Origin of the sequence: Pseudomonas sp. 2hn, assembly GCF_019646095.1 — a bacterium.
GTDB lineage: Bacteria > Pseudomonadota > Gammaproteobacteria > Pseudomonadales > Pseudomonadaceae > Aquipseudomonas > Aquipseudomonas peradeniyensis.
This window is the reverse complement of record NZ_CP081016.1, coordinates 333919-391589: the sequence shown is the minus strand read 5'-3', so window position 1 is coordinate 391589 and position 57671 is coordinate 333919. Positions and strand designations below refer to the sequence as shown.

47 protein-coding genes and 2 pseudogenes (2 of these 49 only partly in view) are annotated in these 57671 nt (G+C 63.5%); 17 read left to right on the top strand and 32 right to left on the bottom strand.

Going from position 1 to position 57671, the window contains the following annotated elements; genetic code table 11:
- Positions 1-1832, bottom strand: the 5' portion of a protein-coding gene (gene glnE / locus K2O50_RS01825; protein ID WP_050703458.1) for a bifunctional [glutamate--ammonia ligase]-adenylyl-L-tyrosine phosphorylase/[glutamate--ammonia-ligase] adenylyltransferase. The gene continues 1102 nt to the left of window position 1, outside the view; the window shows 1832 of its 2934 coding nt (coding positions 1-1832); its start codon is at positions 1830-1832; its stop codon lies off the left edge, out of view.
- Positions 1833-2215: 383 nt separating this feature from the next.
- Between glnE and aceE the strand changes: the two genes are divergently transcribed.
- The 5 genes from aceE to K2O50_RS01800 all read left to right on the top strand — a co-directional run bounded on the left by aceE (position 2216) and on the right by K2O50_RS01800 (position 10906).
- The gene (aceE, locus tag K2O50_RS01820) at positions 2216-4861 is read left to right on the top strand and encodes a pyruvate dehydrogenase (acetyl-transferring), homodimeric type (RefSeq protein WP_050703457.1); all 2646 of its coding nucleotides are present in this window, start codon (positions 2216-2218) and stop codon (positions 4859-4861) included.
- 13 nt (positions 4862-4874) lie between these two features.
- Complete coding sequence (gene aceF / locus K2O50_RS01815; RefSeq protein ID WP_050703456.1) at positions 4875-6518, top strand: dihydrolipoyllysine-residue acetyltransferase; 1644 nt, start codon at positions 4875-4877, stop codon at positions 6516-6518.
- 314 nt (positions 6519-6832) lie between these two features.
- Positions 6833-9526, top strand: coding sequence for a bifunctional diguanylate cyclase/phosphodiesterase (locus K2O50_RS01810; protein ID WP_050703455.1), 2694 nt, complete (start codon positions 6833-6835; stop codon positions 9524-9526).
- A gap of 93 nt (positions 9527-9619) precedes the next feature.
- On the top strand, positions 9620-10288 hold the full coding sequence (gene msrA, locus K2O50_RS01805; RefSeq protein WP_050703454.1) for a peptide-methionine (S)-S-oxide reductase MsrA: 669 nt from the start codon (positions 9620-9622) through the stop codon (positions 10286-10288).
- A gap of 3 nt (positions 10289-10291) precedes the next feature.
- Positions 10292-10906 (top strand): glutathione S-transferase N-terminal domain-containing protein, encoded by a 615-nt coding sequence (locus tag K2O50_RS01800; RefSeq protein ID WP_050703453.1) that lies wholly within the window; start codon positions 10292-10294, stop codon positions 10904-10906.
- A gap of 147 nt (positions 10907-11053) precedes the next feature.
- Here K2O50_RS01800 and creD read toward each other — a convergent pair whose 3' ends face one another.
- From creD to K2O50_RS01780, 4 genes are all read right to left on the bottom strand, one after another.
- A complete protein-coding gene (gene creD, locus K2O50_RS01795; protein WP_050703452.1) occupies positions 11054-12382 on the bottom strand; it encodes a cell envelope integrity protein CreD in 1329 nt (442 codons plus the stop codon).
- 206 nt (positions 12383-12588) lie between these two features.
- Entirely contained in the window at positions 12589-14022 is a 1434-nt protein-coding gene (gene creC, locus K2O50_RS01790; protein ID WP_050703451.1) for a two-component system sensor histidine kinase CreC, read from the bottom strand.
- Positions 14022-14702 carry a two-component system response regulator CreB gene (gene creB, locus K2O50_RS01785; RefSeq protein WP_050703450.1) on the bottom strand — a complete coding sequence of 227 codons (681 nt, stop codon included), beginning with the start codon at positions 14700-14702 and terminating at the stop codon, positions 14022-14024. The genes creC and creB overlap by 1 nt, the downstream gene beginning before the upstream one ends.
- 177 nt (positions 14703-14879) lie before the next feature.
- Positions 14880-15380, bottom strand: a complete 501-nt coding sequence (locus K2O50_RS01780; RefSeq protein ID WP_050703449.1) for an ATP-dependent zinc protease — start codon at positions 15378-15380, stop codon at positions 14880-14882.
- A gap of 182 nt (positions 15381-15562) precedes the next feature.
- Here K2O50_RS01780 and K2O50_RS01775 point away from each other — a divergent pair, with 182 nt between their 5' ends.
- Positions 15563-16450, top strand: coding sequence for an acyltransferase (locus K2O50_RS01775; protein WP_050703448.1), 888 nt, complete (start codon positions 15563-15565; stop codon positions 16448-16450).
- A 163-nt stretch (positions 16451-16613) separates the two neighbouring features.
- On the opposite strand, the gene K2O50_RS01770 is transcribed toward K2O50_RS01775, so the two are convergent.
- Together K2O50_RS01770 and K2O50_RS01765 are read right to left on the bottom strand one after the other, a co-directional pair.
- Positions 16614-17186 carry a DUF2780 domain-containing protein gene (locus tag K2O50_RS01770; RefSeq protein ID WP_050703447.1) on the bottom strand — a complete coding sequence of 191 codons (573 nt, stop codon included), beginning with the start codon at positions 17184-17186 and terminating at the stop codon, positions 16614-16616.
- Between the two features lie 174 nt (positions 17187-17360).
- The gene (locus K2O50_RS01765; protein ID WP_062572570.1) at positions 17361-17639 is read right to left on the bottom strand and encodes a hypothetical protein; all 279 of its coding nucleotides are present in this window, start codon (positions 17637-17639) and stop codon (positions 17361-17363) included.
- Between the two features lie 394 nt (positions 17640-18033).
- Between K2O50_RS01765 and K2O50_RS01760 the strand changes: the two genes are divergently transcribed.
- Positions 18034-18828, top strand: coding sequence for an RHS repeat-associated core domain-containing protein (locus K2O50_RS01760; protein WP_082337610.1), 795 nt, complete (start codon positions 18034-18036; stop codon positions 18826-18828).
- A gap of 114 nt (positions 18829-18942) precedes the next feature.
- On the opposite strand, the pseudogene K2O50_RS01755 reads toward K2O50_RS01760, so the two are convergent.
- A pseudogene (locus K2O50_RS01755) lies at positions 18943-19245 on the bottom strand (formaldehyde dehydrogenase, glutathione-independent); the annotation flags it as partial.
- Between the two features lie 103 nt (positions 19246-19348).
- Here K2O50_RS01755 and K2O50_RS01750 point away from each other — a divergent pair.
- Entirely contained in the window at positions 19349-20242 is an 894-nt protein-coding gene (locus tag K2O50_RS01750; protein ID WP_050703444.1) for an RHS repeat-associated core domain-containing protein, read from the top strand.
- A gap of 45 nt (positions 20243-20287) precedes the next feature.
- Here the strand turns inward: K2O50_RS01750 and fdhA are convergent, their stop codons facing one another.
- The 7 genes from fdhA to K2O50_RS01715 form a co-directional block, all read right to left on the bottom strand.
- A complete protein-coding gene (fdhA, locus tag K2O50_RS01745) occupies positions 20288-21487 on the bottom strand; it encodes a formaldehyde dehydrogenase, glutathione-independent (protein WP_050703443.1) in 1200 nt (399 codons plus the stop codon).
- 275 nt (positions 21488-21762) lie between these two features.
- Complete coding sequence (purU, locus tag K2O50_RS01740; protein WP_050703442.1) at positions 21763-22620, bottom strand: formyltetrahydrofolate deformylase; 858 nt, start codon at positions 22618-22620, stop codon at positions 21763-21765.
- 12 nt (positions 22621-22632) lie between these two features.
- On the bottom strand, positions 22633-23265 hold the full coding sequence (locus tag K2O50_RS01735; RefSeq protein ID WP_050703441.1) for a sarcosine oxidase subunit gamma: 633 nt from the start codon (positions 23263-23265) through the stop codon (positions 22633-22635).
- 136 nt (positions 23266-23401) lie between these two features.
- Positions 23402-26419 (bottom strand): sarcosine oxidase subunit alpha, encoded by a 3018-nt coding sequence (locus K2O50_RS01730; RefSeq protein ID WP_050703440.1) that lies wholly within the window; start codon positions 26417-26419, stop codon positions 23402-23404.
- Positions 26416-26751 (bottom strand): sarcosine oxidase subunit delta, encoded by a 336-nt coding sequence (locus tag K2O50_RS01725; protein ID WP_050703439.1) that lies wholly within the window; start codon positions 26749-26751, stop codon positions 26416-26418. The genes K2O50_RS01730 and K2O50_RS01725 overlap by 4 nt, the downstream gene beginning before the upstream one ends.
- Positions 26752-26767: 16 nt before the next feature.
- The gene (locus K2O50_RS01720) at positions 26768-28018 is read right to left on the bottom strand and encodes a sarcosine oxidase subunit beta family protein (RefSeq protein ID WP_011536148.1); all 1251 of its coding nucleotides are present in this window, start codon (positions 28016-28018) and stop codon (positions 26768-26770) included.
- Positions 28019-28033: 15 nt separating this feature from the next.
- On the bottom strand, positions 28034-29287 hold the full coding sequence (locus tag K2O50_RS01715) for a serine hydroxymethyltransferase (RefSeq protein ID WP_050703438.1): 1254 nt from the start codon (positions 29285-29287) through the stop codon (positions 28034-28036).
- 329 nt (positions 29288-29616) lie between these two features.
- Between K2O50_RS01715 and K2O50_RS01710 the strand changes: the two genes are divergently transcribed.
- Positions 29617-30657, top strand: a complete 1041-nt coding sequence (locus K2O50_RS01710; protein WP_050703437.1) for a low specificity L-threonine aldolase — start codon at positions 29617-29619, stop codon at positions 30655-30657.
- A gap of 106 nt (positions 30658-30763) precedes the next feature.
- Here the strand turns inward: K2O50_RS01710 and K2O50_RS26825 are convergent, their stop codons facing one another.
- The 4 genes and pseudogenes from K2O50_RS26825 to K2O50_RS01695 all read right to left on the bottom strand — a co-directional run bounded on the left by K2O50_RS26825 (position 30764) and on the right by K2O50_RS01695 (position 33409).
- Entirely contained in the window at positions 30764-31468 is a 705-nt protein-coding gene (locus K2O50_RS26825; RefSeq protein WP_409077824.1) for a methyl-accepting chemotaxis protein, read from the bottom strand.
- 207 nt (positions 31469-31675) lie between these two features.
- Positions 31676-32518: pseudogene (locus tag K2O50_RS26820) on the bottom strand (cache domain-containing protein); the annotation flags it as partial.
- A gap of 361 nt (positions 32519-32879) precedes the next feature.
- Positions 32880-33182 (bottom strand): cell division protein ZapA, encoded by a 303-nt coding sequence (locus K2O50_RS01700; protein ID WP_050703435.1) that lies wholly within the window; start codon positions 33180-33182, stop codon positions 32880-32882.
- The gene (locus K2O50_RS01695) at positions 33179-33409 is read right to left on the bottom strand and encodes a hypothetical protein (protein ID WP_028688440.1); all 231 of its coding nucleotides are present in this window, start codon (positions 33407-33409) and stop codon (positions 33179-33181) included. The genes K2O50_RS01700 and K2O50_RS01695 overlap by 4 nt, the downstream gene beginning before the upstream one ends.
- A 277-nt stretch (positions 33410-33686) precedes the next feature.
- Here K2O50_RS01695 and K2O50_RS01690 point away from each other — a divergent pair, with 277 nt between their 5' ends.
- Positions 33687-35312 carry a methyl-accepting chemotaxis protein gene (locus K2O50_RS01690; protein WP_050703434.1) on the top strand — a complete coding sequence of 542 codons (1626 nt, stop codon included), beginning with the start codon at positions 33687-33689 and terminating at the stop codon, positions 35310-35312.
- Between the two features lie 106 nt (positions 35313-35418).
- Here the strand turns inward: K2O50_RS01690 and K2O50_RS01685 are convergent, their stop codons facing one another.
- Positions 35419-36291 carry an RHS repeat-associated core domain-containing protein gene (locus K2O50_RS01685; protein WP_177330814.1) on the bottom strand — a complete coding sequence of 291 codons (873 nt, stop codon included), beginning with the start codon at positions 36289-36291 and terminating at the stop codon, positions 35419-35421.
- Between the two features lie 85 nt (positions 36292-36376).
- Positions 36377-37477, bottom strand: coding sequence for a glycine-betaine demethylase subunit GbcB (gene gbcB / locus K2O50_RS01680; RefSeq protein ID WP_050703446.1), 1101 nt, complete (start codon positions 37475-37477; stop codon positions 36377-36379).
- Positions 37478-37774: 297 nt separating this feature from the next.
- Between gbcB and gbcA the strand changes: the two genes are divergently transcribed.
- A complete protein-coding gene (gbcA, locus tag K2O50_RS01675; protein WP_050703433.1) occupies positions 37775-39067 on the top strand; it encodes a glycine-betaine demethylase subunit GbcA in 1293 nt (430 codons plus the stop codon).
- A gap of 88 nt (positions 39068-39155) precedes the next feature.
- On the opposite strand, the gene K2O50_RS01670 is transcribed toward gbcA, so the two are convergent.
- From K2O50_RS01670 to K2O50_RS01630, 9 genes are all read right to left on the bottom strand, one after another.
- Positions 39156-40055: an RHS repeat-associated core domain-containing protein gene (locus K2O50_RS01670; protein ID WP_256205953.1), complete on the bottom strand. Its 900-nt coding sequence runs from the start codon at positions 40053-40055 to the stop codon at positions 39156-39158.
- 236 nt (positions 40056-40291) lie between these two features.
- The gene (locus K2O50_RS01665; protein WP_082337605.1) at positions 40292-41092 is read right to left on the bottom strand and encodes an RHS repeat-associated core domain-containing protein; all 801 of its coding nucleotides are present in this window, start codon (positions 41090-41092) and stop codon (positions 40292-40294) included.
- A gap of 59 nt (positions 41093-41151) precedes the next feature.
- Positions 41152-41970, bottom strand: a complete 819-nt coding sequence (locus tag K2O50_RS01660; RefSeq protein WP_256205954.1) for an RHS repeat-associated core domain-containing protein — start codon at positions 41968-41970, stop codon at positions 41152-41154.
- Positions 41971-43051: 1081 nt separating this feature from the next.
- Entirely contained in the window at positions 43052-43822 is a 771-nt protein-coding gene (locus K2O50_RS01655; RefSeq protein WP_050703432.1) for an electron transfer flavoprotein subunit beta, read from the bottom strand.
- Positions 43823-43833: 11 nt separating this feature from the next.
- The gene (locus K2O50_RS01650; RefSeq protein WP_050703431.1) at positions 43834-45066 is read right to left on the bottom strand and encodes an electron transfer flavoprotein subunit alpha/FixB family protein; all 1233 of its coding nucleotides are present in this window, start codon (positions 45064-45066) and stop codon (positions 43834-43836) included.
- Positions 45066-47018 carry a dimethylglycine demethylation protein DgcB gene (gene dgcB, locus K2O50_RS01645; protein WP_050703430.1) on the bottom strand — a complete coding sequence of 651 codons (1953 nt, stop codon included), beginning with the start codon at positions 47016-47018 and terminating at the stop codon, positions 45066-45068. The genes K2O50_RS01650 and dgcB overlap by 1 nt, the downstream gene beginning before the upstream one ends.
- 207 nt (positions 47019-47225) lie before the next feature.
- Positions 47226-49286 carry a dimethylglycine demethylation protein DgcA gene (gene dgcA, locus K2O50_RS01640; protein WP_050703429.1) on the bottom strand — a complete coding sequence of 687 codons (2061 nt, stop codon included), beginning with the start codon at positions 49284-49286 and terminating at the stop codon, positions 47226-47228.
- A gap of 15 nt (positions 49287-49301) precedes the next feature.
- The gene (locus tag K2O50_RS01635) at positions 49302-49832 is read right to left on the bottom strand and encodes a DUF5943 domain-containing protein (RefSeq protein WP_028688448.1); all 531 of its coding nucleotides are present in this window, start codon (positions 49830-49832) and stop codon (positions 49302-49304) included.
- 79 nt (positions 49833-49911) lie between these two features.
- Complete coding sequence (locus tag K2O50_RS01630; protein ID WP_050703428.1) at positions 49912-50889, bottom strand: dipeptidase; 978 nt, start codon at positions 50887-50889, stop codon at positions 49912-49914.
- Positions 50890-51164: 275 nt separating this feature from the next.
- Here K2O50_RS01630 and K2O50_RS01625 point away from each other — a divergent pair, with 275 nt between their 5' ends.
- Positions 51165-51566, top strand: a complete 402-nt coding sequence (locus tag K2O50_RS01625; RefSeq protein ID WP_050703427.1) for a lysozyme inhibitor LprI family protein — start codon at positions 51165-51167, stop codon at positions 51564-51566.
- A gap of 103 nt (positions 51567-51669) precedes the next feature.
- Here K2O50_RS01625 and K2O50_RS01620 read toward each other — a convergent pair whose 3' ends face one another.
- Entirely contained in the window at positions 51670-52614 is a 945-nt protein-coding gene (locus K2O50_RS01620) for a GlxA family transcriptional regulator (protein ID WP_220689964.1), read from the bottom strand.
- A gap of 144 nt (positions 52615-52758) precedes the next feature.
- Here K2O50_RS01620 and choX point away from each other — a divergent pair, with 144 nt between their 5' ends.
- The 5 genes from choX (at position 52759) to K2O50_RS01595 (ending at position 56990) form a co-directional block, all read left to right on the top strand.
- The gene (gene choX, locus K2O50_RS01615; RefSeq protein ID WP_050703419.1) at positions 52759-53703 is read left to right on the top strand and encodes a choline ABC transporter substrate-binding protein; all 945 of its coding nucleotides are present in this window, start codon (positions 52759-52761) and stop codon (positions 53701-53703) included.
- 197 nt (positions 53704-53900) lie between these two features.
- Complete coding sequence (locus K2O50_RS01610) at positions 53901-54785, top strand: 3-keto-5-aminohexanoate cleavage protein (protein ID WP_050703418.1); 885 nt, start codon at positions 53901-53903, stop codon at positions 54783-54785.
- 153 nt (positions 54786-54938) lie between these two features.
- Positions 54939-55904 carry an L-carnitine dehydrogenase gene (locus K2O50_RS01605; protein ID WP_050703417.1) on the top strand — a complete coding sequence of 322 codons (966 nt, stop codon included), beginning with the start codon at positions 54939-54941 and terminating at the stop codon, positions 55902-55904.
- Between the two features lie 10 nt (positions 55905-55914).
- The gene (locus tag K2O50_RS01600; protein ID WP_050703416.1) at positions 55915-56385 is read left to right on the top strand and encodes a thioesterase family protein; all 471 of its coding nucleotides are present in this window, start codon (positions 55915-55917) and stop codon (positions 56383-56385) included.
- Positions 56386-56732: 347 nt separating this feature from the next.
- The gene (locus K2O50_RS01595) at positions 56733-56990 is read left to right on the top strand and encodes a hypothetical protein (protein WP_028688456.1); all 258 of its coding nucleotides are present in this window, start codon (positions 56733-56735) and stop codon (positions 56988-56990) included.
- Between the two features lie 152 nt (positions 56991-57142).
- Here K2O50_RS01595 and K2O50_RS01590 read toward each other — a convergent pair whose 3' ends face one another.
- Positions 57143-57671 carry the 3' portion of a GlxA family transcriptional regulator gene (locus K2O50_RS01590; RefSeq protein WP_050703415.1) on the bottom strand. It continues 578 nt past the right edge of the window, so the window shows 529 of its 1107 coding nt (coding positions 579-1107); the start codon falls outside the window, past its right edge; the stop codon is at positions 57143-57145.

Here is a 57671-nt window from a genome sequence, read left to right as displayed (position 1 = left end):
GGCGCCAACGGCGGGCTGAACAACCGGCCCTCGTTGAGCAGTTCGTCGAGCAGCAGCGGGTAGCGGGCCATCTGCTCGGCGATCCACGGGCTGGCGGCGCACAGGGTCAGCAGGCGGCGCAGGGCGCCAGGGTTCTCGGTAAGCAGCACCAGGTAGGCAGAGCGCCGCGCCACGGCCTCGACCAATGGCAGCACCCGCTCCAGCACCAGGTCGGGGTTGTCGTGCTCGACCGCCTGGGCCAGCAGCCGCGGAATGAAGGCGTCCAAGCGCTCGCGACCGATGCGCTGCATCGAGCGCAGGGTCGGGCTGGCGCGCAGCGCGGCCAGGCGGCGCAGGGCCTCGGCCGGCTGCCGGAAGCCGGCTTCCTCCAGTTGGCGGGAAGCGGCGTCTTCATCCTGGGCCTGCTCCCACAGGGGCGACCACTCGCCGCCGACCACCAGCTCGCCTTCGGCTTCGTCTTCATCCGGGTCGGCGATGACCTGACGAAAGTGCCAGTCGATGCGCCCACGCCAGTGCACTAATTGCCCGTGGAAGCTGTCCCAGTCGGCAAAGCCAAGCATGTAGGCGATGCGCTCGCGGTCGGTCGGATCGTCCGGCAGCATCTGGGTCTGGCGGTCGGCGATGGCCTGGATCGCGTGCTCGGTGTAGCGCAGGAATTCATAGCCGTCGCGCAGCTCGGCGACCACGGCCGGCGGCAGGTAGCCCTGCCCTTCCAGGGTGGTCAGCACCTTGAGCAACGGCCGCTGTTGCAGGCTCAGGTCGCGCCCGCCGTGAATCAGCTGGAACGCCTGGGCGATGAACTCCACCTCGCGAATGCCGCCGGCACCGAGCTTGATGTTGTCGGCCATGCCCTTGCGCCGCACTTCCTGCTGGATCAGCTGCTTCATGGTGCGCAGCGCCTCGATGGCGGAGAAGTCCAGGTAGCGCCGGTAGACGAACGGCCGCAGCATCTCCTGCAGCTGCGCGCCGGCCACCTGGTCACCGGCGACCACCCGCGCCTTGATCATGGCGTAGCGCTCCCAGTCGCGCCCCTGGTCCTGGTAGTACTGCTCCAGGGCATTGAAGCTGAGCACCAGCGCGCCGGCCGAGCCATAGGGGCGCAGGCGCATGTCGACGCGGAACACGAAACCGTCCACGGTGACCGGGTCGAGCGCCTTGATCAGACGCTGGCCCAGGCGGGTGAAGAACTCCTGATTGTCTAGCGAGCGCTTGACCCCTTCGGTTTCGCCGCCCTCGGGGAAGGCGAAGATCAGGTCGATGTCGGACGACAGGTTCAGTTCCACCGCGCCCAACTTGCCCATGCCCAGCACCACCAGGTGCTGCGGCTGGCCGCTGCGGTTGCCGATGGGCGTGCCGAACTGCTGGCAGTGGCGCGGGTACAGCCATTGATAGGCTTCGTCGATGCTGGCATCGGCCAGGTCGGACAGGTCGCGGCAGGTTTCGGGCAACGCGGCCTGGCGGGTAATGTCGCGCCAGATGATGCGCAGTTGCTGGCGGTTGCGCTCGCGGCGCAGGTTGCGCGCCAGCTCGTCCTCATTCTGGGCAGCCTGGGCCACGGCGTTGATCTGCGCGCGCAGCTGGCCAGGCGCGAACGCCTGGTCCATCACGCCGCTGATCAGCAGCTCGAACAGCATCGCCGGCTCACGCTGGGCCTGGGCCAGGACGAAGTCGCTGGCGGCGGCGACCTGGTCGAACTGGTTTCGGTGCTCGGCACTCAGGCTATCCAGATCCAGGTCAGGGTGACCTGCCAGGGCATCGCGCAGGAATTGCTGGTTGCGAGCGACCAGCGGTTGGAGGGCGGCAGGCAGATCGAGCGGCAAAGGCAGGCGCATGGTCTATCCTTGATCGGCGTGAAAGAGAGCGGTTGCAGAGGTCAAACGGGGGTTGGACCACGGTTGGACTGTCGTACAAAAGTTGGAAATAGCTGAAACAATCAAAAATTTGGCAAAACCCATCAAGATTCACCTGCTATCGACACACCGCCAACCAACATGAACGTTTTTCCCCACAACCCGGGATGCGACCAAACGTCGCATTTGTGTAGTTTTACTACTACTCATGACCTGCCAAAGCATGAAATGAGAAAGCATTTGTAGTAAAACTACACCGCGCCGGATGACTGTCCGGTAATCCAAGAATTCACGACGTCTGCCCATAAGGCCAGTCGCAAACTCAGGCCATCGATTCTGGTGGCCTTTCCGCCCTGGAGCAAGCCATGCAAGACCTCGATCCAATCGAAACCCAGGAATGGCTGGATGCCCTGGAGTCGGTCCTCGACAAAGAAGGCGAAGACCGCGCTCATTACCTGATGACCCGTATGGGCGAGCTGGCCACCCGTAGTGGCTCCCAGCTGCCGTATGCCATCACCACGCCGTACCGCAACACCATCCCTGTCACCCACGAAGCACGCATGCCTGGCGACCTGTTCATGGAACGCCGCATCCGCTCGATGGTGCGTTGGAACGCCCTGGCCATGGTCATGCGCACCAACCTGAAAGACTCGGACCTGGGCGGACACATCTCCAGCTTCGCCTCCAGCGCCACCCTGTACGACATCGGCTTCAACTACTTCTTCCAGGCCCCGACCGACGAACACGGCGGCGACCTGATCTTCTTCCAGGGCCACGCCTCGCCAGGCGTCTACGCCCGTGCCTTCATGGAAGGCCGCATCAGCGAAGACCAGATGAACAACTTCCGTCAGGAAGTGGACGGCAACGGCCTGTCTTCGTACCCGCACCCATGGCTGATGCCTGACTTCTGGCAGTTCCCGACCGTATCGATGGGCCTGGGTCCGATCCAGGCCATCTACCAGGCTCGCTTCATGAAGTACCTGGAAGCGCGCGGCTTCATCCCGGCCGGCAAGCAGAAGGTCTGGTGCTTCATGGGCGACGGCGAGTGCGACGAGCCGGAATCCCTGGGCGCAATCGCCCTGGCCGGCCGCGAGAAGCTGGACAACCTGATCTTCGTCATCAACTGCAACCTGCAGCGCCTCGACGGCCCGGTTCGCGGCAACGGCAAGATCATCCAGGAACTCGAAGGCGTGTTCCGTGGCGGTGGCTGGAACGTCAACAAGGTGGTCTGGGGCCGCTTCTGGGACCCACTGTTGGCCAAGGACACCAATGGCGCCCTGCAGCGCCGCATGGACGAAGTCATCGACGGCGAGTACCAGAACTACAAAGCCAAAGATGGCGCGTACGTTCGTGAGAACTTCTTCAATACCCCAGAGCTCAAGGCCATGGTCGAAGACCTGTCCGACGACGAGATCTGGAAGCTCAACCGTGGCGGCCACGACCCGTACAAGGTCTACGCGGCGTACCACCAGGCTGTTAACCACAAAGAGCAGCCGACCGTCATCCTGGCCAAGACCATCAAGGGTTACGGTACCGGTGCCGGCGAAGCCAAGAACACCGCGCACAACACCAAGAAGGTCGACGTCGACAGCCTGCGTCACTTCCGTGACCGCTTCGACATCCCGGTCAAGGATGCGGATCTGGAGAACCTGCCGTTCTTCAAGCCGGAAGAAGGGTCTGCCGAAGCCAAGTACCTGGCCGAGCGCCGTGCTGCCCTGGGCGGTTTCGTGCCACAGCGCCGCGCCAAGAGCTTCAGCGTGCCGACCCCGCCACTGGAAACGCTGAAAGCGATCCTGGACGGCTCGGGCGACCGCGAAATCTCCACCACCATGGCCTTCGTGCGCATCCTGGCGCAGCTGGTCAAGGACAAGGACATCGGCCAGCGCATCGTTCCGATCATCCCGGACGAAGCCCGTACCTTCGGTATGGAAGGCATGTTCCGCCAGCTGGGCATCTACTCGTCGGTCGGCCAGCTCTACGAGCCAGTCGATAAAGACCAGGTGATGTTCTACCGCGAAGACAAGAAGGGCCAGATCCTCGAAGAGGGCATCAACGAAGCCGGCGCCATGTCGTCGTTCATCGCTGCCGGTACCTCGTACAGCTGCCACAACCAGCCGATGCTGCCGTTCTACATCTTCTATTCGATGTTCGGCTTCCAGCGTATCGGCGACCTGGCCTGGGCCGCTGGCGACAGCCGCACCCGTGGCTTCCTGATCGGCGGTACCGCCGGCCGTACCACCCTCAACGGTGAAGGCCTGCAGCACGAAGACGGTCACAGCCACATGATGGCGGGCACCATCCCGAACTGCCGCACCTACGATCCGACCTACGGCTACGAGCTGGCGGTGATCATCCAGGACGGCATGAAGAAGATGACCGAAGAGCAACAGGACATCTTCTACTACATCACCGTGATGAACGAGTCGTACCAGCAGCCAGCCATGCCGGCCGGTGTCGAGGACGGCATCATCAAGGGCATGTACCTGCTCGAGGAAGACACCCGCGAAGCCGCGCACCACGTACAGCTGATGGGCTCCGGCACCATCCTGCGCGAAGTCCGCGAGGCCGCGAAGATCCTGCGTGAAGAGTTCAACGTCGGCGCCGACGTGTGGAGCGTCACCAGCTTCAACGAACTGCGTCGCGACGGCCTGGCCGTGGAACGCGCCAACCGCCTCAAGCCTGGCCAGAAGCCTCAGAAGACCTACGTCGAAGAGTGCCTGGCCGGTCGCAAGGGCCCGGTCATCGCCTCCACCGACTACATGAAGCTGTTCGCCGAGCAGATTCGCCAGTGGGTGCCGAGCAAAGAGTTCAAGGTCCTGGGTACCGACGGCTACGGTCGCAGCGACAGCCGCAAGAAGCTGCGTCACTTCTTCGAAGTCGACCGCCACTTCGTGGTGCTGGCTGCCCTGGAAGCCCTGGCTGACCGTGGCGAGATCGAACCCAAGGTTGTGGCTGACGCCATCGTCAAGTTCGGTATCGATCCGGACAAGCGCAACCCACTGGACTGCTGAGGAGTATTTTTAAGTGAGCGAACTCATTCGCGTACCTGACATCGGCAGCGGTGAAGGTGAAATCATCGAGCTGTTCGTCAAGGTCGGTGACCGTATCGAGGCTGACCAGAGCCTGTTGACCCTGGAGTCCGACAAGGCCTCCATGGAGATCCCCGCGCCGAAGGCCGGTGTGGTCAAGGAACTGAAGGTCAAGCTGGGCGACCGCCTGAAAGAAGGCGACGAGCTGCTGGTCCTGGAAGTCGAGGGCGCCGCTGCGGCGCCTGAGGCTCCGGCCGCCGCCGCTCCGGCACCAGCTGCTGCCGCTCCAGCGCCGGCCGCTGAAGCCGCACCTGCGCCTGCAGCAGCCCCGGCTGCCGCCAGCGTGCAGGACATCCACGTGCCGGACATCGGTTCGTCGGGCAAGGCCAAGATCATCGAAGTCATGGTCAAGGTCGGCGACACCGTCGAAGCCGACCAGTCGCTGATCACCCTGGAGTCCGACAAGGCCTCCATGGAAATCCCGTCGCCTAGCGCCGGTGTGATCGAAGCCGTGCTGTGCAAGCTGGAAGACGAAGTGGGCACCGGCGACCTGATCTTCAAGATCAAGGCCGCAGGCGCCGCCCCTGCTGCAGCGCCGGCTCCGGCCGCTGCTGCTCCGGCTGCCGCTCCTGCCCCAGCCGCTGCACCTGCCGCCGCCGCGCCGGCTGCTGCTGCGCCTGCTCCAGCTCCGGTCGCCACCGCGCCGGCCGCCGGCAGCAACGCCAAGGTCCACGCAGGCCCGGCCGTTCGTCAGCTGGCCCGTGAATTCGGCGTCGACCTGGGCGCAGTTGCCGCCACCGGTCCGCACGGCCGTATCCTCAAGGAAGACGTGCAGGTCTACGTCAAGGCCATGATGCAGAAGGCCAAGGAAGCGCCGGCAGCCGCCGGTGCGACCGGCGGCGCCGGCATCCCGCCGATCCCTGCCGTGGACTTCAGCAAGTTCGGTGAAGTGGAAGAAGTGGCCCTGACCCGCCTGATGCAGGTCGGTGCCGCCAACCTGCACCGCAGCTGGCTGAACGTGCCGCACGTGACCCAGTTCGACTCCGCCGACATCACCGAGCTGGAAGCCTTCCGCGTCGCGCAGAAGGCCGTGGCCGAGAAAGCGGGCGTCAAGCTGACCGTGCTGCCGCTGCTGCTCAAGGCCTGCGCCTTCCTGCTCAAGGAACTGCCGGACTTCAACAGCTCGCTGGCGCCAAGCGGCAAGGCGATCATCCGCAAGAAGTACGTGCACATCGGCTTCGCCGTGGACACCCCGGACGGTCTGCTGGTCCCGGTGATCAAGAACGTCGACCAGAAGAGCCTGCTGCAACTGGCTGCCGAAGCTGCCGCGCTGGCCGAGAAAGCCCGCACCAAGAAGCTTTCGGCCGACGAGATGCAGGGCGCCTGCTTCACCATCTCCAGCCTCGGCCACATTGGCGGCACCGGCTTCACGCCGATCGTCAACGCGCCTGAGGTGGCGATCCTCGGCGTGTCCAAGGCCACCATGCAGCCGGTCTGGGACGGCAAGGCCTTCCAGCCGAAGCTGATGCTGCCGCTGTCGCTGTCCTACGATCACCGTGTGATCAACGGCGCCGCCGCCGCGCGCTTCACCAAGCGCCTGGGCGACGTGCTGGGCGATATCCGCACCATGCTGCTGTAACGCTGCACGCTGCCCCTCCCCGGAGGGGCAGCCCCGTTTTCGAGCTGCCACGCTCGTACCTCAACCCCGCCAATTGGCGGGGCTTTTTTTGCCTTGGGATTGCCGGGAACGCTGCGCCCTCCTTTTCGCGGCGCAAGGCCGCTCCTACAGGGGGATGCGATAGTCTGCCGCCCGCCGGTCCTACAGATTCTGCGAGAGCAGCCGACAACCTGTTCACAGCATCCCCCATGGCCGCTTGCCAGCCCACGGGACATGATGCAACCTTGCCCGATGCGCCGTGCTCCAGGCCGCGCCCCAGTTCAAGCGAGTCTTCGATGAAAAGCCAACCCGATGCCGCCAGCCGTGTGGCGGCCGAGGTCGTGACGCAGCTACCCGTGCCCTCGCGGCTCGGCATGCTGCGTTTCGAGCGGCTGAACGAAGCCAGCTGGGCCATGCTTTACCTCGACCCGGCCTGCGACCGCCAGTTCGGCCTGCCCGCCGCCGAACTCTGCGCCCTGATCGGCTCGCCCTACGCCAGCCTCATGGAGCCGGAAGCACGCTACAAGCTGCACGACGAGATCCAGCTGCAGCTGGCCCAGCGCGGCTACTACCGGGTGCGCTATACCCTGCACGCCTGCCCGGCGCCACTGCGCCTGCTGGAGGTCGGGGAGAGCTACAAGCAGCACAACCGCCAGCTGCTGCGCGGCTACCTGACAGTGTTCGACGACCACCGCCAGGACACCCCGGACCTCGACGCCAATGACCTGGAGTCGCGCAACAACCGCCTGCAACTGGCCCTGCAACTGAACCAGCGCGCCCAGCAGGAGCAGCTCGAACACCTGGACCGGGTCCGCGCCCAGCAGGACCTGATCCTGCGCCTGGCCCGCCAGCGCTACAGCATCGGCAACTCGCTGCTCGAGGCCGCCGAGCTGATCACCCGCAGCGCCTGCGAGATCTACAAGGTCGACTGCGCCAGCATCTGGTACTTGAACGACCAGCGCCTGGAGCCGATCAGCGCCTGGTACCGCCGCGAACAGCAGCACCGCATGCCCGAGGCGATCGACGCCAGCCGCTTCCCGGACTACCTGGAAGCCCTGCACGCCAGCCGCGCCATCGACGCCCACAACGCCAGCCACGACCCGCGCACCCGCGAGATGGCCGAATCGCTGTACAGCACCGACGACAACGCCATGCTCGATGCCAGTATCCGCATCGACGGCCAGGTGGTCGGCGTGCTGTGCCTGGAGCAGACCGGCCAGCCACGGGCCTGGCAGTCGGACGAGATCGCCTTCGCCGGCGAGTTGGCCGACCAGTTCGCCCAGGTCATCAACAACCACAACCGGCGTACCGCCGCCAGCGCCCTGCACCTGTTCCAGCGCGCCGTGGAACAGAGCGCCAGCGCCTTCCTGCTGGTCAATCGCGACGGCGTGGTGGAATACGTCAACCCCAGCTTCACCGCGATCACCCAGTACAGCACCGAGGAGGTCCAGGGCCATCACCTGGCCGAACTGCCGGCGCTGGAAAACCTGAGCGAGCTGCTGTTCGACTCGCCGTCGAGCCTGGCCATGGGCAACAGCTGGCAGGGCGAGTTCAAGAGCCGGCGCAAGAACCTCGAGCCTTACTGGGGCCAGCTGTCGATCTCCAAGGTGTACGGCGACAACCGCGAGCTGACCCACTACATCGGCATCTACGAGGATGTCACCCAGACCAAGCTGGCCCAGCAGCGCATCGAGCGCCTGGCCTACACCGACAACCTGACCAACCTGGGCAACCGCCCGGCGTTCATCCGCAACCTCGACGAGCGCTTCGCCCGCGACAGCGCCAGCCCCATCTGCCTGCTGCTGGTGGACATCGACAACTTCAAGCGGATCAACGACAGCCTCGGCCACCAGACCGGCGACAAGCTGCTGATCAGCCTGGCCCGGCGCCTGCGCAACAGCCTGGCCAACGGCGGCAGCCTGGCGCGCTTCGCCAGCAACGAGTTCGCCGTGCTGCTGGACGACACCAACCTGGAAGACGGCCAGGGCGTCGCCCACCAGCTGCTGCGCACCCTCGACAAACCAATGTTCGTCGACAACCAGCTGATCAACGTCACCGCCTCCGTGGGCCTGGCCTGCGCGCCGCTGCACGGCAGCGACCCGGCCACCCTGATGAAGAACGCGGGCCTGGCCCTGCACAAGGCCAAGGCCAACGGCAAGCACCAGGTCCAGGTGTTCACCGAAGTGCTCAACGCCGAGGCCAGCTACAAGCTGTTCGTCGAGAACAACCTGCGCCGCGCCCTGACCCAGAACGAACTGGAAGTGTTCTACCAGCCCAAGCTGTGCCTGCGCAGCGGCCGCCTGCTCGGCCTGGAGGCGCTGCTGCGCTGGAACCACCCCGAGCGCGGCATGATCCGCCCCGACCAGTTCATCAGCGTGGCCGAGGAAACCGGCCTGATCATCCCCATCGGCAAGTGGGTGGTGCGCCAGTCCTGCCGCATGAGCCAGCAGCTGCGCGAAGCCGGCTTCGGCAACCTGCACGTGGCCATCAACCTGTCGCCCAAGCAGTTCTCCGACCCCGAGCTGGTCAGTTCGATCGGCAGCATCCTCAAGGAAGAAGCCCTGCCGCCGCACCTGCTGGAGCTGGAACTGACCGAAGGCCTGCTGCTGGAAGCCACCGAGGACACCCACCGCCAGCTCGACGAGCTCAAGGCCCTGGGCCTGACCCTGGCCATGGACGACTTCGGCACCGGCTACTCGTCGCTGAGCTACCTGAAGAAGTTCCCGATCGACATCATCAAGATCGACCGCAGCTTCATCAACGAGATCCCCGACAACCAGGACGACATGGAGATCACCTCGGCGGTGGTGGCCATGGCCCATAACCTCAAGCTCAAGGTGGTCGCCGAAGGAATCGAGACGCCCGAGCAGCTGGCGTTCCTGCGCCGGCACCGCTGCGACGTCGGCCAGGGCTACCTGTTCGACCGGCCGATCCCGGGGCGCGAGCTGAACGAGAAACTGCGCCGCTATCCCCGTGGTCCGGTGGACTGACAGCGGCGTAAAGCTCGGGCACTATAGACATCACTTGCCTGCCGGGGCTGCTTTGCGGCCCCAGGTTGTTGAATATCAAATAGAGGAACGGCCATGACCCTGCGTTCGGAAATCCTGGTGAACAAAAACGTCCTGCCCACCGCAGAACAGGCCCTGCCTGGCCGCGAAACCCCGATGACCCTGCCCGAGTTCCACTACGTGTTCGAAGGCACGCCGCTGCTCGGCCCGTTCTTCGAAGGCGACATCGACTTCGCCATCTTCGGCCTGGGCTGTTTCTGGGGCGCCGAGCGCCGTTTCTGGCAGCGCGAAGGCGTGGTCAGCACCGTGGTCGGCTATGCCGGCGGTTTCACCCCCAACCCCACCTACGAGGAAGTCTGCTCGGGCCTGACCGGCCACACCGAGGTGGTGCTGGTGGTGTTCGACAAGAACCGGGTCAGCTACCGCGAGCTGCTGGCGATGTTCTGGGAGCTGCACAACCCGACCCAGGGCATGCGCCAGGGCAACGATGTCGGTACCCAGTACCGCTCGGCGATCTACTGCACCTCGCCGCAGCAGCTCGATGAAGCCAACGCGAGCAAGGCCGCCTTCCAGGCCGAGCTGGGCAAGGCCGGCTTCGGCGAGATCACCACCGAGATCGCCCAGGCGCCGACCGTGTACTTCGCCGAGGCCTACCACCAGCAGTACTTGGCCAAGAACCCGCAAGGCTACTGCGGTATCGGCGGCACCGGCGTGTGCCTGCCACCCAGCCTGCAGGGCAACTGAGCCATGATCCTGTTCCATTCGCCGCTGTCGCCGTTCGTGCGCAAGGTGATGATCGTGCTGCACGAGACCGGCCAGCTGGACCGCGTCACCGTGCAGGGCGTGAACATCAGCCCGGTGAACGGCGATGCGCAGCTCAACCAGGGCAACCCGATCGGCAAGATCCCGGCCCTGCGCCTGGACGACGGCAGCGTGCTGCACGACAGCCGGGTGATCTGTGAATACCTCGACAGCCAGCACGTCGGCCTGCCGCTGATCCCCCGCGAGGGCTCGGCACGCTGGCGCCGGCTGACCCTGGCCTCCCAGGCCGACGCGATCATGGACGCGGCGGTGGCCACCCGCTACGAGACCTTCCTGCGCCCGACGGACAAGCAGTGGGACGGTTGGGTGCAGGCGCAGGGCGAGAAGATCCGCCGCAGCTTGGCCAATCTTGAACAGGAGCACCTAGCGGAGCTGGCCTCGGGGTTCGACCTGGCGGCGATTGGCGTGGCTTGTGCGTTGGGGTATCTGGACCTGCGCCAGCCGGCGTTTGGCTGGCGTGAGCAGCAGCCTGGGTTGGCGGCATGGTATGCCGAGGTCAGCCAGCGGGCGTCGATGCTAGCCACTGCGCCGCAAGGCTGAAGGGCCTCTTCGCGGGTAAACCCGCTCCCACAGGTACAGTACAGATCCTGTGGGAGCGGGTTTACCCGCGAAGGTCTCACCTCGGTGTTACAGGAAACAGCATTCCAATCTTAAGGGCCAACCACCGCCCGATCTCTCTATCCTCCCTCATACCCCCCTCCCCACCCGCGACCAGTCCAGCCGCCGGGTCAGCACCATGAACACGCCCAGCAGGCCAAAGCACAGCAGCGAGCCCATCAGCAACGCGTAATCCTCGGCGCTAAGCAGCCCATAGAGCATCGCGTACAACGCCGCCAGCCCCGCCGCAAAGCCAATCCCACGCCCCAGGCTGCGCAGCACATGAACCAGGTAGAAGCCAATCAGCAGCACGCACCCTGACGCCGACAGCCCATAGGCCAGGCCAAACCCCAGGTGCTCGGACAGCGACAGCAACAACAGGTAGAAAAACGCCAGGGCCACGCCCACCAGGATGTACTGCACCGGGTGCACGCTGAGGTTCTTGAGCACCTCGAACAGGAAGAAGCCGGCAAAGGTCAGGGCGATGAACAGCAGCGCATACTTGATCGCCCGTTCGCTCTTGAGGTACTGGTCCACCGGGTCGACGAAGCTGACGCCAAAAGCACGCTCGTTGAATTCGCCACACTTGCCGACGGTCGCGCAAAGGCGCATGGACTCTTCCAGGTTGGTGGCGAAGAACGAGGTCTGCCAGTGGGCGCTGAAGCCCTTCTCATCGATGGCACGGCGGCTGGGCAGGTAGCTGCCGACGAAGCTCGGGTGCGGCCAGTTGGCGCGCATGTCCACCGTGGTGCTGCGGCCGACCGGCAGCACCGCCAGTTGGCCAGTGCCCAGCAGCGCCAGGTCGAAGGCGTAGTCGAACTCGCGGGCCTTCTGGTCGCTCAACTGGGGCAGGGCCACATGCACGCCACCGGGTAACCAGTCGACGCCGCTGCCGGCCTCGAACGGCAGGCGCTGGTCATCCAGGGTGAGCTCCAGGCTGTTCTCGATACCACGAATGTCGCTGATGCCGACCATCAGGAACGGCTTGTCGAAGCGGTAGTCGTCGTAGTCCTTCTCGATCCCCCAGCGCTCTGGCAGCTTGAAACGACCACTGATCTGGCTTTTGGCATGGAACAGCCGCGCCTGGTAGATGCCGCGGGCGCGCAGCTCGGTATCGACGCCCACATCCATCGCGAAGGTTTCCGGCAGGAAGTAAAGATTGCCGTGCATCGTGGTGGTCTCCTGGACGCTCGTGCCGTCCTTGTCGATCCAGCGCCGCTCGTACTTGCGATAGGGCACCACCAGTATCGGGCCGCTGACCAGCTGGTCGAAGCTGGAGCTCGCGGCGATCTCGCCCAGCACGTTGTTGCGCAGTTGCTGGCGCTCGTCGATCAGGCCGCCGATCATCAGCAGGGGAATCAGCAGCAGCAGGATCAGCACGGCGATCAGGCCAAGCTTGAAACCTAGGGTCTTGTTCATGGGGTTGGGCTCCGTTTGCGATGGGGGCAGTGTCTGCCCGCCGCGTGGAGCCCTCGGGGAGGGAATGTGGAGATTGTGTGGAGATTGGCGTAATCAGCAGAAAACCTGTGGGAGCGGGCTTGTCCCGCGATTTGACCGATCAGGCAGTGATGTTGCCTGGGCTGGCCTCATCGCGGGACAAGCCCGCTCCTACAGGGACGTGGCCGTCAGCTGTATCGTCGCGCAGGCAGCCAGAGTCGCACCCGCACCCCACCCTCGACGTTATCCACCGCCAGCGCCCCGCCGTGCAGCTGCATCACCTCGGCCACGAAGTTCAGCCCCAGCCCGGTGCTCTTGCGTCCGGTCCCGGGCCTTGGCAACGAATAGAACCGTTCGCTGACCCGCCCCAGGGCGTACTCGGGAATCGCCTGCCCCTGGTTGAACAGGCTCAGGGCCACCCGCTCGCCGTCACGCTCCAGCTCAAAGGCCAGCGCGCCTCGCTCGGGGGTGAAATCCAGCGCGTTGTCCAGCAGGTTGGCCAACGCCTGGCGCATCAGGAACGGATCGCACAGCAACCTGATACCCGCCGGGATGCGCTGGCGCACCTGCAGGCCGGCGCCGTCGATCCGCGCGCCATGGGCCAGCAGCAGCTCGTCGATCAGCGCCGCCACCGCCACCTGCTGTTCATCTTCCAGTGCCTGCATCTGCTCGACCCGCGCCAGGTTGAGCAGGCGCTCGATCATCTGCTGCAGGCGCTCGCTCTCACGCTCGATATTGCCGGCGAAGCGCGCCCGCTGCTCTTGCGGCATGTCGCCCTGCAGCAGCTCCGAGGCACCGCGGATCGCCGCCAACGGGCTCTTGAGCTCATGGGTGAGCGTATGCACGTAGCGCTCGACATAGGCCTTGCCCTCCAGCTGGGTGCGCATGCGCTCCACCGCCGTGGCCAGCTGCAACAGCTCGCCGCCCTTGTAGTGCGGCAGCGCGGCGCGCTCGCCCTCGCTGACCGCCTGAGCGTAATGGGTGAGCCGGCGCAGCGAGCGGGTCAGCCACCACGACAACGCCGCGCCGACCAGCAGTCCCAGCACGATCAACCCCAGCCCGAGGGTGAGCAGACGCCGCTCGGAGCGGTCGATGTAGGGCTGCAACGAGCTGTTGGGCTTGGCCACCGTGACCACGCCGATGATCTGGCCCTGGTCGAGAATCGGCGCCGCCACATGCATCACCGAGGTGCTTTCGTCGTCCGGGTCGCTGCGGGTCGAGCGGGCGCCGTACTGCCCGCGCAGGGTCAGGTAGACATCGTTCCACCGCGAGTAGTCCTTGCCCAGGTCCTGGCCGCTGGAATCGAGCAGGACGATGCCCTTGGCGTCGGTCACGTAGATGCGGTGGCTGACCTGGTTCTTCGCCAGCCCCCAGATCTGCGCGCTGGGGCGCCGCTCGCCATAGGAGGCGAGCACCTGCGACAGGCGGCTCTGGGTCAGGGTGGCGTTCTTCACATCGTCGTGAAGGATCTCGGCCAGCAGGTTGGCGGTGTCCACCAGGGTTTCTTCCGAGGATTGCCGCACCACCGGGCGGATCTGCTCGCGCACCGTGTTGAGCAAAAAGTAGCCCGCCAGGCCGACGAACAGGAAGTACACCAGGAAGATGCGAATTCCCAGGCGCATCAGGCGTGTTCCGGGCTGTAGCTGTAGCCCAGGCCGCGGTGGGTCTGAATCGCCTCGGCGTCGGGCGCGACCTGGCGCAGCTTGGCGCGCAGGCTCTTGATATGGCTGTCGATGGTGCGCTCGTAGCCGACGTCCGAGGCCACGCCCAGGCCGTCGAGCAGCTGTTCGCGGCTGAATACCCGGCGCGGTTGCTCGAGCAGGCTCTGCAGCAGGCGGAACTCGTGGCGGGTCAGCGTCAGCGCCTGGCCACGGTAGCTGATGCGCATGGCCAGGGTGTCGAGCTGGAACGGCGCGCTTTCGCTGGCCACCTCCAACCTGGGCGTCATGCGCTTGAGGATGGCCCGCACCCGCGCGGCCACCTCACGGGGGCTGAAGGGCTTGACCACATAGTCGTCGGCGCCGATCTCCAGGCCCAGCACCCGGTCGATCTCGGCGTCGCGGGCGCTGAGGAACATCACCGGCACCTCGCTGAAGCGGCGCAGTTGGCGGCAGGTCTCGAAGCCGCTGATGTCGGGCAGGCCAATGTCGAGGATCACCAGGTCGGCCGGGCGCAGGCGCTGCTGCTCGACGGCGGCGCTGCCGAGGCTCACCCACTCGGTGCTGTGGCCGTCGGCCTGCAGGGCGTAGACCAGGGTGTCGGCGATGGCGGATTCGTCTTCGACGATGAGGATGTGGGGCATGGCGTCCGGCCTTGCTGGGGCAAAGGCTGGACTTTGAGGCAAACCGCGATGGTCACGCAATCCTTGTTGCCTTTGCGGGCCCTTTCGCGGCACAAGGCCGCTCCTACAGGGAAACGCGAATACCTGTAGGAGCGGCCTTGCGCCGCGAAAGGGGCGCGAAGCGCCCCCAATGCGAAATCAGCAGTCCGGCTTGCCCGCCGTGAACTTCTTCGCCGGGTTCACCGCCGCCTTGAACTCGCGCAGGGCCTTGGCGCCCACCAGCAGCGGGTAGTTGAAGCTGCTGCGGTCGACCAGGTTGACCTCCACGGTACGCTTCACGTCGCCCAGGCACAGTTCCAGGTCGACCACCGGGCGGCGCGACAGCTCGGGCGCATCGCCTTCTTCTTCCTCGTCGGCGCGGTTCTTGATCTTGCTGATGCGCGCCAGCTTGTGTTCGTAGACCTTGCCATTGGCATCCTTGGTGGCCAGGCGGAAACGCACCCAGTCCTCGCCGTCGCGGGTGAACAATTCGATATCCTTGGCCGACAGCGACGCGGTGTAGGCACCGGTGTCCATCTTGGCCTTCAGGGTTTCACCGATCTCCGGCAGGGCGATGTTCTCGTAGCGGCCGTACAGGGTGGGCTCGGCGGCCATCACCGGCAGCGCCAGAAGGGACAGCAGGGCAAGCAGGGGTTTCACGGGGCAGGCTTCCTTGAGAGGGGTCAGTGCTTAGACTGCGCAGGCAGGATAGGTTCGTCGGCAAAGGTTAAACAACACAATGTGAAACATTTGTCCCAGTTAATGGACGTACGACGTTTGGCTAAGGGCCAGACCCTGCTTATCATTGCCAACCGTTCACCTTACACAACAAGAGTCCCTTTATGCGTCGCCTGCTGACCGGCATCCTCACCCTCACCCTGCTGCTGCTCAACACCCTGGTGCTGATCGGCCCGTTGCTGGTCTTCGCCCTGCTCAAGCTGGTACTGCCCGGCCGTGGCCGCGACTACGCGTCGGCCGCGGTGATGTGGATCGCCGAAACCTGGTCGGAAGTCGACAAGGCCATCTTCGCCCTGTGCATCCCCACCCAGTGGGATATCCGCGGTGTCGACACCCTGCGCCAGGACACCTCGTACCTGTGCGTGAGCAACCACCAGACCTGGGTCGATATCCCGGCGCTGATCGAGAGCCTCAACCGCCGCGTGCCGTTCTTCAAGTTCTTCCTCAAGAAGGAGCTGATCTGGGTGCCGCTGCTGGGCCTGGCCTGGTGGGGCCTGGATTACCCGTTCATGAAGCGCTACAGCAAGGCCTTCCTCGACAAGCATCCCGAACTCAAGGGCAAGGACCTGGAGATCACCAAGGCCGCCTGCGAGCTGTTCAAGCGCCAGCCGGTGACCGTGGTCAACTACCTCGAAGGCACCCGCTTCACCGAGGCCAAGCGCCAACAGCAGCAGTCGCCCTACCGCCACCTGCTCAAGCCCAAGGCCGGCGGCGTGGCCTTCGTGCTGGCGGCGCTGGGCGAGCAGCTGGATGCGCTGCTCGATGTGACCATCGTCTACCCGGGCGACAAGGCGCCGGGGTTCTGGGACCTGCTCAACGGCAGCATCAGCCGGGTGATCATCGACATCCGCGTGCGCGAGCTGGACCCGGCGCTGAGCGAGGGCGACTATGAGAACGACCCGGCCTTCCGCCAGACCGTGCAGGCCTGGGTGAACCAGCTGTGGTTGGAGAAGGACCAGCGGATCGAGCAGTTGCGCGCCGAGATGCGCTGAAGCCCGCGCCTACAGCATTTCGCTGTCCCTTGTAGGAGCGGCCTTGTGCCGCGAAAGGGCCGCACAGCGGCCCCAGGGTTTCAGCGTTGATGCATCAATCCCGGGGCTGCTACGCAGCCCTTTCGCGGCACAAGGCCGCTCCTACAGGACCCGCGTCTGGCACTCAAACCGATGGCTGGCTCAACGGCGCAGGGGTGTTCCACAGGCTCCCCAGGTTCTGCAACAACGACCCGGCAATCCCCTGCTGCCCCAGGTACTGCAGGATCAACGGCGCGAACTGCCCGATCATCCCGGTATCCATGCCCAGTGCCTTGAACGCGGTGTCCAGGTCGTTGCGGTTCTGCACCTCTCCGCCCAGCGCATTGCTCAGTGCAGAGCTGTTCTTGTCACTGCCCAGCAACTGCCCCAGCCCGCTCAACCCACCCAGCGCATTGGTGCCGGACAGCAGGTCCAGCCCCGGCACAGCCTTGGTCAGTTGGCCATAGTCGTCACCGCTGAGGTTGTTGCGCGCCAGCCCCAACATCGCCCCGGCGCCACCAATGGCCTGTTCGGGGGTGATCTTCAATTCGCTGCCCAAGGTGTTGAGCAAGTTGGCCTGGCCAGCCGGGGCCTGCACCTGGCCCTGTTGATTCTGGTTCTGCATGGCCGAGACGGCATTGGCCGCGTCGCTGAGATTGAAGGCGAACACCGGGCTTGCGGCCAGGGTCATCAGGGTTACCAGGGTGAATGCTTTCATCGGGAGGGACCTCGGCGGCCGGAATGGCCGGGAAACGAGGGGTTGGACTGGAATGCCAGGGGTTTGTTCCGGGCCGGCCATCGGTGTTCATTGCAAGGGCCTTATCGCGGGGCAAGCCCGCTCCCACGCAGCGCTGGGTCATTCGTGGGAGCGGGCTTGCCCCGCGATGGACATTTACTGGCCAGCTCTGTTTTCCACCGCACTGGCCAGCGCATCCGCCTGCCCCCAGGCGATCTGCATGGCCCGCAGCCCAAGCTTGAGCAATTGCCGCGTCTCCTCGTCCTCGATGCGGTCCAGCGCCCGGTGGCTGTCGCTGAAGGCGAACATCAGGTAGTGGGAGACGTTGGCCAGCACGTATTCCATGGGCACGACACCGTCGTGGATGGCGCGGGCGAGGGATTTGTCGGGGGGTAAGGCGAATTGGTGGGGCGGGTCGGGAACGATTTTTTTCATGGCAGTCACTCGTGTGGTTGAACTGCTCCCGTCCGTTTCCACACGTAGGGCGGCAGTTGTACACGGGGTGGAAAACCGGTCACGAGTAACCCGGTAGGCCATAAGGCCTCCCGTGCACAACTGCCATGACGACAGTGGGTCGTGACTGCCGGGTTTCCACACCCGATCGCTGAACCGACAGCGACCGAGAAAGCCTATTGGGTAGAGATTCTCCGGACAATCAGACGCAAACCGACAGACTACGTAAGGTAATTCTCTCGACCATGCACAATCTGTAAGAAACACCTTGCGAACAAGTAGGAAACGTCCAGATACCTGGTATTTTTGCTAGTTGCTGATTGTTCACCGCCGCCGCAAAGTCACAAGTCAGCAGGCTAACGGTATCGGAGGTCCTATGACACAAAGACGTAAAGACCACCCAGAATCGATGCTTTTGGTCACGGATTCGAAAAATTCGGTCCAACGCATTACTGGAAGTTCAAATGACATCAATTACTCATACTCAGCCTATGGGTACGAGCCATCCAACCCAACATCGGCATCACTGCTTGGATTCAACGGCGAGCCTCGTTCAGCAACGGGGTGCTATTCACTCGGGAATGGCTACCGAATCTACAGCCCTGCGTTGATGCGCTTCAGCTCTCCAGACGACATGAGTCCATTTGGATCAGGCGGAATCAATGCATATAGCTATTGCGCTGGCGACCCAATTAACTATGTCGATCCCTCGGGGCATATGATGAGAGCCAACAGACGACAGTTACCGAGAGAAACAGAAATAAAATCCATCCTACAGCAGAATGAAAAACTTCAATCATCCATAAAACAGATTGATGCCGACCTAACAAAAACAAAACAATATATTGACAACGCACCTACACGACTAAGTCACGTAGATGCAAATTACGGCATTGGCTCACGCGACAGCGCTGGACAAAAAGTAAAAATTAGCGAGAGAGATCTTGAAAGCGCAAATAATAAAAAAATGAAATTAGCCGAAGAAAACCTAAAGAAGAAAGCCGATTACAACCTAATGCTCGCCACTAGGAAAAATCTGATCCAACAGATAAAAGACCTCAACACCACCTTAGCTGGCTACCAAAAAGAGCTGGGGACGGAAGTTTATAACCGGTCATTCTCCGCCGCTGAATCCAGTTTGGTCGATGATACCGGAAAAGTGCGCTCATAGCGTCAATAAATACAACACCACACCTGCTTACCTTTCAAGCCATTAAAGCTTAGAAAGTCACAAAGCCCCTACAAGGGGCTTTGCTTATCTTATAAATAGAATTTCAACAGCCAATCACGCCGCACTAAACGTCCTATGCGGATCAATCACAAACTTCTTCGGCACCCCCGCATCAAACTCGCCATACCCCTCCGGCGCCTGATCCAGGCTGATCACCTGCACTCCCACCACCTCTGCGATATTGATGCGATCCCACATGATCGCCTGCATCAGCTGGCGGTTGTACTTCATGGTCGGCGTCTGCCCGGTGTGGAAGCTGTGGGACTTGGCCCAGCCCAGGCCAAAGCGGATGCTCAGGGCACCGATCTTGGCGGCGGCATCCACCGCGCCCGGGTCTTCGGTCACGTACAGGCCCGGGGCTGCATGTGCCTGTCATTTCTGCCAGTAGCCGCACACCCAACACTTGGTCAATAGTCTGCTGCAACGCCAATCAGTCCCTGGTTACAAACAGGAGCCCTGCATGAAGCACCTCGACAAAGATGGCCAACTGCACAGCATTCTGCGCAATACCGACAGGCCGCTGGCAAACAACCCAGCCTGCGGTGCTGGCCTGCTTGCAACCGACAGCAAAGGTTCGGTGTTGGCCAGGCTCAATGAAACGTCTGAGCAAAACCATGCCTATACCGCTTATGGTCACGCCCTGGAAATACAGGCCTTCGGGACACTGCTCGGATTCAATGGCGAGTGTGTTGAGCCCGTAACGGCGTGCTATCTGCTTGGCAACGGCTACCGCGCATACTCCCCGGTATTGATGCGGTTTCACTCACCCGACAGCTGGAGTCCGTTTGGGAGGGGAGGGCTAAACGCTTATGTGTACTGCAGCGCCGACCCGATCAATTATTCCGACCCGAGCGGGCATGTGCAGACACTTATCAAGGCTGCGCCACCAATCGCCGAAGTCGTGCCCAAAGCCCCCAGGTTTCTCAGGAGCAAGCGCACTCCCATCAAACAGCGCTTCACGGTAGACCATCAGGAAACGCTGACCACAACGACCATCGAGATTATTGGACAAGGCGAAACTGCGCAACACCGAGCTGTTAACTCTACCCGTACAAGAAAACAGACCACTGAGCTTTTCGAGGTGATCGCCGATCCGCACAAAGGCCCAGCCACGGTGCATGTCACAAGAACCAACCTGGATAGCTTCCTTGAATTGAGCAATGAAATTTTCACCGTGGAGGCAGCCAACGCAATGTATGGCCCGACCAGCCCTTTCAGTCCTACTCATCTGAACAACCTGCAGAATCGTCGTAACGGCCTGACTCTTTGGGGACAACAGTTGGCCAGAAGGGCCGTCGATCCGAACGACTCCAGTGCTGTGGTGCGGGCGGGCTCTACAATCAGGCGTGATTGACGAGTAAAAAAATGCCCCTCACTGGGAGGGGCATCGCTTAGCGAATCAGGCCGCACCCCACATCTTGTGAGGGTCGATCACAAACTTCTTGGGAACCCCTGCATCAAACTCGCCATAGCCTTCCGGCGCCTGGTCGAGGTTGATCACCTGTACCCCCACCACTTCGGCGATATTGATGCGGTCCCACATGATCGCCTGCATCAGCTGGCGGTTGTACTTCATGGTCGGGGTCTGCCCGGTGTGGAAGCTGTGGGACTTGGCCCAGCCCAGGCCGAAGCGGATGCTCAGGGCACCGATCTTGGCGGCGGCATCCACCGCGCCCGGGTCTTCGGTCACGTACAGGCCCGGAATACCGATCTTGCCGGCCACGCGAGTCACCTGCATCAGCGAGTTGAGCACGGTGGCAGGAGCTTCATGCTTGGCACCTTCATGCCCATGACCGCGCGCCTCGAAGCCAACGGCATCGACGGCGCAGTCCACTTCCGGCTCACCGAGGATATCGATGATCTGTTCGTGCAGCGGAGTGTCCTTGGACAGGTCGACCACTTCGAAACCTTGCGACTTGGCGTGAGCCAGCCGGGCCGGGTTGAGGTCGCCGACAATGACGCAGGCGGCGCCCAGCAGGCGGGCGGACGCAGCGGCGGCCAGGCCGACCGGGCCGGCGCCCGCGACGTAGACGGTGCTGCCCGGGCCAACACCGGCGGTGACGGCGCCGTGGTAACCGGTGGGAAGGATATCGGACAGGCAGGTCAGGTCGCGGATCTTCTCCATGGCCTTGTCGCGGTCCGGCAGTTTCAGCAGGTTGAAGTCGGCGTAGGGCACCAGCACATACTCGGCCTGGCCGCCGGTCCAGTCGCCCATGTCGACATAGCCGTAGGCGCCACCGGCGCGGGCCGGGTTGACGGTGAGGCAGACGCCGGTGTGCATCTCTTTGCACGAGCGGCAGCGGCCGCAGGCGACGTTGAAGGGTACCGACACCAGATCACCGATTTTCAGGCGCTCGACGTCACGGCCCATTTCGACGATTTCACCGGTGATTTCGTGGCCCAGGACCAGGCCGACCTGGGCGGTGGTGCGGCCGCGGACCATGTGCTGGTCGGAGCCGCAGATGTTGGTGGAGACCACCTTGAGGATGACGCCGTGCTCGATCTTCTTGCCGCGCGGGTCCTGCATCTTGGGATAGTCGATCTTCTGCACCTCGACCTTGCCCGCGCCGAGATACACCACTCCACGGTTACCAGACATGCTTCTTACCTCGCTTGATTTGTATTTATGCAGCGGTGGTGGAAAGCGCCGCCTTTCCGTGGGCGGCCTGTGTTACTGGATGAAGGGGATTGTGGGCTGGATGGGAGGTGGGGCGGTGACTGGATGCGACAGGGGGATGTCTTTTTGCGGCAGGGGAAAAGCTGGGGCCGCTGCGCGCCCCTTTCGCGGCACAAGGCCGCTCCTACAGAGGGAATGCGATCCCTGTAGGAGCGGCCTTGTGCCGCGAAAGGGCTGCGCAGCAGCCCCGGCTATCGTCAAAGCACCACAGTCCGATTGGCGTTAAGAAACACCCGCCGCTCAATGTGATAACCAACAGCCCGCGCCAGTGTCAGGCACTCGATATCGCGCCCCTTGGCAATCAGGTCCTCGGGATAATGCGCATGGTCCACCACCTCGACGCCCTGGGCGATGATCGGCCCTTCGTCCAGGTCGTTGTTGATGTAGTGCGCCGTGGCGCCAACCATCTTCACGCCCTTGTTGTAGGCCTGATGATACGGCTTGGCGCCCTTGAACCCCGGCAGCAACGAGTGGTGGATGTTGATCGCCCAGCCATCCAGCCGCCGGCACAGCTCCGGCGACAGCACCTGCATGTAGCGGGCAAGAATGACCAGCTCGGCACCGCTCTCCTCGATCACCTGCAATACCTTGCGCTCCTGCGCCGGCTTGTCGTTCGGGTCGAGGGCGAAATGGTAGTAGGGAATCTTGTGCCAGTGCGCCAGCGGCTCCAGGTCAGGATGGTTGGACACCACCGCGACCACGTCCATGGCCAGCTGGCCGATGCGCTGGCGGTACAGCAGGTCGTTCAGGCAATGGTCGGCCTTGGACACCATGATCACCACCTTGGGCCGGTGATTCGGCGCGACCAGCTCGAAGGCCATGCCGAAAGCCCCGCTGCGCTCGGCCAGCCCCGCACGGAAGGCATCCTCGTCGAAGCCATCCGGGACGCGGAACTCCACGCGGATGAAGAACCGCCCCGATAGCCGGTCATCGAAGGAATGGTGCTCGGTGACGTAGCAGCGCTGCTCGTAGAGGTGACGCGTCACCACATCGACCGTGCCGAGCATGCTCGGGCAGTCGGCAGTGAGAATCCAGGTGTCCGGTGCCCGACTCATGGGTAATGCTCCTTACGCTTCGATGGCCAGGCCGTATTCGGCCGACGCGTCCTGCAGCCACAGCCACCAGTAGTCGGAGAAACTGCGGCGGATCACCAGCTCCCAGGTGTCCTCGGCGGTGCGGCGGATCACCAGCTGCGACTTGGCGAACACAGTGCCGACGGCCTTGCCGACCGGGAAGTTGTTCGGGTGTACATCATAGCTGGTGGATTTCATCAGCACGTCGCGCACGTTGGGGCCGCGCAGTTCGAGCAGGGTCTGCCCGCCACTGACGTTGACCACCTGGATGTGCTGGCCGTCGAGGGCGTCGCGCAGTTTCTGCTCGACGGCGAACTCCTGGCCGCCGGGAACGATCAGCAGCCACTCGTCCGGGCCCACCCATTGCAGCGACATCTCGTTGTTGGCGACCACGGTCAGGGCCACCGGTAGCTCCAGGCCCAGGGCCTTGTGCACGCCGCCGGCGAAGGCCTGGTCGTGGCCATTGCCACGGAGGGTGAGGTGGCCGAGGAGTTTCTTCTCGCGCAGGGTCACGCCTGCGTTCTTGCGGCCCTTGCCGACCAGGCTGGCCAGGTCGGCATGGTGCAGCGGCGACTGGGCCTTGGCGTCGGCGCCGGGGTTTTGCTGGAAGACGTTGATAGCGCTCATTTCTTACCTGCCTTGAATTCTTGTGCGAGGAACCACTGACCTCGTGGGAGCGGGCTTGCCCCGCGATAGCGGCATCTAAGGCCACCATCGCATCGCGGGGCCAGCCCGCTCCCACAAAGATCGCGTCATCCTGATATCAAACGTTCTGCCGCTCGCCCTTCGGATCGAAGAACACCGAAGACACGATCTCGGCCTCGATCACGCTGCCGTCGGCCTGGGGCGAATACACCCGCTCGCCCATGCGCTTGAGACCGCCCTTGACCACGCCCATGGCGAACGAATAGCCCAGGGAGTTGGCCGCGTAGCTGGAGGTGACGTGGCCGACCATGTCCATCGGGATCGGCTGCTTCGGATCGAACACCAGCTGGGCTCCTTCCGGCAGCCACACGTTGGGGTCGACCGGCTTCAGGCCCACCAGCTGCTTGCGGTTCTCGCGCACGGTGTCCTCGCGGTTCATGCCGCGCAGGCCGATCCACGAGAAGGCCTTGTTGCGGCCCACGCACCAGCTCATGTTGAGGTCGTCCGGGGTCATCGAGCCGTCGGTGTCCTGGCCGACGATGATGAAGCCCTTCTCGGCGCGCAGCACGTGCATGGTCTCGGTGCCGTACGGGGTCAGGTTGTATTTCTTGCCCGCCTCGACGATCTGCTCCAGCACACCCATGGCGTAGTTGGCCTGGACGTTGATCTCGTACGACAGCTCGCCGGTGAAAGAGATACGGAACACCCGTGCCGGCACGCCGCCGACCAGGCCTTCCTTCCAGCTCATGAACGGGAAGCCTTCCTTGTCCAGGTCGATGTCGCTGACCTCGGCCAGCAGCTTGCGGCTGTTGGGGCCGGACAGGGTCATGGTCGCCCAGTGGTCGGTGACCGAGGTGAAGTACACCTTCATCTCCGGCCATTCGGTCTGATGGTACAGCTCCAGCCACTGCAGCACGCGGGCGGCGCCGCCGGTGGTGGTGGTCATGATGAAGTGGTTGTCGCCGACGCAGGCGGTCACGCCGTCGTCGAAGACCATGCCGTCTTCCTTGCACATCAGGCCGTAGCGGGCCTTGCCCACGTCGAGCTTGGTCCAGGCGTTGGTGTAGATGCGGTTGAGGAATTCGCGCGCGTCCGGGCCCTGGATATCGATCTTGCCCAGGGTCGAGGCGTCCAGCAGGCCGACGCTGTCACGCACGGCCTTGCATTCGCGGGCCACGGCGGTGTGGATATCTTCGCCGGGCTTGGGGAAGTACCACGGGCGCTTCCACTGGCCGACGTCCTCGAACTCGGCGCCGTTCTTGATGTGCCAGGCATGCAGGGCGGTGAAGCGCACCGGCTCGAACAAGTGGCCGCAGTGCCGGCCCGCCACCGCGCCGAAGGTCACCGGCGTGTAGTTGGGGCGGAACATGGTGGTGCCCATTTCCGGGATGCCGATCCCGAGCGAGCGGGCGGCGATGGCCAGGCCGTTGATGTTGCCCAGCTTGCCCTGGTCGGTGCCGAAGCCCAGGGCGGTGTAGCGCTTGACGTGCTCGACCGACTCGAAGCCTTCGCGGGTGGCCAGCTCGATGGCGGCGGCGGTGACATCGTTCTGCTGGTCGACGAATTGCTTCGGCGCACGGGCGGTGCCCTTGTCGTGGGGCACCTGGAACAGCGCCACGGTGGCTTCTTCCTTGCGCGCCAGGGTTTTCGGCAGGGTGCCGACGCTGGCCTTGAAGCCGGCTTCGGTGGCGGCGCGAACACCGCCCTCGAAGCCGTCAGCGATCACATCGCCCAGGGCATAGACGCCGTTCACGCCACCGACGCACACGCGCTTCTGCGGTGCGTCGCCCGGCACGAAGCCGAGGATGTCTTCACGCCAGACCGGGCGACCGCCCAGGTGCGAGGCCAGGTGGACCACTGGGCTGTAACCACCGGAAGTCGCGATCAGGTCGCAGTCGAGGGTTTCACCTGGGCTGGTGACCTTGTGCGCCTGCACATCGATGGCGGCCACGCGGGCGCCGGTGACGTGTTTGCTGCCCTTGGCCTCGATCACGGCGCTGGAGGTGAGGATACGGATACCTTTGGCACGAGCCTCTTCGACCAGCGAGCCACGCGGATTGTGGCGAGCGTCGGCGATGGCGACCACCTGCAGACCCGCGTCGTGCCAGTCCAGCGCGCAGCGGTAGGCGTGGTCGTTGTTGGTCGACAGCACCAGCTTGCGGCCCGGCGCCACGCCATAGCGGCGCACGTAGGTGGACACGGCGCCGGCCAGCATGTTGCCCGGCAGGTCGTTGTTGCCGTACACCAGCGGACGCTCGTGGGCGCCCGCAGCCAGCACGACGCGATTGGCACGAACACGGTGCACGCGCTGGCGCACCTGGCCGATCGGCGCACGGTCGCCGAGGTGGTCGGTGAGGCGCTCGTGGATGGTGAGGAAGTTGTGGTCGTGATAGCCGTTGACCGTGCTGCGTGGCAGCAGGGTGACTTCCGGCAGGCTTTCCAGCTCGGCGACGACGGCGCTTACCCAATCGGCAGCCGGTTTGCCGTCGAGTGTCTCGCGGCTGTCGAGCAAGGTGCCGCCGAACTCTTCCTGCTCATCCGCCAGGATGACCCGAGCACCGCTGCGGGCGGCAGCCAGCGCGGCGGCCAGGCCGGCAGGGCCGGCGCCGACGATCAGCACGTCGCAGTGCTGGTTCATGTAGTCGTAGCTGTCCGGATCGTTCTGCAGCGGCGCACGGCCGAGGCCCGCCGCCTTGCGGATGTACTTCTCGTAGGTCATCCAGAACGACTTGGGGTACATGAAGGTCTTGTAGTAGAACCCGGGCGGCATCATGTTGCCGCCGACCTTGCCGATGATGCCCATCATGTCGTTGTTGACGTTCGGCCAGCCGTTGGTGCTGGTGGCCACCAGGCCTGCATACAGGGCCTGCTGGGTGGCGCGCACGTTGGGGATCTGGGTGGCTTCGCTGGAGCCGATCTGCAGGATCGCGTTCGGCTCTTCGGTACCGGCGGCGATGATCCCGCGGGGGCGCGAGTACTTGAAGCTGCGCCCGACGATGTCGACGCCGTTGGCCAGCAGCGCGGCGGCCAGGGTGTCGCCGGCATAGCCCTGGTAGGTCTTGCCGTTGAAGCTGAAGTTCAGCACCTTGCTGCGGTCGATACGGCCGCCGCTGGCGAGGCGATAGGTCTGGCTCATACTTTTTCCCCTTGGCCCTTGGCGGTCGCTGGCGCGGTGCTCTGTTTCGAGGCGGCGGTGACCTGAGGCCTCTCGCCGATCTTGTAGGTTTCCAGGATCTCGTAGGTCACGGTGTCGCGGGTGACGTTGAAGTACTGGCGACAGCCGGCGACGTGGTCCCACAGTTCATGGTGGATGCCACGCGGGTTGTCGCGGAAGAACATGTAGGTGCCCCACTCCTCGTCGGAGCAGGCGTTCGGGTCCAGCGGGCGGGCGATATGCGCCTGGCCTGATGCGTGGAATTCTTCCTCGGAGCGCAGCTCGCCGCAGTGGGGACAGAAGATTTGCAACATGACGGTTGTCTCCGGGTCAGTGGGCGACGGCAGCGGCGCCGTGTTCGTCGATCAGCGCGCCGTTGTAGAAACGGTCGATGGAGAAAGGCGCGGCCAATGGGTGCATCTCGCCCTTGGCCAGGCTCGCGGCGAACACGTTGCCCGAGCCCGGGGTGGCCTTGAAGCCGCCGGTGCCCCAGCCGCAGTTGAAGAACATGTTCTTCACCGGGGTCTTGGAGATGATCGGGCAGGCGTCGGGGGTGGTGTCGACGATGCCGCCCCACTGGCGGTTCATGCGCACGCGGGAGAGGATCGGGAACATCTCGACGATCGCCTGCAGGGTGTGCTCGATGATCGGGTAGGAGCCGCGCTGGCCGTAGCCGACCCAGCCGTCGATACCGGCACCGATCACCAGGTCGCCCTTGTCGGACTGGCTGATGTAGCCGTGCACGGCGTTGGACATGATCACGCTGTCGATGATCGGCTTGATCGGCTCGGAGACCAGTGCCTGCAACGGGTGCGATTCCAGCGGCAGGCGAAAGCCCGCCAGCTTGGCCATGTGGCCGGAGTTGCCGGCGGTGACCACGCCGACGCGCTTGGCGCCGATGAAGCCCTTGTTGGTTTCGACGCCGATCACGGCGCCATTCTCTTTACGGAAGCCGATCACCTCGGTCTGCTGGATCAGGTCCACGCCCAGGGCGTCGGCGGCACGGGCGAAGCCCCAGGCCACGGCGTCGTGACGGGCCACGCCACCACGGCGCTGCACAGTGGCGCCGAGGATCGGATAGCGGGTGTTCTTCGAGCAGTCCAGGTACGGGATCTCGGCCGCGACCTGCTCGGTGCGGATCAGCTCGCCGTCCACGCCATTGAGGCGGTTGGCGTTAACCCGGCGCTCGGAGTCGCGGATGTCCTGCAGGGTGTGACACAGGTTGTAGACGCCGCGCTGGGAGAACATCACGTTGTAGTTGATGTCCTGGGACAGCCCCTCCCACAGTTTCATGGCGTGCTCGTACAGATGCGCCGACTCGTCCCACAGGTAGTTGGAACGCACGATGGTGGTGTTGCGGGCGGTGTTGCCGCCGCCCAGGTAGCCCTTCTCGACCACCGCCACGTTGGTGATGCCGTGCTCCTTGGCCAGGTAGTAGGCCGTGGCCAGGCCATGGCCGCCACCGCCGACGATGACCACGTCGTAGACCTTTTTCGGGGTCGGCGTGCGCCACATGCGCTGCCAGTTCTCGTGGTGGCTGAGGGAGTGCTTGAAGAGGCCGAAGCCCGAATAACGTTGCATGGTGTTCTGCTCCACTCAGCGGTAGACCGGGAAGTCGGCGCACAGGGCGGCGACGTTCTTGGCCACATCGGCCTCGACATCGGCGTCGCCCAGGTTGTCCAGCACATCGCAGATCCAGCCGGCCAGCGCCACGCACTGGGCGACCTTGAAGCCGCGGGTGGTGACGGCCGGGGTGCCGATGCGCAGGCCCGAGGTGACGAACGGCGACTGCGGGTCGTTGGGCACGGCGTTCTTGTTGACGGTGATATGGGCGCGGCCGAGGGCGGCGTCGGCGTCCTTGCCGGTCAGGCCCTGGCGGATCAGGCTGACCAGGAACAGGTGGTTGTCGGTGCCGCCGGAGACCACGTCGTAGCCGCGCTCGATGAACACCTGGGCCATGGCCTGGGCGTTTTCGATGACCTGTTTCTGGTAGCTCTTGAATTCAGGCTCCAACGCTTCCTTGAAGCACACCGCCTTGGCGGCGATCACGTGCATCAGCGGGCCGCCCTGGGCGCCGGGGAACACTGCGGCGTTGAGCTTCTTCTCGATCTCTTCGTTGCTCTTGGCCAGGATCAGGCCGCCACGCGGACCGCGCAGGGTCTTGTGGGTGGTGGTGGTGACCACGTCGGCGAAGGGGATCGGGTTCGGGTACAGGCCGGCGGCGACCAGGCCGGCGACGTGGGCCATGTCGACGAACAGCAGCGCGCCGACTTTATCGGCGATCTGGCGGAAACGTGGGAAGTCGAGGGTCTTCGAGTAGGCCGAGAAGCCGGCGACGATCATCTTCGGCTTGTGCTCGACGGCCAGGCGCTCGACTTCGTCGTAGTCGATCAGCCCGGTGGTGGTGTCGATGCCGTACTGCACGGCGTTGTACAGCTTGCCCGAGGACGACACCTTGGCGCCGTGGGTCAGGTGGCCGCCATGGGCCAGGCTCATGCCCAGGATGGTGTCGCCGGCCTGCAGCAGGGCGAGGTACACGGCGCCGTTGGCCGAGGAGCCGGAGTGCGGCTGGACGTTGGCGTAGTCGGCGCCGAACAGCTGCTTGGCGCGTTCGATGGCCAGTGCTTCGACCTTGTCCACATGCTCGCAGCCACCGTAGTAGCGCTTGCCCGGGTAGCCCTCGGCGTACTTGTTGGTCAGGCCGCTGCCCTGGGCCTGCATCACGCGCTTGCTGGTGTAGTTCTCCGAGGCGATCAGCTCGATGTGATCTTCCTGGCGCTGCTCCTCGGCATTCATCGCCGCCAGCAGTGCGTCGTCATAACCCTGGATCTGGTCTTGCTTGCTGAACATCGTGTATCTCCCGGCAGCGATCGTTTCTTGTCTGGTGAGGGTTTTCCCACCCTTTGCAGCGATGGTATGACCGGGCACGGCCCTACAGATGCCTGCGCGCGCCTTGCAATGGCGCGTTTACGACATTCATCTGCTGACAACACCAATCCCTGTAGGAGCGGCCTTGTGCCGCGAAAAGGGCTGCGCGGCAGCCCCCGACGATTTGTGCCATGCCATACATCCTGGGGCCGCTTCGCGCCCCTTTCGCGGCACAAGGCCGCTCCTACATAGGCAACCGCCAAATTGATGGTTTAGAGTGCGTTCCTGCGTCGTACAAAAGGACAGGCGTCATGACCGACAACAACCAACAATTCGCCAGCGACAACTATTCCGGGATCTGCCCCGAAGCCTGGGCCGCGATGGAAAAGGCCAACCAGGGCCACGAGCGCGCCTACGGCGACGACCAGTGGACCGAACGCGCCTCGGAATATTTCCGCAAGCTGTTCGAGACCGACTGCGAGGTGTTCTTCGCCTTCAACGGCACCGCTGCCAACTCCCTGGCCCTGGCCTCGCTGTGCCAGAGCTACCACAGCGTGATCTGCTCCGAGACCGCCCACGTCGAGACCGACGAATGCGGCGCCCCGGAGTTCTTCTCCAACGGCTCCAAGCTGCTGACCGCCGCCAGCGTCAACGGCAAGCTGACGCCTGAGTCGATCCGCGAAGTGGCGCTCAAGCGCCAGGACATCCACTACCCCAAGCCGCGCGTGGTGACCATCACCCAGGCCACCGAAGTGGGTACCGTGTATCGCCCCGACGAGCTCAAGGCGATCAGTGCCACCTGCAAGGAGTTGGGCCTGAACCTGCACATGGACGGCGCACGGTTCACCAATGCCTGCGCGTTCCTCGGCTGCTCGCCGGCCGAGCTGACCTGGAAGGCCGGGGTCGATGTGCTGTGCTTTGGCGGCACCAAGAACGGCATGGCGGTCGGTGAGGCGATCCTGTTCTTCAACCGCGACCTGGCCGAGGACTTCGACTACCGCTGCAAGCAGGCCGGGCAATTGGCGTCGAAGATGCGTTTCCTGTCGGCGCCTTGGGTTGGTCTGCTTGAGGACGGTGCGTGGATGCGCCATGGCAAGCATGCCAACCACTGCGCGCAGCTGCTGGCGTCGCTGGTGAGCGATCTGCCGGAAGTCGAGCTGATGTTCCCGGTGGAGGCCAACGGGGTGTTCCTGCAGATGCCGGAGCATGCGTTGGAAGTGCTGCGCAACAAGGGGTGGCGCTTCTACACCTTCATTGGCAGCGGTGGGGCGCGGTTCATGTGTTCGTGGGATACCCAGGAAGCCCGGGTGCGTGAGCTGGCGGCGGACATCCGCGCCATCTTTGGTGCCTGACAGATCGCATTCGCGGGTAAACCCGCTCCCACAGGTACGGCACTGTCTTCAAGGACCGTGATCAACCTGTGGGAGCGGGTTTACCCGCGAAGAATCCAACATCGATCTAAAGCCTGAACCCACCCATCTGCCGCGCCAGGTCATCAGCCAACCCACGCAACGCCTGGCACTCCTCGCGACACCCCTGCACTTCGCTGGCCGTCTGCCGCGCCAGGTCGGAAATCCCCTGCACCGTCCGGTTGATCTCCTCGGTCACCGCCGACTGCTCCTCGGTCGCCGTGGCCACCTGCTCGTTCATGCCGCTGATGCGCTCGACCTGATCGGTGATCGCCCCCAGCGAAGCCCCTGTACGCTGGCTCGACTCGACCCCGTTGCCGGTCGCCTGCTGCCCCGCCTGCATCGACGCCACGGCGGTGCCCGCGCCCTGCTTGAGACGGTGGATCATCTGCTGCACCTCGTCGGTGGACACCTGGGTGCGCCGCGCCAGGGTCCGTACCTCATCGGCCACCACGGCGAAGCCCCGGCCCATCTCGCCGGCCCGCGCCGCTTCGATGGCGGCGTTGAGCGCCAGCAGGTTGGTCTGCTCGGAAATACTGCGGATCACCGCCAGCACTTCGTCGATCGAGGCAACCTCGTCGGCCAGTTGCGTCACCGCCTCGGCGGCGCGACCGATCTCCCCGGACATGCCTTCGATGTTGTGGATGGAGCGGCGCACCACCTCCCGCGCCTGCAACGCCTCGTCGCGCGCCGACTGCGAGGCATGGGCGGCGGAGCCGGCGTTCTGGGCGATGTCCTGCACGGTCAGGCCCATCTCGTGCACGGCGGTGGCGACCATCTCGGTCATCTCCTGCTGGCGGCCCGAGCGCTCGGCGGTGTTGTCCACCACCTGGGTCACCTGCTCCACCGACAGGTGCAGGCGCTCGGTGGTGCGCAGCACTTCACCGATCAGGCCGCGCTGGCTGTCGAGGAAGCGGTTGAAGCCACGGGCCAGATCGCCCAGCTCGTCCTGGCGCGAGTCGTCCAGGCGATGACTGAGATCCCCCGCGCCACCGCCGATCTGCACCAATGCGGCGGTGACCTGGCGAATGGGCCGGACCAGCCCGCGCGCCAACAGCACCACCAGCAATAACGACAGCAGCGCCACACCGCCACCGATCAGGCAGGTCTGCCAGATGGCCTGGCGGGCCTGAGCATAGATCTCAGCCTCCGGCACCTCGGCCACCAGGGTCCAGTTCAGGTCTCGCAGGGGCAGGCCGAGGGCCAGGTAATCCTCGCCATCACGCTGGAAACGGCTGCTGCGCAGGCCTTCACCGCCCACCAGCACGGCCTTGGCCGCCTCGACGTCCAACTGCTCGGCAAGCTGGCGCTTGCCACTGAACTGCTGGTCGGGGTGGACCTGGATCAGGCCGTCGTTGCGCACCAGGAACACTTTGCCGTGCTCGCCGAAACTGAAGTCGTGAATCAGCTTCGACAGCTCGGTCATGCGCAGGCCCATGCCGGCCACACCGACCAGCTGGCCGTCCTTCTCGACCCGGTAGTCGATGAACAGCGCCAGCTCGCCGGTGGAGCCGTCGATATCGATATTGATGAAGCGCTCGGCGCCACTGTCGATGTAGCCGTAGAACCACTTGTCCTTGGGGTTGCTGCGGCTGAGGGTGCGGTCCAGGCCCTTCTCGTTGTAGTAGTGGCCGGTAACGGTGGAGGCGAACAGGGTGGTGAAAGCGTGGTTGCGCTGCTTGGCCGCGTCCAGGTATTCGATGAAGCGCTGCAGCTCGGCCGGGGCTTCACCGGCGGCCAGCCAGTCGCGCAGGAGGGTGTTGCCGGCGATGTCCGCCGCCGCCACCAGCGGCTGGCCGAGCATGCGCTCGATATCGTTGCGGATGGCCTCGACGCTGGCCGGCAACGCCGTGTCCACCAGGTAACGCTCGGTCAGGCGGTTGAGCGCCATCGTGTAGATCGCCACCACCACCAGGATGCTCGCCAGCAGGGCGGCGCCCATGCTTGCGATCAGTTGCCACTGGATGCTCCGCCGCCAGATGTGCATGTTCCACTCCCCGATAATTATTGTTTTTCGGGAAGTGTATACACTTAAGTATCCAGTTGTTCCAGTGATCCGAGACAGCACAAAACAACTGTGGGAGCGGGTTTACCCGCGAAGACGATGGTGGTTTCACCGACGTATTCGCGGGTAAACCCGCTCCCACAGAGGATGCTTGAGCGCTTTACTGGTCGCCGATGGTCCGGCTGATGGCATCGACCGTGGCGTCGATCTGCGCCTGGGTGCGCTCGAGGGTGCGGTCGTGTTCGCGCTGCAGCTCGATCTGCTTGGAACACAGGTTCAGCGCGGCCAGCACCAGCAGCTTGTCGCCGATCAGGGTCGGATAGTTGCGCTTGGTTTCGGCCAGCGCGACGTTGAGCATGCGCACGGCCTGGGAGAGGGTTTCTTCCTGGCCTTCGGGCGCCTTGAGCGAATAGTCGTTGCCCAGGATCGACACGACATTGACCGGCTGCGCTTGCAGTCTCATGCGTTCACGACACCTGCGCTGGCGCGCTCGACCAGGGCCTGGATGCGGGCGGCGGTGGCGCCGTGCTTCTCTTCCTGCTCCATCAGCGACAACTGCAGGCTGTCGTTCTCTTCCTTGGCCTGGGCCAGTTCCTGGCCGAGGCTGGCGTTCTGCTCGGCCAGTTGCGCGTTCTTGTGCATCAGGTCGCTGACCAGTTGCTCGAGTTGATTCAGGGAAGTTTCCAACATGCGTCTATCTCGGGTTGTTGCAAAGGGCGCACACGATAAGGAAAAACCGCCGCCCCCGCCATTAAATATCGGATTCAAAAGGTGTTTGCCAGGTTCAGGTTGACCCAGGATCGGCCCCCTTGTTCCGACCTGGATCAACCGCTGGTCAGGAAAATAGTTAGCTGCCTCACAATTTTTGCATGACGGACTCAAGACTGGCCGGTCACGACCGATAGGCAGGCAGGTCTTCTTCCGTCGCATGGATCGCGGCACCTCTTCTGCCTTGGGAACTGCCTCCATGTCCTTACGCAATATGAATATCGCGCCGCGCGCACTGCTCGGGTTCGCCGTGATCGGCCTGCTGATGCTGGGCCTCGGCGTGTTCTCGCTGATCCAGATGGGCAATATCCGCCAGGCCGGCGTGACCATTGAGGAGATCAGCGTACCCAGCATCAAGACCCTCGACGAACTGACCGCGCTCAACCTGCGCCTGCGCACCCTGTCCTACCGCCTGCTGCTCAACCGCGAGCCGGCCACCCAACAGGACACCCTGCGCCTGCTCGACGAGCGCAACGCGCAGATCGACAAGGCCCGCCGCGCCTACGAGCCGCTGGTGACCGCCGCCGACGAGAAGGCCGCCTTCGACCAGTACGGCCTGCTGCTCAACCAGTACCGCCAGCTCGAGGCGCGCATGCGCACACTGAGCCAGGCCGGCGACCTCGACGCCCTGCGCGACCTGCTCAACCGCGACCTGCTGGACAACTCCGAGCAGATCAACAAGATCATGGACACCCTGGTGCGCATCAACACCGACCAGACCAGCGCCACCAACGCCCAGGCCGCCGACCAGTACAGCGGCGCCTTCGGCCTGGTGATCGGCCTGCTGGTGGCCGCCACGGTGCTGACCCTGCTATTCGCCTTCCTGCTCACCCGCAGTATCGTCAAGCCCATCGATGAGGCGCTGAAGTCCGCCGAGCAGATCGCCGAAGGCGACCTCACCCACCACATCGATGCCGAGGGCACCGACGAAGCAGCGCGCCTGCTCAAGGCCATGGCCAAGATGCAGGACAAGCTGCGCGACACCCTGCAGCTGATCGCCGGTTCCGCCACCCAGCTGGCCTCCGCCGCCGAAGAGCTGAACAGCGTCACCGACGAAAGCGCCCGTGGCCTGCAGCAGCAGAACAACGAGATCGAGCAGGCCGCCACCGCCGTCACCGAGATGACCAGCGCGGTCGAGGAAGTGGCGCGCAACGCGGTAAGCACCTCCGAGGCCTCCAGCGAAGCCAGCCGTTCGGCCGGCGATGGTCGTGACCTGGTGATGGAGACCGTGGGCGCCATCGAGCGCATGAGCGGCGACGTGCAGTCCACCGCCAAGCTGATCACCCACCTGGCCGAGCAGTCCCGCGATATCGGCAAGGTACTGGATGTGATCCGCGGCCTGGCCGACCAGACCAACCTGCTGGCGCTCAACGCCGCCATCGAGGCCGCCCGCGCCGGCGAGGCCGGCCGCGGCTTCGCCGTGGTCGCCGACGAGGTCCGCGCCCTGGCGCATCGCACCCAGCAGTCCACCAGCGAGATCGAGCGGATGATCGGCAGCATCCAGGGCGGCACCGAGCAGGCCGTGGATTCGATGCGCACCAGCACCGAGCGCGCCGAGTCGACCCTGAACATCGCCCGTGGCGCGGGCCTGGCGCTGGACACCATCGCCGGCGCGGTGGCGCAGATCAACGAGCGCAACCTGGTGATCGCCAGCGCCGCCGAGGAGCAGGCCCAGGTCGCCCGTGAAGTGGACCGCAACCTGGTAAACATCAACGACCTGTCGGTGCAGAGCGCCACCGGGGCGCATCAGACCAGCGCGGCGAGTGCCGAGCTGTCGCGGCTGGCGGTGGACCTGAATGGGTTGGTGGCGCGGTTTAGGACCTGATGGTCGAAGGTGGGGGTTACCTCAACTTGATTGAGCTGAGACTGGAGCGGCATCCCTCGTGAGGCTGACCATGCCTGCCAAATAGTGGCGGCCATGGTCAGTTACACTAGACATCTACTACATCCGTCTGTCTCGTGTTGTAGGCACGCTGGCTCGTGTCACTAGGGATGTTCAACGGGTCTGGAGGGCGTTCCGTGACGACCTGCTCCAATCCTCCTGGCGGCCCATTGACGGGAAGCGTAGCCATTAGCGGAACCCCACTATCCGAACCTTGGGATTGAACCCCTACCATCCCACTTGCCCTGTTTTTCAAGGTAAGCTCGAGATGCTTCAAGGCTGATGCTGTCCCCAAGGCACCGACACCCACCAAAGTGAACACTTGGGCGCCCGGAGTATCGGTAGCCTTCAGAGCGATTGCGGTCACTAGAAAGGCATGACCAGCTTTCTTGGACAGCGCAGAAGTTACAGCCAACCCACCACCCTGTGGCCAGGTTCTCCATGTCCATGCCACGCCAAGCATGTGTTGTATCACTGAAGCGCCAGCCATAACTGCTCCTGGGATCCTACCCGTTGGGTCATTGCGGTTTATCGGGTCCGCACAGCAGTATGCATAGGCATTGATACCTCCCTCTCCGAACGGGCTCAGCGCATCAGGCTCATGGAAACGCATCAAAATAGGGTTATACCGACGGTGCCCATTACCCAGTGGATAGCGATCCAGTCGCGCATCGCGTGGCTGGCCACAGAAACCTGTTATCGGGCCGATCCGTGACGGTACCGCACCATAGGCCGTGTAGCTGCGGCCGGGATACCCAACACCGTCGATGGGGCTGTTCTGTCTGTCACAGGCAAGCAGGTAGGTAGGCACTGTCCATTGCCCTTCGTCGAGAATTCCTCCGAAGCTTGGCAGCGATGTAGCAAGAGTGAAACTGGTAAAAGTATCAGGTGCCCATGTCAGCAGGACCGCGTTGCAGTCCATCGCCGGCAAGCCGGCTCCCACGCTATACCTGTGGGAGCCGGCTTGCCGGCGAAAGGGCTGCGAAGCAGCCCCGTACGCATGCAGATCAGTACTCGATCCGCACATCCCCCTTCGGCACGCTGCAGCACGACAGGATGTAGCCCTCGGCTTCATCCTCCTCGGTAATCCCGCCGTTGTGCTCCATCTCCACCTCGCCGCCGAGCTTGAGCACCTTGCAGGTGCCGCAGATACCCATGCCGCAGGCCTTGGGGATCATCAGCCCGACCTTGGCCGCCGCCGCATGCACGGTCTCGCCCGGGGCCACGCGGATGCTCTTGTCGCTGCCGACGAACTCCACCAGGTTGAGGTCGGCCACATCCACTTCCGGCGCATCGGCAGCCGCCTCGGCATGCTCCACCGCGTCGGCCTTGGCCTCAGGCGGCGTCGCGCCGAACGATTCCTCGTGGTAGTTCTTCATGTCGAAGCCGACCGCCTCGAGCATGCGCTTGACCGCGCTCATGTACGGCGTCGGACCGCAGCAGAAGATCACGCGCTCCAGGTAGTCCGGAGCGATCAGCTCCATCAGCCGCTGGTTCAGGTAGCCGCGATAGCCCGCCCACGGCTCGCCCAGGCCGTGCTTCTCACAGATGATATGCAGGCTGAAGTTGGGGATGCGAGAGGCCATCTGCTCCAGCTCGCGGTGGTAGATGATGTCCTTCGGCGAGCGGGCGCTGTGCACGAACACCATGTCGACGTTGGCGTTGGTGTCGTAGAACCAGCGGGCCATGGACATTACCGGCGTGATACCGACGCCGCCCGAGAGGTACAGCACCTTGCCCGCCGGGAAATCAATGGCGTTGAACAGCCCCACCGGCCCGTGCACCGGCAGCTCGGCACCTTCGTGCATGGTGTCGTGGAGGAAGTTCGACACCAGCCCGCCCGGCACGCGCTTGACGGTGATGGAGAAACTGTAGGGCACCGACGGCGAACTGGAGATGGTGTACGAGCGCATAACCGGCTTGCCTTCGATCTCCAGCTCCAGGGTGACGAACTGCCCGGGCTTGAAGAAGAACATGATCGGCTGGTCGGCCATGAAGCAGAAGGTGCGCACGTCCCAGGTTTCCTGGATGACCTTGACGCAACGCACGATGTGGCGGCCATTGGCCCAGGTCTGGGTGGTAACCGGATTGAGGAAGGTATCGGACATGTTCATCTCCAGCAGCCGACTGTCGGCCATTCTCATGGCTCCGATAATGCGCAAGCGCACCGCGCCGTACATTCCCATCCGCGACATCGGCGTGCTTATCGCGACCAGCCCCGCGCTACAAGGGCTGGCGCGTCGGAATTCGATGCGGCCATGTCGCCCGTGGATATGGTCCTTTCCCGGCCCGGACGCACACTCCTCGGCAAAACAACACGCTGTTTATCGCGAACAACAGCCTTGCGGCACTACAACAACGATTAGCCACTTCAGCCGGCCGCACGCGGCCCCGAGGACCACACGATGGACGTCACCGCAACCCTGAGCCTGGGCGATCCACTGGAACCTGCACGCAAGGCTACCGCCGAGATGCTGCAGACCCGCGAGCGCACCTACTCGCTGCCGCAACCGTTCTACTGCGACGAGCGCCTGTTCCAGATCGACATGCAGGAGATCTTCCACAAGGAGTGGCTGATCGCCGGCATGGTTTGCGAGATCCCGACCAAGGGCAACTACATCACCCTGCAGATCGGCAAGAACCCGATCATCGTGATTCGCGGTGCCGAAGGTAAGGTGCATGCCTTCCACAACGTCTGCCGCCACCGCGGTTCGCGCCTGTGCGTCAGCGACAAAGGCAAGGTGGCCAAGCTGGTCTGCCACTACCACCAGTGGACCTACGAACTCGACGGCCGTCTGCTGTTCGCCGGCACCGAGATGGGCGCCGACTTCGACATGAACCAGTACGGCCTCAAGCCTGTGAACGTGAAAGTGGCCGGCGGCTACATCTTCATCAGCCTGGCCGAGAACCCGCCGGCCATCGACGAGTTCCTGGCAACGCTGGACCACTACATGGAACCCTACGACATGGAGAACACCAAGGTGGCGGTGCAGACCACCTTGATGGAGAAGGCCAACTGGAAACTGGTGCTGGAGAACAACCGCGAGTGCTACCACTGCAGCGGTTCGCACCCGGAGCTTTTGAAGACGCTGCTGGAGTGGGACGACACCAACGACCCCCGCGCCAGCCAGGAATTCAAGGACCACGTCGCCGCCTCGGCCGCCGCCTGGGAAGCCGAGAAGATTCCATACCTGCACAAGAGCCACGGCCTGCGTAACCGCATCGTGCGCATGCCGCTGCTCAAGGGCACCGTGTCGATGACCATGGACGGCAAGCAGGCCTGCCAGAAGCTGATGGGCCGCATCAAGAACCCGGACCTCGGCTCGATGCGCATCCTGCACCTGCCGCATTCGTGGAACCACTGCATGGGCGACCACATGATCGTGTTCACCGTGTGGCCGATCAGCGCCCAGGAGACCATGGTCACCACCAAATGGCTGGTGCACAAGGATGCGGTGGAAGGCGTCGATTACAACCCCGAGGACATGCGCAAGGTGTGGGACGCCACCAACGACCAGGATCGGCGGCTGGCGGAGGAGAACCAGCGCGGCATCAACTCCACGGCGTATCAGCCGGGGCCTTACTCGAAAACCTATGAGTTTGGGGTGGTGAACTTCATCGACTGGTATAGCCAGCGGTTGTTGAACAATCTGGGGGCCGCGCCGGCGGCTTATTTGAAGGAAGTGCAGGCTCAATGAGGTAGTAGAAGGGTACAGTCGACTACTTGTCTCAAAGGGCCGCATTGCGGCCCTTTGAGTGGAGCGGGTTTACACCTGGTCACTCATATCAATCGCTCAGGTCGCGTGTTTCATGCATTTTGTTTTGGGGGCTTCTAGGTGGGGAAGCACCATCCAGGCCTCCTCCAAACACATGGCCTAGATTAGGTTGTGCGACAACCCCGAACCTTCTTCGCCGAAGACCAGACCCAGTATTGGCTCGCGGTCGAACACCACCTTCGGGGTCAATAGTTTGAGGCCCTTGTTCTCTGGTGGAGGGTGGAGGGTTAATCAAAGCTGCACCTCCAGACTCTACATCCACAGATGGTTCATTGACTCCACGGAAGTAAGCCCTCACGTTTGCATTTACATTTTTTGCTGGCTCAGCACCGGGTGCAAGAGCACTCACTATTGCCTTCCCAGCGGTAGCTGTGGCGCCAGTGGCAGTTGACGCCGCAACCATCAAGTCTGCGCCATGTACTCCAAGCGCATTCCCCACCTGCGCTACGAATGCCAGGAGCGGAGCGGTGATCGCCACCCTGTTCAGCGCGCCACCCAACCTGTCTTGCGGGGGCGGGCTCATGAGCGTCGCGCCAAGTGAAACTGCATTGGTGGTGATAAAGAAGCCGGCTTTGGCCGCAGTGTAAGGTTCAACGACAATATGACCTGTCGGATCACGCCGGTCGACCGGATTGCCCCTACAGTAGCAATAAGCATTGAGCCCCCCTCCGCCAAAGGGGCTCCACGAATCCGCACTGAGAAAGCGCATGAGCCTGGTGCTGTAGACGCGATAACTGCCCAGCACGTAGCCATCCAGGGCTTGCTCGAAAGGCTGGCCGGTGAAGCCCAATGCCGTGGGGAACGAGGCTGGCGCTCGTTGTCCATAAGGTGTGTAGGCTGCTGCTATCCTGTCGGTGGACCGCTGAACTAGGAGAGGGCTCTGCAGTCTATCGCTTGCCAATAGAGCCATTTGATGCACCATGTCCTGTGGTGGTTGTGCGCAATGTATCAATAGGGTGTGGAGAGTGGCCCTGATACTATCTTAGGTTACCTGATTGCTCGCATCTGCCAAGAAGGTAAGTACGAAAGCACAGGTATTTAAGCCATAATGTCTAGGAGGAGTTCATTCGCACTCCCTTACCATTATCTTCAGTAAACCGTCTTCGCTCATGCAGCCTAAAATCAATCAAGATACCCATTCGAAAATTACTGCCTAAAACGGCCCATCTCAGATGAAGGCCAAGTGCCTAATCGACGACGCTCATCAGGCATTAAATGATTTGAATCATCGTGCTCATCCCCTATTACGATTGGAATCATACCACTATCTTGCAGAGGCTCTTCGAACCTCCCAACCTCAATACTGCTAACCAAACCAGTAAGCTTTTTTATACCACCTTCAACCCTGGATTTTTTGCGCTCAATTTTCACACTACCCATCAACAATTGCGGAAGCTGCTGTAAAAGTTCAAGATGCTCAGCTGTATATGGCTTTTTATCCTTCCTAGCCCGATCAAGAAAATATTCTGCATCCCCAGCCCTACCCTCCAAATTACGCTGACGGTAGGCTAATGAATCCAGGAAGGACTCGGCATACGAAATAACTTTTCGAAGCGCATCAACAAAATTACCTGATAAGTCCCCAGACAAACTCAGGTCAATCATAGACACCGCCCTGCTTTTTTGATTCCCAGAATGGTCTTGCCAGTTAACAGGATCCCCCCCACAGTATGCATAGGCGTTGATCCCCCCTCGTCCGAATGGACTTACTCGATCCGGGGACTTGAAGCGCATCAGCCATGGGCTATACACGCGATAACCATTACCCAGCAAATATCCTTCCAAGCAACTATCAAAGTATTGCCCTGTAAAGCCAATTACCATCGCCCCACCCTGTGGGCGGCTAAAGCCATAGGGCGTATAAGGTATACATTGCAACGCTCCTTGAGTGAGGGCTATCACTTTACTCAACTGATGGTCGCCCCCCAAGATAATCGATGCCCGCATGCTATACCTCCATACTCAGAACAACAGGCCACCTACATATTTAGCAGACTAACAAACGCCTATCCCCTGATTGAAGCCTGTACCTCTTGAGGGGCGCTAGCATTTAATTGCCCACCACCTCCTACCTCAGGAAACTGGAAGTAATTAACTTCCTCTCCATCTTGTTGTGCAAGTAACTGCCTATTAAGCTCCACAGCCTCTTGAACCGTATTCGCCCTGTGCTCTGCGTTATTTGGATCCCGTCTATTCACCTCACTGGTTATTACCGTATTTGGGGATCCAGGTGGCGTATTAAAGCGAGCCGCTACACGATCCCTCACCCGGCGATAAACATTCCTCCCAAATCGATAGAGTTCATCACCGAAAGCTATTGCCGGGGCTAAAACTGTCGTCACGTCCGCCACGACACTTCCTTCATCGCCATTATTGCGCTGATGAACTCCAGCGGCGAAACCCCACGCTGCAGTAGCTCCCGCTATACCCCACCGCGCACCTGTACCATAACTAATTGTTCCTGTCTCCATATATTGATTAGCAATTGCCAGCCCTACCTGTCCTAAAACTAATCCATTTGCAGTCATTGTGACCTGGTGCGCAAACCAGCCCTCATATTGGCCCGTAGGGTCTACCCTATTGATAGGGTCACCGTGACAGTAGGCATAGCAATTCACACCACCGAGCCCAAACGGACTCAACACATCAGCAGAAAAGAACCGCATCAATGACGGGCTAAAAGCACGATGGCCATTACCCAGCAAGTAACAGCCCAACTCGACCTCTCGCAGTTGGCCAGTGAACCCCGTTATCGATGCCCCTTTCGGCGCGGGGCGCAAGCCATAGGGTGTGTAGGCGACCGGTGTCCGGCCAGTCGAAGTCATTGTTGACTGTGGGCTTTGCAGCCTGTCTGCGGCGAGCAAACTGTTCCTGGCCATGTGCTTGTGCTCTATGGGCTGATTGGCATCAAGCTAGCATTGCCGTTGTGCTGTGATAACTGACAAAAATGCCAGGTCTCCATGGCGGGCAGCGCCTGGCCGAGGTGCTTTTATCCACAGCCCCTCAAGTTGATTGGAAGGCGTAGTTCGAGTGACGGAGATATCTGTATTGGTCAAAAAACAACCAACAACCTGCAAGCCTTTGAGTGCAAGGGATTGAGACAACACCGAACACGTTTTCCACAGATGGACCAACAGAGGATGTTGATAAGGGTGACCCAAAATCTTGCAGGCCTGTGGATAGCGTCATAAAGCTCTTTTATTGCCAGACCTTCGCCACACTCACGAAGGATTGATCAAAAAACAGGCACTATGTTCTAGCCCAATGAAATCAGCGCCTGTAGACAAATCCAAACATGTTGTCCACAGGGCCACCAACAGCGATTGTGAGCAACTTCGCAGGTAACTGGCACTACGGTTGGGTTGTGCCTTTCACCGAACTGAGCATTTTTTGATCTATCCTCTGTAGGCCTTTAATTTCAATGGCTCTGGCAATTCACGAACATTTTATACACAGCCTGGCAAACAGATTCAGTGGGCAAGTGATGGAGCGGGTTCGAGTCGATGTCGGTCGTGCTGGATTCCGAGGATAGTTATGCACAGGGATCAGCACGGCTATGGCGGAGCGCAAACAGTGGCCCCCTGTGGGAGCGGGTTTACCCGCGAAGCCGGCGGCGTGGTGGATGGCACCGGCTACGCCGGTGATCGCGGGGCAAGCCCGCTCCCACGCTGGAATTCTGTTCCCTGCGCGACAGCGTAGCCCGGAGGGCTGGGCGATCTCCCACAGGGATCGCGCCAGATTATAAAAACTGAGCAAGACAGTTGCTCCCACAGGATACGCGCCGCTTTGACACCAAGCGCTGTAACTGTGGGGCAGTTGCTCCCACACGGAAAGGTGTGAACTGGCCCAATGATTTTGGACACCTTCATTAGACGTTATGAGCTTGTGGATCGTGGTTACCGCCTGTCAGCGCAGGACACCCTCCTCCACCAGCAACTTCAGAATCGCCTCGGCGCCCTCCTGTGGCGACACATCCTTGAGCACCTTGCCGCCCCCGCCACTGGCCTTGGCCGTGGCGGCTTTCATGCGGTCCGCACCACTCTTGGCCTTGATCACCTTGAGACGCTTGGGCCTTGGCCTGGCCGGTTGCAGGGCATCGTCGGCCAGCAGCGGATCCTCGATCAGCGCCACGTTGCGCGCCGCCAGCACACCACGCCGGGCCGGGCCGAACGCCGACTGCCGAGGCTTGGGCGCAGCGTTATCCACAGTCGCCAGCAACGGCAGGCGCACTTTCAGGCGACGCCGTTGGCCCCTTGGCAAGGCTTGCAGCACCTGGGCGGTGCCGTTGTCGATGGATTCGACCTCGGCCAGCCCCACCACCAGCGGCCAGCCCAGCTTCTCGGCCAGCAGGAATGGCAGCATCCCCGAGCCTTCGCCGGTTTCCGCCTGGCTGCCGGTCAGCACCAGCTGGGCGCCCGCGTCACGCAGATAGTCGCCGAGCACACCCAACACATCGGCGCCAACAGGCTGTTCCAGCACATCCAAGTGATCCAGCCCCATGCCCAGATAGGCACGCAGCGCCTCTTCGCGAGGATCGCCGGCATGAACCACCTGCAAGTTATCCCCAGCCAGCTGCAGGCCCAGTTCCACGGCGCGGGCATCCTGCTCGGCGCGGCGGGCGCGGCCGGAGCTGGGGTGAGCGCCGATCGAGACCAGGCTGATGACTTTAATACTCATGCTCGCTGCCCCTATGCCGCGTCGCGCTGGCCGCCGCTGCGGAAGTTGTCCACAGCCTCGATCAGTGCCTTGAGAATCGCCGAGCTGTCGCCAATCACCGACAGGTCGGCCCGCTTGATCATGTCGCAGCCTGGGTCCATGTTGATCGCCACCACCTTGTCGCAGGCGCCGATGCCCTGCAGGTGCTGGATGGCGCCGGAGATACCCACAGCCACGTAGACCCGCGCCGTGACCCAGGTGCCGGTGGCGCCGACCTGGCGGTTGCGCGGCATGAAGCCGTCGTCCACCGCCACCCGCGAGGCGCCCTCGGTGGCGCCGAGGGCCGCCGTGGCCCGGTGGTACAGGTCCCAGTCCTTGACGCCGTTGCCGCCGGAGACGATGAACTCGGCCTCGGCCATGGCGATGGCGGCCGGGTCCACGGCCACCGAGCCCAGGTCTTCGATACGCGACAGGCTGCGCGCCACGCCTGTGGACAACTCCACCGGCAGCGCTTCGTGACGGGTTTCGCTGACCGGTTCGGCGCATTCGGCGGCGGCCAGGATCAACCGCGGCACGCTACGCTGGATATCCTGCTGGCCGGCACCGGCACGGCCGATGCACTGGCCATCCTTGATCTGCCACACCCGCGTCGCCGGGCGCTCGCCCAGTGCGGCGGCCAGGCGGCGGCCCAGTTCGCCGCCGCCAGTACGGCTGTCGGGCAACAGCCAGTGGCGCGGCGCGAACTGGTTATCCACAGCCCGCAAGCCCTGCACCAGTTGCTCCGGTGCATAACCAGCGAAGGCCTCGCCCTCGATGACCAGCAGCCGGTCGACGCCGGCTGTGGAAAAGTTGCTTTCCTTGTGCTCGCCAAAGACGATGGCCAGCACCGCGCCGTCGCTGCCGGCAAGGCTGTGGGCAAGGCCCAGCAGGTCGCGGTCGTGGCTGCCCAGGCGGCCACCGACCATGTCGGGCACCACGGCGATGTAGAAGGCAGGCTCAACCACTTGATGCAGCGGCAACTGCACTTCGGCCGCCGCGCTGCGCCGCCCGCCGACACCGGTGCCCTGCTGGGCGCCGCTGCGGTCGATGCGCTTGAGGCCGCTGGGGCCGATGAAGCCGGCGGCGATCGCGTGCGGGTTCTTGCGGATGATGCCGTGGGGGCCCATCCAGCTCGTCTGTTGCGTCTGCATCGCAGCGTGCAGCGGATGCAGGCGGTTACGGGCGATCCACTCGGCGCGTGGGTCGCGGCGGATGATCTCGCTCATCAGTGCACCTCCGCAGGTTCACGTTTGGCAGCCTGCGACTTCGGGGTTGCAGGGGCTTCGTCTTCGATCAGCACATCGGCGACCAGCTCGGCCAGGTCCTTGATCTGCGGACGCGGCTCGACCACGCCTTCGAGCATTGCCGTGCACTGTGGACAACCCACCGCCACCAGCTCGGCCTCGGTCTCGCGGATATCGTCCATGCGCATATCGGGAATACGCTGCTTGCCGGGGATGTCGGTGATCGGCGCACCGCCACCACCGCCGCAGCAACGGGAACGGAAGCCCGAGCGCTGCATCTCGCGCACTTCGATACCCAGCGCCTTGAGCACTTCGCGCGGGGCTTCGTATTCACCGTTGTAACGGCCCAGGTAGCACGGGTCGTGGTAGGTGACGCTGCCGCCCTTGTGCTGGCCGAGGTTGAGCTTGTTCGCGGCGATCAGCTCGGCAATGTAGGTGCTGTGGTGTTGCACCTGGTACTCGCCGCCCAGGGCGCCGTATTCGTTCTTCAGCACATGGAAGCTGTGCGGATCGCAGGTGACGATGCGCTGGAAGCCGTATTTGCCCAGGGTCTGGATATTGCGCTTGGCCAGTTGCTGGAAGGTCGCCTCGTCGCCCAGGCGCCGGGCCACGTCACCGCTGTCTCGCTCCTCAAGGCCGAGCACGGCGAAGTCCACGCCCGAGGCCTTGAGCACTTTGACGAACGCGCGCAGGGTGCGTTGGTTGCGCATGTCGAAGGCGCCGTCGCCGACCCAGAACAGCACCTCGGTGCGCTTCACCTCGGACAGCAGTTTCAGGTTGAGGTCGGCCGCCCAGTTCATCCGCCCGCCCGGGGCGAAACCGCCAGGGTTGTCGGTGGCGATCAGATTGTCCAGCACCTCGGCGCCCTTGTTCGGCGTGGCGCCCTTTTCCAGGGTCAGGTGGCGACGCATGTCGACGATGGCATCGACATGCTCGATCATCATCGGGCACTCCTCGACGCAGGCGCGGCAGGTGGTGCACGACCACAGCGTCTCGGCATCCACCAGGCCGTTGACGATCGGCTGGTGCGGATGGCCGCCATGCTCGCCGACCGGCTTGCCCGGGTAAGGGCTGCCGGCGAACTGCGCGTCGGTGCCACCGGCCAGGCCGATGACCATGTCCTGGATCAGCTTTTTCGGGTTCAGCGGCTGGCCGGCGGCGAACGCCGGGCACATGGCCTCGCACTTGCCGCACTGCACGCAGGCGTCGAAGCCAAGCAGCTGGTTCCAAGTGAAATCGACCGGTTTCTCCACGCCCAGCGGCGCGTTGGGGTCTTCGAGGTCCAGCGGCTTGAGGCCGGTGGAACGGCCACCGCCGAAGCGCTCGGCGCGGCGGTGCCAGGCCAGGTGCAGGGCGCCGGCGAAGGCGTGCTTCATCGGGCCGCCCCAGGTCATGCCGAAGAACAGCTCGGACACGCCCCACAGCACACCGACACCCAGCAAGGCGACCAGCACCCAGCCGCCAGTACCTTCCGGCAGGATGCCAGCAACCGGCAGCGTGGCGATGAAGAAGCTCGCCGCGAACATCAGCAGACTTTTCGGCAGGCGCATCCATGGGCCCTTGGACAGCCGCGAGGGCGGATTGAGCCGGCGTTTGAAGACGAAGAGCGCGCCAGTGAACATGATCACCGTGGCCACCAGCAGGGCGTAGCCGAGGATCTTGCTGTGCAGGCCGAAGCCGTGCACCAGGATCGCCAGGACGGCCGACAGTACGAAGCCGCCAGCGGTGGCCACGTGGGTCTTGGACATGTACTTGTCGCGCTCGACCACATGGTGCAGGTCCACCAGGTAGCGCCGTGGCATGGCCAGCAGACCTTTGATCAGGTCGACCTTGCTCGGCCGCCCGCGCCGCCACATGCGCACCCGGCGCAGGGCGCCGAGCACCGCCAGGCCGAGGGCGGTGAACAGCAGGATGGGTAAGAGGGTGTTCAACATGGGAGGCTCCCACAACAGCTGGATTCTTGCGCCGCTCTCATGGGCGGCACCGACCCCTGTAGGAGCGGCCTTGTGTCGCGAAAGGGCTGCGCAGCAGCCCCAGGGGCTCAGCAGTGATGCACAGATCCCGGGGTCGCTTCGCGCCCCTTTCGCGACGCAAGGCCGCTCCTACAGGGGGCCAATCCCGCCCCTAGAGAGGCGGTGCGATCAGAAGTCCTTGCACAAGCGCAAGGCGTCATAGATCGCCGCATGTACGTTGCGCTGGGCCACGCAGTCGCCGATGCGGTATAGCAAGTAGCCCTCGCCCGGCTGGCTGAGGATCGGCTGCGGCTTGATGGCGAACAACGCCTCCACGTCGATCTGGCCCTTGTTGCGCGAGCCTTCCTTGAGCGCGTAGTACAGCTGCTCGTCAGGGCGCACGCCGTTCTCCACCACCACCTGGTCGACCACGCGCTCTTCCTTGGCGCCGGTGTATTCGTTCTCCAGCACCGCCACCAGCTTGTCACCCTCGCGGTAGACCTTTTCCAGCATCATGTCGCCGGTCATGATCACTTCTTTCGGGTAGATGCTGCGGTAGTAGGTCGGGAAGCTGGTACCGCCCATGGCCACGCCCGGCTTGATGTCGTCGGTGACGATCTCGACCTGACTGCCCTTGTCGGCGATGAAGTCCGCCACCGACATACCGGTGAATTCACAGATGGTGTCGTACACCAGCACGTTCTTGCCCGGTGCCACCTTGCCATCGAGCACGTCCCAGCTGCTGACCACCAGCCCTTCGGCGGCGCCCCAGTGCTCGTTCTGCTCAAGGAACGAATGCCCACCCACCGCCAGCACGATGATTTCCGGGCGCAGGTCCTGGATGGTCGCCACGTCGGCCGCGGTGCCAAGGCGCAGGTCGACCTTCAGGCGCGCCAGCTCCAGCTGGTACCAGCGGGTGATACCGGCAATCTGGTCGCGTTGCGGCGCCTTGGCGGCGATGGTGATCTGCCCGCCGATCTGGTCCTTCTTCTCGAACAGGGTCACGTCGTGGCCACGCTCGGCAGCCACGCGGGCCGCTTCCATGCCGGCCGGGCCGGCGCCCACTACCACCACCTTGCGTTTGGCGCCGGTGGTCTTCTCGATGATGTGCGGCACGCCCATGTATTCACGGGAAGTCGCGGCATTCTGGATGCACAGCACGTCCAGGCCCTGGTACTGGCGGTCGATGCAGTAGTTGGCGCCGACGCACTGCTTGATCTGGTCGATCTGGCCCATCTTGATCTTGGCGATCAGGTGCGGGTCGGCGATGTGCGCGCGGGTCATGCCGACCATGTCGACATAGCCGCCTTCGAGGATGCGCGTGGCCTGGTTCGGGTCCTTGATGTTCTGCGCGTGCAGTACCGGGACCTTGACCACTTCCTTGATGCCGGCCGCCAGGTGCAGGAACGGCTCCGGCGGGTAGCTCATGTTGGGGATGACGTTGGCCAGGGTGTTGTGGGTGTCACAGCCCGAGCCGACCACGCCGATGAAATCGAGCATGCCGGTGGCGTCGTAGTAGGCGGCGATCTGTTTCATGTCCTCGTGGCTCAGGCCATCGGGATGGAACTCGTCGCCGCAGATGCGCATGCCCACGCAGAAGTCGTCACCGACCTCGGCGCGTACGGCCTTGAGCACTTCCAGGCCAAACTTCATGCGGCCTTCGAAGGTGCCGCCCCACTCGTCGGTACGCTTGTTGACCCGTGGGCTCCAGAACTGGTCGATCATGTGCTGGTGCACGGCCGACAGTTCGACGCCGTCCAGGCCGCCCTCCTTGGCACGACGCGCCGCTTGCGCGTAGTTGCCGATCACGCGCCAGATCTCTTCCACCTCGATGGTCTTGCAGGTGGCGCGGTGCACCGGTTCGCGGATACCCGACGGCGACATCAGGGTCGGCCAGTTGAAGCCGTCCCAGCGCGAGCGACGGCCCATGTGGGTAATCTGGATCATGATCTTGGCGCCATGCTTGTGCATGGCGTCGGCGAGGTTCTGGAAGTGCGGGATGATGCGGTCGGTAGACAGGTTGACCGACGACCACCACTCCTGTGGGCTGTCGATGGCCACCACCGACGAGCCGCCGCAGATGGCCAGGCCGATGCCGCCCTTGGCCTTCTCTTCGTAGTACTTCACGTAGCGGTCGGTGGTCATGCCGCCGTCGGTGGCGTAGACCTCGGCGTGCGCGGTGCTGAGCACACGGTTGCGGACGGTCAGCTTGCCGATCTGGATCGGCTGGAACATTGCTTCGAAGGCCATGACGCTATCTCCGGCTTACAACGGCTTCGTAACGAACAGGCCATCTTCGTGGCCTTCTTCCGACCCGCCGTAGACCTGTTCGGCCACGGTGCGGATCGAGCTGCCGCGGGCAGCGAGAATCTGGTCCATGGCCCCGGCGAACCAGCCGGTGAACATGTAGTCGACCTTGCGGCCGCACTTGCCATACACGTACACGAACGCCGAGTGCTTGAGCTTGACGCTGCAGGTGCCTTTGTCCAGGTCGATGTCCTGAATCTGGAACAGGCCCCAGCCACGCTGGGACAGGCGCTTCATGTAGTGCTCGAACACCGCCACGCCTTCCAGGCCATGGCATTCGGCCTCTTTCTCGCACCAGTGCCAGGCAGACTTGTAGCCGGCCTTGTAGAGAATCTCGGCGTACTTGTCGGCGCCCAGCACCTCCTCGATGCCCATGTGGTTGTTGACGAAGAAATGCCGTGGCACGTAGAGCATCGGCAGGGCGTCGCTGGTCCAGACACCGGTCTCGCTGTCGACTTCGATTGGCAATTGCGGGGCGATCTTGGCCATGGAAACTCAACTCCATAAAATTTTTTTGTTTGGATGCCCCGGCGTTGCTGGCAGGGGCTTTCAGGCTTGGAGAGCGGCTTTATTCGCCCCACACATCCTTGAGGATGCTGACCCAGTTTTCGCCCATGATCTTGCGCACCACCCGTTCGGAATGGCCGCGCTTGAGCAGGGTTTCGGTCAGGTTGGGGAACTCGCCGACGGTACGGATGCCCAGCGGGTTGATGATCTTGCCGAAGTTGGTCAGGCGCCGGGCGTAGCCCTTGTCGTGGGTCAGGTACTCGAAGAAGTCCTGGCCGTGGCCCTGGGTGAAGTCGGTACCGATACCGATGGCATCCTCGCCGACGATGTTCATGGTGTACTCGATGGCCTCGGCGTAGTCGTCGATGGTCGAGTCGATGCCCTTGGCCAGGAACGGCGCGAACATGGTCACGCCGACGAAGCCGCCGTGGTCGGCGATGAATTTCAGCTCTGCGTCGGACTTGTTGCGCGGGTGTTCTTTGAGGCCCGAGGGCAGACAGTGGGAATAGCAGACCGGCTTCTTAGATTCGAGGATGACTTCCTCGGAGGTCTTGGAGCCGACATGGGACAGGTCGCACATGATGCCGACGCGGTTCATCTCGGCGACGATCTCGCGGCCGAAACCCGACAGGCCGCCATCACGCTCGTAGCAACCGGTGCCCACCAGGTTCTGGGTGTTGTAGCACATCTGCACGATGCCCACGCCGAGCTGCTTGAACACGTCGACATAGGCAATCTGGTCCTCGAACGCATGGGCGTTCTGGAAGCCGAAGAGGATGCCGGTCTTGCCCAGCTCCTTGGCCTTGCGGATGTCGGCGGTGGTGCGCACCGGCATCACCAGGTCGCTGTTGTCGCGGATCAGCTTCTGGCTGGACGCGATGTTGTCGACGGTGGCCTTGAAGCCCTCCCACACCGAGACCGTGCAGTTGGCCGCGGTCAGCCCGCCCTTGCGCATGTCCTCGAACAGCTCGCGGTTCCACTTGGCAATGATCAGGCCGTCGATGACGATGCTGTCGGCGTGAAGTTCGGCTGGGCTCATCAGGCTGTCCCCTTTTATTGAAGTCTGCATGCGCCGAACCTTGTGCCGGCGCTTTGGGGCCAGCATATGCCTGCCGCCCGAGGCGCCCCGATGCAAAAACGACAGGGGGTTTGCCGAAAGCGTCAATGGCCGACCTGGCACGCTCTGGCACGGCCCTCGGCAATGAGAGCGAGTCTCGATAACGCCATTTGATGAACATTTCGTCAGGGTGCTATCGCCCGAACCTGCGCTGAGCGAGAATCCAGCGATTCGTCAGCCTGTTCAGGAGAAATCGGATGAAATCAATGGCATGGCTGGTCCTGCTGGCGGTCGCGGGCACCGCGCACGCCGCCGAGGAAGAAAGCACGCCCTGCGACAACGTCGAGACCGACCAGCAGGGGTACGCCTGCGCGGCCTACAACAAGCAGACCGCCGAGCGCGAGCTGAAGGCGGCCTACGATGACTTGATGCAACGCATCCGCGACCAGTACGCCGACGAAAGCGACAAGGCCGCGGCGCTGAGCGGCAAGATGGAGGCCGCCGAAAAGCTGTGGGCGCAGTTGCGCGACGCCGACTGCAAGGTCGAGACCTGGGCCGAAAAGCCTGGGAGCAAGGCCTTCGAGGCGGCCTGGAACACCTGCGTGGCGCAGCGTAGCGACGAGCGGTCGGAGTATCTGCAGTCGATCGGGCAGCAGTGACCGGCTGGACCGGCCCTATCGCGGGGCAAGCCCGCTCCCACGCCATGAAGTGCTGGATACCAGTCCATAACGTGGGAGCGGGCTTGCCCCGCGAATGCTCACTTCATGACACGACCAATCGTCTGTCCTCCCGCGGACACCGCTCGAACCGCGCCCGATAGCAGCGGGTGAAATACGACGCCGACTCGAACCCGCACGCCACCGCCACCTCCAGCACGCTCATGTCGGTCTGGCGCAGCAGCTGGCGGGCCTTGTCCAGCCGCAGCCGCAGGTAGAAACCGCTGGGCGTGTCGTCCAGGTACAGGCGAAACAGTCGCTCCAACTGGCGCCGGGTCACCTGCACGCCATCGGCCAGCACCTGGGTGTTGAGCGGCAGCTCGGTATTGCGCTCCATCTCGCCGATCACCTTCACCAGCTTCTTGTTGCGCAGCCCGTAGCGCGTGGCGATCTCCATGCGCTGGTGGTCCTGGCGCGGGCGTATTCGCCCGAGCACGAACTGCTCGGAAACCTGCACCGCCAGCTCGCTGCCGTGGGCCTGGGCGATCAGGTCGAGCATCAGGTCGATGGAGGCCGTGCCGCCGGCACAGGTGATGCGCCTGCGGTCGATCTCGAACAGCTCCTGGGTCGCCTGCAGGCGTGGATAGCGCTCCTTGAACGCCTCCAGCGCCTCCCAGTGCAGGGTCGCCCGGTGACCGTCGAGCAGACCGGCCTCGGCCAGCACCATCGCGCCCGTGTCGATACCGCCGAGCACCACGCCTTCACGGTCAAGACGGCGCAGCGTCTGTTGAAGCGCCGACCCGTAGCACGCCAGTGGCTCGAAGCCGGCCACCAGCAGCAACAGTCGCCCCTGCCCGCCCTCCCCCAGCGCGCCGTCGGCATTCACCGACATGCCGTTGCTGGCTTCTACCGCGCCACCGTCCAGGCTCAGCACGCGCCAGCGGTACAACGGGCCACGGAAGCGATTGGCCACGCGCAGCGGCTCGATGGCACTGATGAAACCCATGGCGGAAAAGCCGGGTAGCAACAGAAAGTCTATGGTTTCCGGCATCGCATGCTCCGCGCAAAGGTGGTCGCCTCCGTGCAAGTGTTGGTCGCCAGGGTGCGATTTTCCACCCTGCCGCCAGCGTAGCGTGTTCTCACGGCCCGCAGAGGCCGGACCCATAACAATATGCACTGCCGATGGAGAGCCACCATGCAACGCTTTATCCGCCGCAGCCTGTTGTCCCTCGCGCTCAGCACCACCGTAGCCGCTCCCCTGTTCGCCGCCGAACCCGCCGTCTGCAAGGATGTGCGCCTGGGCGTGGTCAACTGGACCGATGTGATCGCCACCAGCGCCATGGCCCAGGTGCTGCTCGATGGCCTGGGCTACCAGACCAAGCAGACCAGCGCCTCGCAGCAGATCATCTTCGCCGGTATCCGCGACAAGCGCCTGGACATGTTCCTCGGGTACTGGAACCCGATCATGACCCAGACCATCACCCCGTTCATCCAGGCCAACCAGGTCAAGGTGCTCGACAAGCCCAGCCTGGAAGACGCCCGCGCCACCCTGGCCGTGCCCAAGTACCTGGCCGACAAGGGCCTGAAGACGTTCGCCGACATCCACAAGTTCCAGAAGGAACTGGGCGGCAAGATCTACGGCATCGAGCCGGGCTCGGGCGCCAATACCCAGATCAAGGCGATGATCAGCAAGAACCAGTTCGACCTGGGCAAGTTCCAGCTGGTCGAGTCGAGCGAGGCCGGCATGCTCGCCGCGGTGGATCGCGCGGTACGGCGCAAGGAGGCGGTGGTGTTCTTCGGCTGGGCGCCGCACCCGATGAACGTGAACATCGACATGGTCTACCTCGGCGACAGCCAGGATGCCCTGGGCCCGGACGAAGGCCGCGCCACGGTGTGGACGGTGACCGCGCCGGACTATGCCGAACGTTGCCCCAACGCTCACCGCCTGCTGGCCAACCTCAGCTTCAGCGCCGAGGACGAGAGCCGGATGATGCAGCCGCTGCTCGATCACAAGGACGCGCTGGAGTCCGCCCGCCAGTGGCTCAAGGACCACCCCGAGGACAAGGCCCGCTGGCTCGAGGGGGTAACGACCTTCGATGGCAAGCCCGCCGCGGACAACCTCAAGCTCACTGCCAACTGACAGAACCTCATCGCCTACTCGTCCACTGACAGGTCTACCCGGTCGGTGTAGGAGCGGCCTTGTGTCGCGAAAGGGGTGCGAAGCGCCCCCAGGATTCATGCATCAGGCAGATGTTGATGGGGCCGCGTTGCGGCCCTTTCGCGGCACAAGGCCGCTCCTACAGAGGTCCGGCCCACAGCCACAAAAAGGAATCCACCATGAACCACGACGTCATCATCACCTGCGCCCTCACCGGCGCCGGCGACACGGTCGCCAAGAGCCACCTGGTCCCGGTCACCCCGAAACAGATCGCCGAATCCGCCGTCGAAGCCGCCAAGGCCGGCGCCACCGTGGTCCACTGCCACGTTCGCGATCCACAAACCGGCCGCTTCAGCCGCGACGTCAACCTGTACCGCGAAGTGATGGAGCGCATCCGCGAGGCTGACGTGGACATCATCGTCAACCTCACCGCCGGCATGGGCGGCGACCTGGAGATCGGCCCGGGCGAGTCGCCCATGGAGTTCGGCCCAGGCACCGACCTGATCGGCCCGCTGGAACGTCTGGCCCACGTCGAGGCACTGCTGCCGGAAATCTGCACCCTCGACTGCGGCACCCTCAATTTCGGCGACGGCAATGCCATCTACGTCTCCACCCCGGCCCAGCTGCGCGCGGGCGCCAAGCGCATCACCGAGCTGGGCGTGAAGGCTGAGCTCGAGATCTTCGACACCGGCCACCTGTGGTTCGCCAAGCAGATGATCAAGGAAGGCCTGCTGGACGACCCGCTGTTCCAGCTGTGCCTGGGCATCCCCTGGGGCGCCCCGGCCGACACCACCACCATGAAGGCGATGGTCGACAACCTGCCCGCCGACGTCACCTGGGCCGGTTTCGGTATCGGTCGCATGCAGATGCCCATGGCCGCCCAGGCCGTGCTGCTCGGCGGCAACGTGCGGGTGGGGCTGGAAGACAACCTGTACCTGGACCGTGGCGTGCTGGCCAGCAACGGCCAGTTGGTGGAACGGGCGGCGGAAATCATCACCCGCATGGGTGCTCGCGTGCTCACCCCGGCCGAAGGCCGGGAAAAGATGAACCTCAAGCGTCGTTGAGCCCCCGGAAATCATGGGGATCTTGTGGGAGCGGGCTTGCCCCGCGAAGCAGGCGCCGTGCTGGATGGCACCGGCTTGGCCGGTGATCGCGGGACAAGCCCGCTCCCACGCATGCGCGACACATCATTGAACAACGTTCCGCAGGAGCCAGATATGCCCTTTATCACCGAGATCAAGACCTTCGCCGCCCTGGGTAGCGGCGTGATCGGCAGCGGCTGGGTCGCCCGCGCCCTGGCCCATGGCCTGGACGTGATTGCCTGGGACCCGGCCCCCGGCGCCGAGGCCGCGCTGCGCAAGCGCATCGCCAACGCCTGGCCAGCCCTGCAGAAGCAGGGCCTGGCGCCCGGCGCATCGCAGGATCGCCTGACCTTCGTCGCCACCATCGAGGAATGCGTGCGCGACGCCGACTTCATCCAGGAGAGCGCGCCCGAACGCCTGGACCTCAAGCTCGACCTGCACGCGAAGATCAGCGCCGCCGCCAAGCCCAACGCGATCATCGGCTCCAGCACTTCGGGCCTGCTGCCCAGCGAGTTCTACGAGTCGGCCACCCACCCCGAGCGCTGCGTGGTCGGCCACCCGTTCAACCCGGTGTACCTGCTGCCGCTGGTGGAGATCGTCGGTGGCCGCAATACCAGCCCCGACGCCATCGCAGCGGCGAAAACCATCTACACCGCGCTGGGCATGCGCCCATTGCATGTACGCAAGGAAGTCCCCGGGTTTATCGCCGACCGCCTGCTCGAAGCGCTCTGGCGCGAGGCCCTGCACCTGGTCAACGACGGTGTCGCCAGCACTGGCGAGATCGACGACGCGATCCGCTTCGGCGCGGGCCTGCGCTGGTCGTTCATGGGCACCTTCCTTACCTACACCCTGGCCGGTGGCGACGCCGGCATGCGCCACTTCATGGCCCAGTTCGGCCCGGCGCTGAAGCTGCCCTGGACTTACCTGCCAGCACCGGAGCTGACCGACAAGCTGATCGACGATGTGGTGGAAGGTACCTCGGAGCAGTTGGGCGAGCGCAGCATCGCCGCGCTGGAGCGCTATCGTGATGACACCCTGCTGGCGGTACTGGAGGCGGTCAGATCGAGCAAAGCCAGCCACGACATGGCCTTCGGCGACTGAGGAGAAAACGATGCCTGCCCTGATCACCTACCGTACCCGAGTGTTGCCGGAATGGGTCGACTACAACGGCCACCTGCGCGATGCCTACTACCTGCTGATCTTCAGCTACGCCACCGATGCGCTGATGGAGCGCATCGGCCTGGACGCCGATGCTCGTGGCCAGAGCGGACATTCGCTGTTCACCCTGGAGGCACACATCAACTACCTGCACGAGGTGAAGCTCGATACCGAGGTGTGGGTGCGGACGCAGGTCATCGGCTTCGACAGGAAGCGCCTGCACCTGTACCACAGCCTGCACCGGGAAGGGTTTGACGAGGCGTTGGCGGCCAGTGAGCAGATGCTGCTGCATGTGGACCTGGCGGGGCCGAGGTCGGCGCCGTTCAGTGAGCGGTGCAGAGAACAGTTGCAAGCGCTGGCCAATCAGCAGCAGGACCAACCACCTCCTGGACTTATCGGCCGCACCATACGATTACCGGCCTGACGCATGATCTCGTGGGAGCGGGCTTGCCCCGCGATAGCGATGACAGGCTCATCACCGCAATCACGCGGCAAGCCCGCTCCCACGAGATGTTCGCCCACATAAAAAACAACCCCGGAAAGCCGTGAGCATCCGGGGTCAAGAGCGAGCAACATCCACTGTGCATGAAGTGAGGGTGACCAAACCCTCGGTGCCGTGAATGACTTCAGTGTGCGGCCTTCCTTCCCCGACGATTTAGCCGTAAACGACCTGTTCTTAGCCAAAGCGGCCATCGCGACAATCCGCCCTTGCCGCCCTGGCGCGTCGGACACAGAATCGATGGCAAACAACAGCGGCGAAGGACATTAGTCATGATGCATGCGGACTTGATCGACCAGGACGACCTGCTGGGCCAGCTGCGCTCGCGGGGTTTCGACATTCCGGCCGGCGCCAGCGCCGAGCAGGCCTGCGAGGTGGTGATACGCGGGCTGACCGAGCCCAATGCGCGGGCCCTGAAGGGTATGGTGGAGCAGATGTACACGGGTAGCGCGACCATCCTCCCGGCCGTGCGCCAGGCCATCGACAAGCAGTTGCTGCCGGCGTTGGCGCAGTTCAACAAGCGCGCCTGAAGCATTGACTGGGCTTGTGTGTAGGAGCGGCCTTGTGCCGCGAAAGGGCTGCGAAGCAGCCCCAGGATCTTAGCGTTCATGCCTAGATTGCTGGGGCCGCTACGCGGCCCTTTCGCGGCACAAGGCCGCTCCTACAGGGGGCCAGTTTTCGGCTACAGGCGCACGCTGGCAAAGGTCGATTCATTACGCGCCTGGCTCAGCGCCGCCATCGGCCCGCTGTGCGGCGACAGGGCCATGGCCTGCGGGATCGGCATCATCGCCACCTGCTGGGTGGTGTTCGAACCCACGCGCTCGTCACGCGGCGGAATGCCGAAGTACTCGCGGTAGCACTTGGAGAAGTGCGGCGTGGACACGAACCCGCACACCGACGCCACCTCGATGATCGACATCGGCGTCTGCTTGAGCAGTTGCCGGGCACGGATCAGGCGCAGCTTGAGGTAGTAGCGCGACGGCGAGCAGTGCAGGTACTTCTGAAACAATCGCTCGAGCTGACGCCGCGATACCGCCACGTACACCGCCAGCTCGTCCAGGTCGATCGGCTCCTCGAGGTTGGCCTCCATCAGCGCGACGATCTCCTGCAGCTTCGGCTGGTTGGTGCCGAGCATGTGCTTGAGCGGCACGCGCTGGTGGTCCTGCTCGTTGCGGATGCGCTCGTAGACGAACATCTCGGAGATCGCCGCC

Coding starts and splice junctions, on each gene's coding strand:
- K2O50_RS01750 (WP_050703444.1), top strand. CDS start 19,349: ATGAAGCACCTCGACAAAGATGGCCAACTGCACAGCATTCTGCGCAAT.
- K2O50_RS01690 (WP_050703434.1), top strand. CDS start 33,687: ATGTCCTTACGCAATATGAATATCGCGCCGCGCGCACTGCTCGGGTTC.
- K2O50_RS01610 (WP_050703418.1), top strand. CDS start 53,901: ATGAACCACGACGTCATCATCACCTGCGCCCTCACCGGCGCCGGCGAC.
- K2O50_RS01700 (WP_050703435.1), bottom strand. CDS start 33,182: ATGAGACTGCAAGCGCAGCCGGTCAATGTCGTGTCGATCCTGGGCAAC.
- msrA (WP_050703454.1), top strand. CDS start 9,620: ATGACCCTGCGTTCGGAAATCCTGGTGAACAAAAACGTCCTGCCCACC.
- K2O50_RS01765 (WP_062572570.1), bottom strand. CDS start 17,639: ATGAAAAAAATCGTTCCCGACCCGCCCCACCAATTCGCCTTACCCCCC.
- dgcB (WP_050703430.1), bottom strand. CDS start 47,018: ATGTTGAACACCCTCTTACCCATCCTGCTGTTCACCGCCCTCGGCCTG.
- K2O50_RS01665 (WP_082337605.1), bottom strand. CDS start 41,092: ATGCGGGCATCGATTATCTTGGGGGGCGACCATCAGTTGAGTAAAGTG.
- K2O50_RS01605 (WP_050703417.1), top strand. CDS start 54,939: ATGCCCTTTATCACCGAGATCAAGACCTTCGCCGCCCTGGGTAGCGGC.
- K2O50_RS01630 (WP_050703428.1), bottom strand. CDS start 50,889: ATGAGCCCAGCCGAACTTCACGCCGACAGCATCGTCATCGACGGCCTG.
- K2O50_RS01595 (WP_028688456.1), top strand. CDS start 56,733: ATGATGCATGCGGACTTGATCGACCAGGACGACCTGCTGGGCCAGCTG.
- K2O50_RS01655 (WP_050703432.1), bottom strand. CDS start 43,822: ATGAGTATTAAAGTCATCAGCCTGGTCTCGATCGGCGCTCACCCCAGC.
- K2O50_RS01670 (WP_256205953.1), bottom strand. CDS start 40,055: ATGGCTCTATTGGCAAGCGATAGACTGCAGAGCCCTCTCCTAGTTCAG.
- K2O50_RS26825 (WP_409077824.1), bottom strand. CDS start 31,468: ATGGGCCTGACCGTGCAGGACATCGCCCAGAACGCCGGCTCCGCCGCC.
- creD (WP_050703452.1), bottom strand. CDS start 12,382: ATGAACAAGACCCTAGGTTTCAAGCTTGGCCTGATCGCCGTGCTGATC.
- gbcB (WP_050703446.1), bottom strand. CDS start 37,477: ATGTCCGATACCTTCCTCAATCCGGTTACCACCCAGACCTGGGCCAAT.
- purU (WP_050703442.1), bottom strand. CDS start 22,620: ATGAGTCGGGCACCGGACACCTGGATTCTCACTGCCGACTGCCCGAGC.
- K2O50_RS01735 (WP_050703441.1), bottom strand. CDS start 23,265: ATGAGCGCTATCAACGTCTTCCAGCAAAACCCCGGCGCCGACGCCAAG.
- K2O50_RS01695 (WP_028688440.1), bottom strand. CDS start 33,409: ATGTTGGAAACTTCCCTGAATCAACTCGAGCAACTGGTCAGCGACCTG.
- K2O50_RS01625 (WP_050703427.1), top strand. CDS start 51,165: ATGAAATCAATGGCATGGCTGGTCCTGCTGGCGGTCGCGGGCACCGCG.
- K2O50_RS01635 (WP_028688448.1), bottom strand. CDS start 49,832: ATGGCCAAGATCGCCCCGCAATTGCCAATCGAAGTCGACAGCGAGACC.
- K2O50_RS01775 (WP_050703448.1), top strand. CDS start 15,563: ATGCGTCGCCTGCTGACCGGCATCCTCACCCTCACCCTGCTGCTGCTC.
- K2O50_RS01730 (WP_050703440.1), bottom strand. CDS start 26,419: ATGAGCCAGACCTATCGCCTCGCCAGCGGCGGCCGTATCGACCGCAGC.
- K2O50_RS01650 (WP_050703431.1), bottom strand. CDS start 45,066: ATGAGCGAGATCATCCGCCGCGACCCACGCGCCGAGTGGATCGCCCGT.
- K2O50_RS01685 (WP_177330814.1), bottom strand. CDS start 36,291: ATGGACTGCAACGCGGTCCTGCTGACATGGGCACCTGATACTTTTACC.
- K2O50_RS01620 (WP_220689964.1), bottom strand. CDS start 52,614: ATGCCGGAAACCATAGACTTTCTGTTGCTACCCGGCTTTTCCGCCATG.
- choX (WP_050703419.1), top strand. CDS start 52,759: ATGCAACGCTTTATCCGCCGCAGCCTGTTGTCCCTCGCGCTCAGCACC.
- K2O50_RS01725 (WP_050703439.1), bottom strand. CDS start 26,751: ATGTTGCAAATCTTCTGTCCCCACTGCGGCGAGCTGCGCTCCGAGGAA.
- K2O50_RS01600 (WP_050703416.1), top strand. CDS start 55,915: ATGCCTGCCCTGATCACCTACCGTACCCGAGTGTTGCCGGAATGGGTC.
- K2O50_RS01660 (WP_256205954.1), bottom strand. CDS start 41,970: ATGACTTCGACTGGCCGGACACCGGTCGCCTACACACCCTATGGCTTG.
- creB (WP_050703450.1), bottom strand. CDS start 14,702: ATGCCCCACATCCTCATCGTCGAAGACGAATCCGCCATCGCCGACACC.
- K2O50_RS01715 (WP_050703438.1), bottom strand. CDS start 29,287: ATGTTCAGCAAGCAAGACCAGATCCAGGGTTATGACGACGCACTGCTG.
- gbcA (WP_050703433.1), top strand. CDS start 37,775: ATGGACGTCACCGCAACCCTGAGCCTGGGCGATCCACTGGAACCTGCA.
- aceE (WP_050703457.1), top strand. CDS start 2,216: ATGCAAGACCTCGATCCAATCGAAACCCAGGAATGGCTGGATGCCCTG.
- fdhA (WP_050703443.1), bottom strand. CDS start 21,487: ATGTCTGGTAACCGTGGAGTGGTGTATCTCGGCGCGGGCAAGGTCGAG.
- K2O50_RS01720 (WP_011536148.1), bottom strand. CDS start 28,018: ATGCAACGTTATTCGGGCTTCGGCCTCTTCAAGCACTCCCTCAGCCAC.
- K2O50_RS01810 (WP_050703455.1), top strand. CDS start 6,833: ATGAAAAGCCAACCCGATGCCGCCAGCCGTGTGGCGGCCGAGGTCGTG.
- creC (WP_050703451.1), bottom strand. CDS start 14,022: ATGCGCCTGGGAATTCGCATCTTCCTGGTGTACTTCCTGTTCGTCGGC.
- K2O50_RS01710 (WP_050703437.1), top strand. CDS start 29,617: ATGACCGACAACAACCAACAATTCGCCAGCGACAACTATTCCGGGATC.
- K2O50_RS01760 (WP_082337610.1), top strand. CDS start 18,034: ATGACACAAAGACGTAAAGACCACCCAGAATCGATGCTTTTGGTCACG.
- K2O50_RS01800 (WP_050703453.1), top strand. CDS start 10,292: ATGATCCTGTTCCATTCGCCGCTGTCGCCGTTCGTGCGCAAGGTGATG.
- dgcA (WP_050703429.1), bottom strand. CDS start 49,286: ATGGCCTTCGAAGCAATGTTCCAGCCGATCCAGATCGGCAAGCTGACC.
- K2O50_RS01770 (WP_050703447.1), bottom strand. CDS start 17,186: ATGAAAGCATTCACCCTGGTAACCCTGATGACCCTGGCCGCAAGCCCG.